This window comes from Vibrio sp. 1978 (genome assembly GCF_033344345.1).
Map to the genome: position 1 here is coordinate 115,343 of NZ_JAWPOP010000009.1, position 57,671 is coordinate 173,013.

Here is a 57,671-nt window from a genome sequence, read left to right on the forward strand (position 1 = left end):
CAAAAAAACTATACACCCTATGAGGGAGACGAGACTTTCTTAGCTGAAGTTAGCGAATCCACTTCAGCGTTATGGAACCAAGTGCTTGAAGGCATAAAACAAGAAAGCCGCACACACGCCCCTATTGATTTTGACACAGACTTGCCCTCAACAATCACTTCCCACGATGCAGGCTACATCAACAAAGATCTGGAAAAGATCGTTGGCTTACAAACTGATCAACCGCTAAAACGTGCAATCATCGCCAATGGCGGGATTCGCATGGTAAAAAACTCGTGCGAAGTTTATGGCCGCGAGCTAGATCCAACGGTTGAAAAAATCTTCACTGAATACCGTAAAACTCACAACAAAGCGTGTTTCGACCTTTACACCCAAGAAATTCTAGCCTGTCGTAAATCAGGCATCATCACGGGCCTTCCTGATGCCTATGGCCGTGGTCGTATCATTGGTGACTATCGTCGTCTCGCCCTATACGGTATCGACTTCTTAAAAGCAGACAAAAAAGAGCAATACAACTCAACACAAACGTTCTTAGAACAAGGCAACGATCTTGAGAAAACACTTCGTCTTCGCGAAGAAATAGCTGATCAAGTTCAAGCGCTTGAAGACATTCGTCAAATGGGTCTGAAATACGGCATTGATATGTCGCTACCTGCAAAAACTGCACAAGAAGCGATCCAATTTACCTACTTTGGCTACCTAGCGGCGGTTAAATCGCAAAACGGCGCAGCAATGTCACTGGGCCGTACTTCGACTTTCCTAGACGTCTATCTAGAACGCGATATAGCAAACGGTTTGATTGATGAATCACAAGCGCAAGAAATGATTGACCACTTCATCATGAAGCTACGCATGGTTCGCTTCCTACGCACACCAGAATACGATTCATTGTTCTCTGGCGACCCAATCTGGGCAACCGAAGCCATGGCTGGTATGGGCGTTGATGGCCGTACGCTAGTATCTAAAACGACATTCCGGTACTTACATACACTACATACTATGGGCCCTGCTCCTGAGCCAAACATGACGATTCTTTGGTCAGAGCAATTACCTGAAGCGTTCAAACAATATGCTGCAAAAGTGTCGATTGATACCTCTTCGGTTCAATACGAAAACGACGATCTAATGCGTCCTGATTTCGACAATGACGACTACGCGATTGCCTGTTGTGTGAGCCCGCAGGTTGTTGGTCAGCACATGCAATTCTTTGGTGCACGTGCCAACCTTGCAAAAGCACTGCTTTACACCATCAATGGTGGTATCGATGAAAAATCGAAAGCGCAAGTGGGTCCGGTAGTGGACAAAGTTCAAGATGAAATTCTCGACTTTGACGCTTTGATGCCTCGTTTCGACAATATGTTGGAGTGGCTAGCAACGCAATACGTCACAGCGTTGAACATCATCCATTACTCACATGACCGTTACAGCTACGAAGCATCACTGATGGCATTGATGGATCGCGACGTGCACCGCACCATGGCGTGTGGTATTGCAGGTCTGTCTGTTGTCGCTGACTCTTTGGCGGCAATTAAATACGCGACCGTGAAGCCTGTTCGTGATGAAGATGGCATCGCCGTTGATTTTGAAATCGAAGGTGATTATCCAAAATTTGGTAACAACGATGCCCGTGTTGATGACATCGCTTGTGATCTAGTTGAGCGCTTCATGAAGAAAATTCAGAAGATGCACACCTACCGCGAAGCAGTGCCAACTCAATCGATTTTAACAATCACATCTAACGTGGTTTACGGTAAAAAAACGGGTAATACACCTGATGGCCGTCGCGCAGGTATGCCTTTTGGACCGGGTGCAAACCCAATGCACGGTCGTGATGAAAAAGGGGCGGTTGCGTCTCTGGCATCGGTTTCTAAATTACCGTTTGCTTACGCTAAAGATGGTATTTCTTACACTTTCTCAATTGTGCCGAGCGCATTGGGTAAAGATGACTTGAGTCAGAAGAAGAACCTAGCTGCGCTAATGGATGGTTACTTCCATCACGAAGCAAGCAACGAGGGCATTGCGATTGAAGGTGGTCAACACCTTAACGTCAACGTTCTGGACCGAGAGATGTTATTGGATGCGGTTGAACATCCAGAGAAATACCCTCAGTTGACGATTCGAGTGTCTGGTTATGCGGTACGTTTTAACTCTCTAACGACAGAGCAACAGCAAGACGTCATCACTCGTACCTTCACAAGTAAGATATAAACACAGTCCATCAAGCACTCAGAAAGTTTAAATAATTAGCTTGTAAATATGCGTTGCCCGCCTCTCTTTTCTACCTGGGAGAGGCGGGCTTTTTTTAAAATCACACATTAGATGAAAATTAATAGGTAGTATCCTCTCGCTAACAATACATTCAGCAAACGATTCAATTTCTTATTGATTCATCAAAATACATCAATTAGACGACTATTTTTCCATCGTGTATGTAAAACCACATCGTTCACTGGTTGTTATTGGTGTCACAAAACACGATAATATCAAGATCGGATTTTAAGAACGTAATAACTATGACCGAATATGTTTTGTTGTTGGTCGGCACTGTGCTGGTGAACAACTTTGTACTGGTGAAGTTTTTGGGCCTATGTCCTTTCATGGGCGTGTCCAAAAAACTGGAAACAGCAATAGGTATGGGCTTAGCGACAACTTTTGTGCTAACGCTCGCGTCAGTGTGTGCGTATTTAGTGGAAAGCTACATCCTTCGTCCACTGGGTATTGAGTACCTTCGAACCATGAGTTTTATTTTGGTGATAGCCGTTGTGGTGCAGTTCACCGAAATGGTTGTGCACAAAACCAGCCCGACGCTTTATCGCTTGCTTGGCATTTTCTTACCGCTGATCACAACAAACTGCGCAGTATTGGGCGTGGCACTTCTTAACATTAATGAAAACCATAACTTTATTGAATCGATCATCTACGGCTTCGGCGCCGCTGTTGGTTTCTCATTGGTGTTGATACTTTTTGCATCCATGCGAGAGCGCATAGCCGCCGCCGACGTTCCTGTACCTTTTAAAGGTGCATCAATAGCAATGATTACAGCAGGTTTAATGTCACTCGCCTTTATGGGCTTTACAGGTTTGGTGAAGTAAGCGATGAGTACGATTTTAATTGCGATTATCGCGTTAGCGGTTCTGGCTGCGATTTTCGGCGCGATACTTGGTTTTGCTTCTATTCGCTTTAAAGTTGAAGCGGACCCTATTGTGGATCAAATCGACGCCATTTTACCGCAAACTCAATGCGGTCAATGTGGCTACCCTGGTTGCCGCCCTTATGCTGAAGCAATTGCAAATGGCGACCACATCAACAAATGTCCACCTGGTGGTCAGGCAACAATCGAAAAGCTCGCCGACTTAATGGGTGTTGAGCCAGAAGAATCTGCGCACGATCTCGACAGCAAAATTCCAACCGTTGCGTTTATTCATGAAGACATGTGTATTGGCTGCACTAAGTGTATTCAGGCGTGTCCGGTGGATGCAATTGTAGGCGGAACAAAGGCGGTCCATACCGTAATCAAAGACGAATGTACGGGCTGTGACTTGTGTGTTGCCCCATGTCCGACTGATTGTATTGAAATGATTCCTGTGGCAACGACCACAGAAAGCTGGAAGTGGCAACTTCACTCCATTCCGGTACTTAACATTACGGATGCTGCCGACAATGCAGCGAACGTGAAAGATTCAATTAAGTAAGGTTTCACATGTTGTCTTTGATTGAACAAATTCGTACAGGCGCGCTTTGGGATTTCCCAGGTGGTGTGCATCCGGCAGAAAATAAAAAGCAGTCCAACAAAACTGAACTCGCTCATGCGGCTATCCCGTCAGAAATTGTATTGCCGCTAAAACAGCACATTGGTAAAGCGGGTAACCTACTGGTTGCCGAAGGTGACTACGTATTAAAAGGTCAGCCATTAACGCAATCGGAGACCGGCTTTACGGTTCCAGTGCATGCTCCAACATCAGGTACGCTCACCGCGATTGAGCCACGAACTGTCGCGCACCCTTCTGGGTTAAGTGAGTTGTGCGCAGTCATCACGCCTGATGGGAAAGATGCATGGTGTGAAAGAAACCCCGTCGCAGATTACCAACAAGAAACCCCTGACGCACTGATTGATATTATTCGTCTCGCTGGTATTTCTGGTATGGGTGGCGCAGGTTTCCCTACTGCAAAAAAAATCCAATCAGGTTTTGCTCGTACCGAGATTCTTATCGTTAATGCAGCAGAGTGCGAGCCATACATCACGTCTGATGACAAGCTCATGCAAGAACATGCCGAAGAGCTTATTCAAGGTATCGAAATTGTCGAACATATCCTGACACCAAAGCTCACGATTATTGGCATTGAAGACAACAAACCAGAAGCAATCAAAGCGCTAGAAGCTGCGGCTATAAACAAAGATATCGTTATTCGCGTTATCCCAACTAAATACCCTTCTGGCGGTGAAAAACAGCTGATCAAAATTTTAACCAATAAAGAAGTGCCAAGTGGCGCGATTCCAGCCGATATTGGTATTTTGGTTCAGAATGTTGGTTCTCTTTACGCTATAAAACGCGCAGTCATCGACGGTGAGCCGATGATAAAACGCATCGTGACTCTCACTGGTAAAACCTTCAAACAACCACGCAACGTTTGGGCATTATTAGGGACACCAGTACAAGCACTGTTGGATGAGTTTGGCTATAAAGCAGATAAGAAGTTACAGCGTTTAATTATGGGTGGGCCAATGATGGGCTTTACCCTTCCTCACTCCCAAGTGCCGATTACCAAGACAGCAAACTGTATCCTTGCTCCGACTCGTCGTGAGATCTCTCCGCACCAGTATGAGATGGAATGTATTCGCTGTAGCCAATGTGCAGAAGCGTGCCCTGCTTCGCTGCTGCCTCAACAACTGCAATGGCATGCAAAAGCTGAAGAGTATGACAAACTCGAAGAATTAAACTTAAAGGATTGTATCGAGTGCGGCGCTTGTGCGTTTGTATGTCCAAGTGAAATTCCGCTCGTACAGTACTACCGCCAAGCGAAAGCAGAAATTAGAACTAGAACACAAGAAGCGGAAGCTGCAGAGCGAGCAAAACTGCGTTTTGAAGAGAAAAAAGCGCGTATGGAACGCGAAAAAGCAGAACGTGAAAATCGCTTCAAGAAAGCTGCCGATCAGCGCCGTAAAGAGATGAAGTCTTCTGGCGGCGATGATGCGATAGCAGCAGCAATCGCACGAGTGAAAGCTCAAAAGACAGAAACCACAGAAAAAACAGAGCCAGCAGTAAAACCAGCCGTAGCGGCAGCCATTGCCAAAGCGAAGGCGAAACAAGCGGCAGCAGCTAAAGCAGGCTCTAGTGAACCTGATAACTCAGAAATGGCAAAACTGCGCGAAGAGCGCAAACGTCTTGCTCGCGAACGGAAAGCGCAAAAAGAACAAGGCGAAACGCCAGACAATAACGCTGATGATAAAAAGTCGGCAGTTGCGGCCGCCATCGCCCGAGCTAAAGCGAAAAAAGCACAACAAGAAGATTCAACTGAATCTGTAGAATCGGAAACGTCTGCACAGCAAGACAGCGATCCGAAGAAAGCCGCGGTTGCTGCTGCCATTGCACGTGCCAAAGCACGTAAAGCGAAGCAAGCAGACTCAACTGAAGCGGAAGAAGCTGACGCACCTGCTGAGCAAACCGACGATCCGAAAAAAGCCGCAGTTGCCGCTGCAATTGCTCGAGCCAAAGCGCGCAAAGCTAAGCAAGCAGACTCAACCGAAGCGGAAGAAGCTGACGCACCTGCCGAGCAAACCGAAGATCCGAAAAAAGCCGCCGTGGCTGCTGCGATTGCACGTGCCAAAGCACGTAAAGCGAAGCAAGCAGACTCAACTGAAGCGGAAGAAGCTGAAGCACCTACTGAGCAAACCAACGATCCGAAAAAAGCCGCCGTGGCTGCTGCGATTGCACGTGCCAAAGGGCGAAAAGCGAAGCAAGCAGACTCAACTGAAGCGGAAGAAGCTGACGCACCTGCCGAGCAAACCGACGATCCGAAAAAAGCCGCAGTTGCCGCTGCCATTGCACGTGCCAAAGCGCGCAAAGCGAAGCAAGCAGACTCAGCTGAAGCGGAAGAAGCTGAAGCACCTGCCGAGCAAACCGAAGATCCGAAAAAAGCCGCCGTGGCTGCTGCCATCGCTCGAGCCAAAGCGCGCAAAGCGAAGCAAGAAACGCAAACAGAGCCTGTTGAAGAAGCAGCTTCCGAAGAACCAGAAGAGGATCCGAAGAAAGCCGCGGTTGCCGCAGCAATTGCGCGCGCGAAGGCACGCAAAGCGCAACAAGAAGCTAATAAAAATAATACTGAGGAGAACGAGTAGTGTCGTTTTTTATTGCCAGTTCACCGCATACCCACAGTCGTCGTAGTACGCCAGACTTAATGAAATGGGTGGCACTTTGCGCACTTCCAGGTTTAGTAGCTCAAACCTACTTCTTTGGCTGGGGTACGCTTATTCAACTAATTTTTGCCATTGCAGTCGCTGTATCCCTTGAAGCCTTAGTCATGATCTGTCGTAAACGCTCACCAATGAGAGCGCTACGTGATAACAGTGCAATAGTTACCGCTTGGTTGTTAGCCGTTGCTATACCACCATGGTCTCCGTGGTGGATTATGGTGATCGGACTTATTTTTGCGATAGTAATCGCTAAACACCTCTATGGTGGCCTTGGACAAAACTTATTCAACCCTGCAATGGTCGCTTATGTGGTCTTGTTGATCTCTTTCCCAGTACAAATGACGAGTTGGAGTGCACCGACATCACTCATACCTGATCATGTAAATTTTGCAGATACACTCTCTTTAATTTTTACGGGCTATGATTACGACGGCTTATCGCTTCAGCAAGTTCGAACAGGGGTTGACGGTGTGACAATGGCGACGCCACTTGATGCATTTAAGACCGGCATTCATACAGGTGCAACCCCAAGCGAAGTACTGTCGCAGCCAATATTCGATGGATTAGCTGGCATTGGTTGGCAATGGGTAAATCTTGCCTACTTACTTGGTGGTTTAGTGATGATCAAAAAACGTATCATCCAATGGTATATCCCCGTAGGCTTCCTAGCGAGCCTGACGCTATTTAGCCTCGTGTTCAGCTTGCTGACCCCAGGGGAAACTGCGTCGCCAATCTTCCACTTGTTATCAGGTGCAACCATGCTTGGCGCATTCTTTATTGCAACCGATCCCGTGTCGGCGTCTACCACCGTTAAAGGACGTTTGATCTTTGGCGCGCTTATTGGTGCTTTGGTCTTTATCATTCGCAGTTGGGGCGGCTTCCCTGATGGTGTTGCATTCGCAGTGTTACTTGCAAATATGTGTGTGCCACTGATCGATTACTACACCAAACCTAGAACTTACGGTCACTGAGGTAAACATGTTAACCGCTATTAGAAAAAATGGTCTGACACTTGCGATCTTTGCCTGTGCAACAACCGGATTAGTCGCCTTTACTCAGTACCTAACAAAAGACCAAATCAAGATACAAGAACAACAACAATTGCTTTCTGTTTTGAATCAAGTCATTCCAGAAAACATGCATGACAACGCACTCACGCAAGCCTGCACTATGGTCACGTCACCAGAACTGGGGACATTGCGTGCGATGCCAGCCTACCTCGCCACGAAGAATGGTGAACCGACAGCAATCGCAATAGAATCCATCGCGCCAGATGGCTACAATGGTGAGATAAAAGTTATTACTGGGATTGACAATCAGGGCAATATTTTGGGGACACGCGTCTTAAGCCATCAAGAAACCCCTGGCCTGGGCGACAAAATTGATCTTCGTGTCACCGACTGGATCCTGAGCTTTACGGGCAAACAAGTCACGGAAAGTAACTGGAACTCATGGAAAGTTCGTAAAGATGGTGGTGATTTCGATCAATTTACTGGTGCAACGATCACACCTAGAGCCGTCGTAAAAGTGGTGCGAAATACCGTTAACTACGTAAACCAATCTCGTGAAGACATTCTTAGCCAACCGTTAGGCTGTGAAGGAGAGCAGTAATGAGTGAAAATAAATTGCTGATGAAAAACGGTATGTGGAGCAATAACCCTGCTCTCGTACAGCTGCTGGGTCTGTGTCCACTACTAGCGGTTTCTTCCACAATAACCAATGCCTTAGGTCTTGGTATTGCAACCTTATTAGTGCTGGTCGGCTCCAACGTCACGGTTTCTCTTATTCGTAATTACGTACCAAAAGAGATCCGCATTCCTGTATTCGTGATGATTATTGCCTCACTTGTTACCTGCGTTCAGTTATTGATGAATGCCTATGCGTATGGTTTATACCTGTCTCTTGGTATCTTTATTCCTCTGATTGTAACGAACTGCATCATTATTGGTCGAGCTGAAGCATACGCTTCAAAAAATGATGTTGCGCCTGCAGCATTAGACGGTTTATGGATGGGTCTTGGTATGACAAGCGTTTTGGTCGTGCTAGGTGCCATGCGTGAGTTAATTGGTAATGGCACACTATTCGACGGGGCAGATCTGCTATTAGGAGACTGGGCATCCGCTCTCCGCATTCAAGTTTTCCAATTTGACAACAGCTTTCTGCTAGCGCTTCTTCCACCCGGTGCATTTATCGGCGTTGGTCTGTTGATAGCGCTTAAAAATGTCATCGATAATTCAGTCCAGGCACGTCAACCAAAAGAAGAAAAACCAACCATAGAACGTGCTCGCGTCACTAACGCATAACAAGATAAGGCTCTGTCATAGGAGCCTTTTTCATAAACCGCAGAGACGGTATTGGAAGTCAGCAATGAACAAAATAAAAAGAATCGAAATTCTTGAGCGATTACGAGAAAACAATCCGAATCCTCAAACTGAGCTTAACTGGAGCTCCCCTTTTGAGCTGCTAATCGCGGTATTATTATCAGCGCAAGCAACCGATGTAAGTGTCAATAAAGCCACCGACAAACTTTTCCCTGTCGCTAATACACCGCAAAGTATTCTCGGTTTGGGAGTTGATGGCTTAAAAGAATACATAAAGACCATCGGTTTGTTTAACTCAAAGGCAGAAAACACTATCAAGACTTGTAAGATCTTGTTGGAAAAACACAATGGTGAAGTTCCTGAAGATCGTGCAGCGTTAGAAGCGCTACCAGGCGTAGGTCGCAAGACCGCAAACGTCGTGCTCAACACCGCTTTTGGTTGGCCAACCATTGCCGTCGATACGCACATTTATCGCGTGTCGAATCGTACTAAGTTTGCAATGGGCAAAACGGTTGATGATGTCGAGCAAAAGCTATTAAAAGTTGTGCCAAAAGAGTTCAAACTCGATGTGCACCACTGGCTCATTCTTCATGGCCGCTACACGTGCTTGGCGAGAAAGCCTCGCTGCGGTAGCTGCATTATTGAAGATTTGTGCGAATATAAAGAGAAAGTATATCCAGATAGCTAACGCTATTTGAAAATCAAAGCTAGGAGCAAAAAATGTCAAATGGTCGAATTCTCCACACTATGCTTCGCGTAGGTGATCTAGACAAATCCATCAAGTTTTACACTGAAGTTATGGGCATGCAGTTGCTTCGTACGAACGAGAATAAAGAGTACGAATACACACTGGCGTTTCTTGGCTACGGTGACGAATCCCAAGGTGCTGTGATCGAGCTAACTTACAACTGGGGTAAAACTGAATATGACCTAGGTACTGCTTTTGGTCATATCGCCATTGGTGTTGATGATATCTACACAACTTGCGACGCTATCAAAGCGGCGGGCGGTAATGTGACGCGTGAACCAGGTCCAGTAAAAGGCGGAAGCACGCACATTGCATTCGTAAAAGACCCAGATGGTTATATGATTGAGCTTATCCAAAACAAGCAAGCTTCAGCAGGTCTTGAAGGCTAAGCGGCACTTCTAATAATCACTTGTACTGCAAGTTGAACATCGATTACAGGCAGGTCTGCGATCTGCCTGTTCTTTTATAAACAAAACACTTTACTTGATAATAATTATCGTTTAGATTTATTCGCAACTTCGATATGCGGGATTACGATAATGATCAGTGAATGGGAAAAACACACACTTCTAGCCGATACGGCACTTCAACTAGATGACCCTGTTCGCAGCATTCTTCATTACCAGCAAGCCCTAAGCCTGAGTGAAGATATTAGCGAATGTGTGGAAATTGAAGCAGACGAGCGATTATTAATTTCTGTGATTTCTTGTCATAACTTAGCTCAGTTCTGGCGTTGGGCCGGAGACACTGACTATGAACTCAAATACCTTCAGCTGGCTTCAGAGAAAGTCTTAACACTCATCCCACAATGCCCAAATAAAGAATGTGCAAGCTTTATCGACTCAATAGGATGTTGCACTAAAGCATTAATAGACTTCATGAAACGTCACCCTAATCCGGCTATTGCCAAACAGGTTGAAAAAATCGATACCGCAACAAATTGCGAAGTCATTGCCAAATTCCGCTTAAACTAACATTCAAATTATACAGCTGGAATCACCGAAAGGTACTTAGCAAAATCCCATTAAAATATTATTAACAACGTCAGTAAATTAAAAACGCCGAAGCTTTCAGCTTCGGCGTTTTTATATTCGTTACACTTGGGTTCGCCCGAGTGATATTACGACTCGGCGGTTTTTGTCTTTTCCTATTGGCGAGCCATTATCTGCAATAGGACGACGCTTGCCGTACCCTTGCACTTGAATTCGATCTTCCGGTAGCCCTAGAGACTGAAAATAATCACGAAGTGACTCTGCACGTCGCTCAGATAAACTTTGGCTCGCACTTTTGCCATCGGTTGAATCGGTGTACGTCGCCACCAGCACGAGATCGATATCTTGATTATGTCGGATATAATCTGCAATTTGTGATAAACGTTTTTTGGAAGCCTTGGTTAACTGATCACCTTGTCTTTCGTAGTGCAAAATCGTAAAGGCAATGTCTTCAAAACTGTATTTCAATAAATTGGAAATACAGTCGCTAAACGCGTCGTACTTATTTTGAAACAGCACGGATGACAATGCGACTTCAATTCTCTGATCTCGGCTCTGCCAATCTTGGTAGCTAAAAGTCGGATAACGGCCTTTTTCCAGCTCAGACAAAATGCCCCATGCTGTTTGCCCTCCGACATAACCATCAAACTGTTTAAAAAACTTTAGGTTTGTAATTCGATCGGCGTGTTCACCTGGTCGCCAAGGTGGCGGCATAGAAATGAGACTGACGTTACGTGTTTCTCCCATCGGGCGACGCATTTTTAACTCAAAGTCTAAATTGATTTTTTTATTCGCACGAGATGAAAATACCGCATCTCCAAAGCTTGGAATGGGGTGTACAAGCTGACATTCTAATGGTGTATTGACCACCATTTCCCATTGAGATTGCTGTGGAGTTGCAGCATAACGTTTGCCCATCAATGCGAAGCTGCTTGTGCTAAACAACGAAAATACAACACCACTGGTAATCAGCCATTTCTTCATCTAATACTGTCTCTTAAACGGCAGTCTGTTGCCGTCAATTTGCATCAATAAAACCACTTCAACCGGCATGCAAAAATCTCGCCAATATAGGGTTATCTGTCACACTGCCATTAATGTGAGCCACCGTGTTCCAATCACCTTAACCGCCACTTAGCGTTTTACTTCCTCATGTTTTATCGGTTTACATGATGCAAAGTATGGCGAATAAACGTCTACATAATATGCAATACAAACTTATTGATTGGATGCAAAATAGAATTCCGGTTTTCTCTTAAATTGCGGTTTTTCTCATCGGTATAATCTGCAATAATGCAGCCTTCGTCACACAAAAATAAGCCAACATGACACTAGAAAATGAAGCTCTAACCTTGAAAAAACGCTTTCGTGGTTATTTCCCTGTGGTAGTAGACGTTGAGACCGCTGGTTTCAATGCTCAAACTGATGCACTTTTAGAAATCTGTGCCGTTACGTTGAAAATGGACGAACATGGCGTGTTGCATCCGGCCTCCACCATTCATTTTCATGTGGAGCCATTTGAAGGCGCTAACTTAGAAAAAGAAGCGCTTGAATTCAATGGTATTCGTGACCCTTTCAGCCCTCTTCGTGGTGCTGTTTCTGAGCAAGAGGCGCTAAAGGAAATTTATAAGCTTATTCGCAAAGAACAAAAAGCCGCAGATTGCTCACGTGCAATTATGGTTGCTCATAACGCAGCATTCGACTTGGGTTTTGTAAATGCAGCAAATGAACGCTGTAAACTAAAAAGAGTCCCTTTTCATCCCTTTGCTACTTTTGATACGGCTACATTAAGTGGCCTTGCTTATGGCCAAACAGTTCTCGCTAAAGCATGCAAAACAGCCGGGATGGAATTTGATAACCGTGAAGCACACTCTGCGCTTTACGATACACAAAAAACAGCAGAATTATTCTGCGGTATTGTCAACAAATGGAAGGCCCTCGGCGGTTGGCCGCTTGTCGACGAAGAATAATAAGTAAACACAACATATTAGGAAAAGTATGAATCCTGTCGTTATATCAGTGTGCGTCATGCTCGTGTTAGCATTGATGCGCGTAAACGTGGTGGTTGCCCTCACGTTTAGTGCCATCGTAGGCGGCCTAGTCGCAGGCATGAGCCTTGGGGATACGGTTGCCGCATTTGAAAGTGGTCTAGGTGGCGGTGCAACTATCGCGCTAAGCTACGCCATGTTAGGTACTTTCGCTGTTGCCATCTCGAAATCAGGCATCACGGATCTACTGGCCAAAAGTGTTATCAAGCGCTTAAATGGTAAAGAAAACTCCGCTTCCACTACTGGCTTAAAGTACGCCGTGTTGGTGGCGTTAGTGCTTGTCACGATGTCATCTCAGAACGTAATTCCGGTCCATATCGCCTTTATTCCAATTTTGATTCCACCTCTTTTGGGCGTATTCGCGAAACTTAAGCTCGACCGACGTTTGGTCGCGTGTGTTCTTACCTTCGGTTTGATCACACCTTACATGATCTTACCTGTTGGTTTCGGCGGTATTTTCTTAAACAACATTCTATTAAAGAACCTACATGACAACGGTTTGGAAAACGTGGTTGCAAGCCAAGTCCCAACCGCCATGTTACTGCCAGGTGCAGGCATGCTGTTTGGTCTATTACTGGCTATCTTTGTTAGCTATCGTAAACCGCGTGTCTACAAAGAAACTGAGTTGACTGTCGTTGACGAAACCGATCATGTCATCAATAAAAAGCACATCTTAGTTGCGGCACTTGGTATTGTCGCTGCATTGGGTGTTCAGCTTTACACGGGTTCAATGATTATCGGTGCTCTAGCTGGCTTTATGGTGTTTACTTTCGGCGGCGTTATTGCATGGAAAGAGACGCACGACGTGTTCACTAAAGGTGTACACATGATGGCAATGATTGGCTTCATCATGATTGCAGCGGCAGGTTTTGCAGCAGTAATGAAGCAAACTGGCGGTGTTGAAACACTAGTACAATCGCTATCAACCAGCATCGGTGACAATAAGCCTTTAGCTGCACTACTGATGCTGATCGTTGGTCTGTTGGTAACAATGGGCATTGGTTCATCGTTCTCTACGATTCCAATCCTTGCAACTATCTATGTGCCTCTTGCGCTAGCATTCGGCTTCTCGCCGATGGCAACGATTGCACTGGTAGGTACTGCGGCTGCGTTAGGTGATGCAGGCTCTCCAGCTTCTGACTCTACATTAGGCCCTACATCTGGTCTAAATGCCGACGGTCAACATGAGCACATTTGGGAAACAGTCGTTCCAACCTTTATCCATTACAATATCCCTCTAATCATCTTTGGTTGGATTGCAGCAATGGTGCTTTAATACTATTGCTTGGATGGATATACATTTAGTTACGAAAAAGCCGCTCAATGAGCGGCTTTTTGTTATTCATAACTGTGGTTATTGCGCTGGTATATTGTCAATAATACGCTCACGAATCAGCTTCAAGGTTGGTTCTGTCGACAGGTAATCGATGGCAATCGGAAAATAAGCGTCGTTAATTTTAAGAACCAAGCTAGGGTAAGAGCTCACACCTAGGCTCTTTGCAAGGCTCAATTGATCTTCGAACACACCTTCTAAGAAAGAGCCATCCATGTCATTCTTGAATTGCTGAACATTCAAGCCAATTTCTCTCGCTAGTTGCAAGTGAGTGGCTTCTTCATGAGGAGGCATCGCACGTAAGTAATACGCATGCTGAATCGCTTCTAGCATCTGCTCATAAGAGTCTTGAAAGCCCGCTGCAATAACCGCACGACAAGATTGGTAAGTGCTTCTAACTGGCGTACAAAGCTTCCAGAAATCGTAGTTAAACTTAGTGCCTAACTGGCGCTCAATCTGCTTCCAAATACCTTCGAGTTTTTGTTGCATCTCGGGCGGCATCGGTAAATTAGTATCTGGCGCAAGACCACCAACCACATACTCAAACTGAATCACACCTGGCAGTTGCTGTTTTAGTTTATCCAGCGTTGGTTTGTAACCCCAACACCAACTGCACATTGGGTCATGCACGTAGTAAAGCTTTATGTTCATTCCACTAACCTAAAAAGAAAAAGGAGCCAGTACGGCTCCTTCGTATTCTATCGCTAAATGTGAGTATTTACGAATTACTCAGCTTGATCTTCAGCGCGCGCTGCTGCTTCTTTGATTAGAGGCTGCAGTTCACCTTTTTGGAACATTTCTAGAATAATGTCACAACCGCCGATAAGCTCACCTTCAACCCATAGTTGAGGGAAAGTTGGCCATTGCGCGTACTTTGGTAACTCAGCACGGATATCTGGGTTTTGCAGAATGTCTACGTAAGCGAACTTCTCACCACATGCCATTAGTGCCTGTGACGCTTGAGAAGAGAAACCACAGCTAGGTAGTTTCGGTGATCCTTTCATGTACAGCAGGATTGAGTTTTCAGAGATCTGCTGTTTGATTTTGTCGATAGTTTCCATCGCTTCCTCATTCATGGGTTTGAACTTTATTTATTTGCCACATTCTACTCAATAACGACAGAATAAAAACCATATAATTAATAAGGCTTAATTTTAGGTTGCTCATTGGCGAGCAATGCAGCACTTCACCACTGCTAACCTCTTAAAATATTTTCATATCGGGGTTTTAATAAAGTAAAAACTTGCTAAAATACTTAGCAAGTCAGCCTTAAAGGCGACATAGCTATAAAAAAACACTGGAAGCAATCGAAAGGTCATCCTTTCAAATCAATGGAGAATCGAGTAATGGCATTTGAACTACCAGCTCTTCCTTACGCGAAAGACGCACTAGAACCACACATCTCAGCAGAGACTCTAGACTACCACCACGGTAAGCACCACAACACTTACGTTGTTAAGCTTAACGGTCTTATCCCTGGTACTGAGTTCGAAGGCAAAACTCTAGAAGAGATCATCAAGACTTCTACTGGTGGCGTATTCAACAACGCAGCGCAAATCTGGAACCACACGTTCTACTGGCACTGTCTTGCTCCAAATGCGGGCGGCGAGCCAACTGGCGCAGTTGCAGACGCAATCAACGCAGCATTCGGTTCTTTTGAAGAATTCAAAGCGAAGTTTACTGATTCAGCAATCAACAACTTCGGTTCTTCATGGACTTGGCTTGTTAAGAAAGCTGATGGCTCTCTAGAGATCGTTAACACTTCTAACGCTGCTACTCCTCTAACAGAAGAAGGTACAACACCACTTCTAACTGTTGACCTATGGGAACACGCGTACTACATCGATTACCGTAACGTACGTCCTGATTACATGAACGGCTTCTGGGCTCTAGTAAACTGGGACTTCGTAGCTGAGAACCTAGCGAAGTAATATACTTCCCCCTAAGTTCAATTTAGTCTTATTCAAAAGCTCGCTATTTAGCGGGCTTTTTTGTTTCGCCTTCCCTAGCACCTTTAAATAATTCCCTCTTTTACTAAAGTTCTTCTTATCCACGCCGTTAAAAGAGCATCGAGCGAGGAACATCATGCAAATTCATACTTTAGACAAAGCTGCAATTATCAACGAACTTCAGTTCGGTAATGGTATTAACCATGCCGTACACGACGGTCGTCGTGCGGATTTCTCGCTGATTCTGTCTATGTTCTCTAATGATGTTCGCGATGTAGTCCCGGTTGAAGAGGTCCAGGAAGTCATCACCAGTGACAGTATTCTTCGCCAACAATTGGGTTTATCGCAACCTCAAGCTCTTCGTTCTGATAGCAGCAGCTATGAACTCGCAGCTGAACAAGCGAAACAGTTTCACGATGCAGGATTGCCTTCCGCAAAGCTGAGCCATTACCTAAAACCAGATGCGCTGACTTACCTGCCTGAAGACACATTCAACCTACCAGAGGAGGTTTATCACAACCTATCTGGTCATGAGCGACGCAGATTGGGCGAACGCAACAAACAACTGATCCCAGATGCTGGGCTATATAATCAGCTAGTGACGGCTCAACGTCAGCATCAAATTCAAGCTAAAGCATAGAGATCCGCTTTTTATCCAATAGCTTGCAATACCTACACGTCAGAAATGTGACATCTTACAAATTACCGCACAATAGTCCTCACTCGAAAGCGTTAGTTTGAAGCCTTTCACACTGAACCCAACGAATTTCAACCATGCTATTAGCACAAACCACTGGTGTATTGTTTTTCACATATGGATACAGTGAAGGTGCTATGGATATCAAAGAATCAATTATTCTCGTCACGTCTGCAGGTTCGGTTATAGGAAGAACCTGTGCAAATCACTTTGCTCACCTTGGAGCAACGTTGATTCTTTGTGACCAAAATTCTAGCGCTTTGAGAGCGAGCTATGAGCAAATCAGCGCTTTCACTGACAAAGTGTATGCGATGAATGTGTGTAGTGATAACACAACGTCCATTAACTTATTGTTTGACCAGATAGAATCACAGCTACGTGCGACACCAGATGTGATTGTTAATTGCTGGACCAGCTCTCCTATGCCTGGCTTAATGGCGCCAGAACCAATGAGTACTTACATTGATCACTTGTCGTCTGCGGCACGCTTCCTTTATACCTACGGCCAAGTAGGAGCAGAGCGCTTTCGAGCCAGAAACAAGAAAGGCGTCATTGTTAACGTCATTTCTCATGACAACCATGAAGACTTTACGGGAGTTGAAAGCATGGCGGCGTTGGTGTCAGGTTTTACTCACAGCTGGGCAAAAGAACTCACACCATTCAACATTCGAGTGGGCGGCGTTATTCCCTCGGTAAATCATACAAAAGAAGAGCTCAACGAGAGACACTGGGCTGAGATCCAAGACGAACTAGTCCGCAACACAGCATACATCGTCGCGAATGAATACTTCAGTGGCCGAGTAGTTGCGACCGAAGTGTAAGCATACACAGCAACTCTGTTTTCCCAAGCCAGATGTAACTCCTGCACCAAAATAAAAAAAGCCCCAGTCACTTGACTGGGGCTTTAACCTTTTCCCGATTAAGGTTCCGTGCTAGCGAAAACCTTGCTCACTCGATTTTTTAATTACGCGTCAGCTTTTTCTTTCTTTGCTTTAGGTGCTGCTTTTGCTGCTTCTTGGTCTGCTTTCTTCTTGATAACAGTTGTACCTTCGAAAGTTTCGCCTTCAACAAATGCTTTACCGTAGTAAGAAGCCATCAACACATCTTTAAGTTCGCTGATTAGAGGGTAACGTGGGTTCGCACCAGTACATTGGTCATCGAACGCTTCTACCGCTAGCTCATCCAGTTTCGCTACGAAATCTGATTCAGCAACACCTGCCGCTTGGATAGACATTGGGATGTCTAGGTTAACTTTTAGTTCATCCAACCATGCTAGTAGACGTTCAATCTTCTGAGCAGTACGGTCACCTTCTTGGCTTAGGCCTAGGTGGTCAGCAACTTCAGCGTAACGACGACGTGCTTGTGGACGGTCGTATTGAGAGAACGCAGTTTGTTTAGTTGGATTGTCGTTCGCGTTGTAACGTACCACGTTAGAGATAAGTAGTGCGTTAGCTAGGCCGTGTGGCAAGTGGAACTCAGCACCCAGTTTGTGAGCCATTGAGTGACAAACACCTAGGAATGCGTTCGCAAATGCAACACCAGCGATAGTAGCTGCGTTGTGTACTTTCTCACGAGCGATTGGGTCATTTGCACCGTTCGCATAGCTTGATGGTAGGTACTCTTTTAGCATCTTAAGTGCTTGAAGAGCTTGGCCATCTGAGTATTCGTTAGCAAGAACAGAAACGTAAGCTTCTAGAGCGTGAGTTACTGCATCGTAACCACCAAATGCTGTTAGAGACTTAGGCATGTTCATTACTAGGTTCGCATCAACGATTGCCATGTTTGGCGTGATTTCGTAGTCAGCTAGTGGGTATTTCGCACCAGTCTTGTCGTCAGTAACAACCGCGAATGGAGTAACTTCTGAACCAGTACCTGAAGTTGTAGTGATACATACAAGCTCAGCTTTTTTACCCATTTTAGGGAACTTGTAGATACGTTTACGGATGTCCATAAAGCGCATTGCTAGTTCTTCAAAGTGAGTTTCTGGGTGCTCGTACATTACCCACATGATTTTCGCTGCATCCATTGGTGAACCACCGCCTAGCGCTAGGATAACGTCAGGTTGGTAGCTAGCCATTTGAGCCGCACCTTTTTCTACTACAGACAGTGTTGGGTCAGCTTCAACATCGAAGAATGTTTGAACTTCCATGCCTTGAGCTTTTAGTAGGCTTACTACGTCATCTGCGTAACCGTTGTTGAATAGGAAACGGTCAGTTACTAGGAATGCACGTTTCTTACCTTCTAGATCGCCCAGTGCGATTGGAAGGCTACCACGACGGAAGTAGATTGACTTAGGTAGTTTATGCCACAACATGTTTTCAGCTCGCTTCGCTACAGTTTTCTTGTTGATTAGGTGTTTAGGACCTACGTTCTCAGAGATAGAGTTACCACCCCAAGAACCACAACCTAGCGTTAGAGATGGCGCAACGTTGAAGTTGTACAAGTCACCGATACCGCCGTGAGTAGTCGGGATGTTGATTAGGATACGAGCTGTCTTCATCTTGTCACCGAAGTAACGGATACGATCAGCGTTAGTATCTTGGTTAGTGTAAAGACCAGATGTGTGGCCGATACCACCAATCTCAACCATAGTTACCGCTTGAGCAACCGCGTCTTCGAAGTTGTCAGCACGGAATAGACCTAGAGTTGGAGATAGTTTCTCGTGAGCGAATGCGTCATCGTGAGATACTTTGCCCAGCCCTTCACCAACAAGAACTTTAGTGTCTGCTGGAACTTTAACGCCTGCCATTTCAGCGATTGCTGCTGCTGGCTGACCTACGATTTTCGCGTTTAGCGCGCCATCGATAAGAAGCACTTTACGAACTTTATCAGCTTCTGCTTTGCTTAGGACATAAGCTTTGTGAGAAGCAAAACGCTCTTTCACTTCGTCGTATACTTCATCAACTACGATTGCCGCCTGCTCAGAAGCACATACTACACCGTTGTCGAAAGTCTTGGACATAAGGATAGAAGCAACAGCACGTTTGATGTCTGCTGTTTCATCGATAACAACAGGAACGTTACCTGCACCTACACCGATTGCTGGCTTACCAGAAGAGTATGCTGCTTTAACCATGCCTGGACCACCAGTTGCAAGGATAAGCGCGATGTCATCGTGTTTCATTAGAGCGTTTGAAAGCTCAACAGAAGGCTGGTCGATCCAACCGATGATGTCTTTTGGTGCGCCTGCTGCTACTGCTGCATCTAGAACGAGTTTAGCTGCATCGTTAGTTGAGTTTTTCGCACGTGGATGTGGTGAGAAGATGATACCGTTACGAGTCTTCAAAGAGATTAGAGATTTGAAGATCGCTGTAGAAGTTGGGTTAGTCGTTGGTACGATACCGCAGATGATGCCTACAGGCTCAGCGATAGTCATAGTACCTAGGTTGTCATCTTCTTCTAAGATGCCACACGTTTGTTCGTCTTTGTATTTGTTGTAGATAAACTCAGAAGCGAAGTGGTTCTTGATTACTTTATCTTCAACAATACCCATACCAGATTCTTCTACCGCTTGTTGAGCTAGCGGGATACGGGCCTGGTTAGCTGCAAGCGATGCTGCACGAAAGATTTTATCTACTTGCTCTTGAGAGTAAGTAGCGAACTCTTCTTGCGCTTTCTTAACGCGAGCAACCATTGCATCTAGTTCAGCCATATTAGTTACAGGCATAGGGAATCTCCTAAAATTAACAAATATTAAAAACTTTTTACTAAGGCTATTACTTATCGTTTTTACTGTTTATCAGCCACTTAGAAAACAAACGTCTTAGTAAATTGCTTTCAGGACTGAGTATAATATTTCAGAGTGTGAAAAAAATTGACTTGGATCAGTTCTCACCACCTAAATACTACCAAAGTGGTGCCTCATCACACCAAAATGACATAAATCACTGATAAACAAATAAATTAACTTTCATTTTTTATTGAGTAAAAAAGAAGCAAATGGACAAATAAATAAAAGAAACTACAACAACCTGTAAAAAAGTTTCATTTTTGACCAACAAAATTACATGTAGGCCCAATTCTTTGTGCTACTGAGAGTATATCGAACCGAATACATCTCTCTACAAACCACCTTGGTTTTTATCAAAAATGTGCGAATGTTAACGTTTATGTAAAACAGTGCAATTTATCAGCAACTTTATACGTAACATTTCCTTTCCAGATTAGATACAGTTTATTAAAGAATTAGTTTTTCTCACTTAAATGGCAGGGAATGCGTTAGTTTTTTTCATTTCTTACAACCTAACTTTTGCCTTACATTACGCCCAAATTACCCCTTCTCCTTTTCACTAATGTGAACTTTGATGAGTAAGCAACATGCAAACTTTTGAACTTGCTATCTTCTTGCAGTTTTTTCTCGGTTTGGTCGCCGCAGTAAACCCTGTTGGTATCATGCCTGTGTTTGTGTCACTAACCGGGCATATGACACCCGACGAAAAGCGCAATACGGCAACAACAGCAAATGTGGCTGTTGCGATCATCCTGATCATTTCGCTTTTTGCTGGTCAGTTACTGTTAGACATGTTCAGTATTTCTCTGGATTCGTTTCGTGTCGCTGGCGGGTTGCTATTACTTAGCATCGCATTCTCGATGATGAGCGGTAAACTGGGGGAAGATAAGCAGAACAAACAAGAGAAAACGGAATACGTCAGTCGTGAACAGATTGGTGTGGTCCCTCTTGCAATGCCTTTAATGGCAGGTCCTGGTGCAATCAGTTCGACTATTGTTTATGGTGCACGCTACCCAAGCATGTTCGATACCGTGGGCATTAGTATTACGATTGGTTTGTTCTGCCTTTGTTCATGGCTATTATTCCGTTCTGCCCCATTGATCGTACGATTTTTAGGTCAAACTGGAATCAACGTCATTACTCGTATCATGGGTTTGATATTGGGCGCGCTTGGCATAGAGTTCATTGCGAATGGCTTACGCAACTTATTTCCAGGATTAGCCTGAGTTTCTATAAAATTGTATGATAGAGCGATTCAACAATGGATCGCTTTGTCATGACGACTGACTCTCTTAAACATACTCTATATGTCACCATTTTTGGTACTCATACCAAAGCTGGTAAAACGTTCGATATTGCTCTCATTATCGCGATCATAAGTTCGTTAATCGTACTGGTGTTAGATTCGATACCCTCCGTTCGGGCCGAGTGGGAAAAAGAGCTGAAGTTTATTGAATACACATTTACTGGCCTATTCACGATTGAATACCTTCTAAGGCTTTATTGCTCTCCCAAACCTGCCGCCTACGCAAAGAGTTTTTATGGTGTCGTCGATTTACTTGCGATTTTGCCCACTTATTTAGCACTCTTCTTCCCATCCGCTTCGTTTATGGGTGTGATCAGGGCGCTGCGAGTGATGCGAATATTCCGCATACTCAAGTTAGTCCGATACCTCCAAGAGTCCAATATCCTCTTACGTTCACTGCTTATGGCGCGCAGAAAGATTTTTATCTTCTTTAGTTCCGTCGCCATTATGGTAACGATTTTCGGCTCGTTGATTTTTATCATTGAAGGACCTGAAAACGGATTTACTAGCATTCCTAAAAGTATTTATTGGGCGATCGTGACCATCACAACGGTTGGGTATGGTGACTTGGTCCCCCAAACAGACCTAGGTAAAGGGCTTGCATCACTCACCATGTTACTGGGTTATTCCATTTTGGCGGTACCTACAGGTATTTTCACTGCCGAACTGCACCAAGAGATGCAATCGCACAAAGTATTGGTGAAATGCCCAAACTGCTCCCACGCAGGGCACGACTCTGACGCAATTTACTGTAAACATTGTGGTAGTGAACTGGCCGATCCAGACAAAAGAGTCGTTCGAACGGAAGACGACGCATGAAAAAAGAGCTCCCTAAGGAGCTCTTTTATTTTGTCATCAAATAAAGGATTGATGTGATTATGCTTTCTCAGACAGAATAATTCGCAGAGTACGACGCAACGGCTCCGCAGCACCCCAAAGCAGTTGGTCACCAACAGTGAAAGCATTTAGGAAATCATCACCCATTGCCATCTTACGTAGACGACCCACTGGTACAGACATTGTGCCCGTAACTTTTGCCGGTGTTAGCTCTTGAGCAGTGATGTCACGGTCGTTAGGAATCACTTTCACCCAATCGTTATGAGTGGCGATGATTTCTTCGATTTCGTCCATTGGTACATTTTGTTTAAGCTTGATAGTAAGTGCTTGAGAGTGACAACGCATCGCGCCAATACGCACACAAGTACCGTCAATTGGAACAGGTGAACTTTGAGAACCCAAAATTTTATTCGCCTCAGCGCCCGCTTTCCACTCTTCTTTACTCTGACCATTATCGCGCTTCACATCGATCCATGGGATCAACGAACCAGCTAGTGGCACACCGAACTTATCGGTAGGGAAAGAGCCGCTGCGCATTGTATCCGCGACTTTCTTATCGATATCTAGGATAGAGCTTGATGGGTTTGCAAGTTCAGAGCTAACAGAGTCATTGATAACGCCCATTTGCGAGATCAATTCACGCATATTTTGCGCACCAGCACCAGATGCGGCTTGGTAAGTCATTGCGCTTGTCCACTCAACAAGGCCTTTCTCAAATAGACCACCTAGCCCCATTAGCATTAAACTAACCGTACAGTTACCACCGACAAATGTGTTCGTGCCACCGTGGATGCCTTGTTGGATTTGCTTTAAGTTCACTGGATCAAGTGTGATGATCGAATCTTCAGCCATACGTAGCGTAGAGGCCGCGTCAATCCAGTAGCCTTTCCAACCAGCCTGACGAAGTGCAGGGAAAACTTTTTCTGTGTAGCTACCACCTTGACAGGTGATTACCGCATCAAGCTGTTTTAAGCTTTCAATATCATACGCGTCTTGCAGTAAGCCTGCGTCTTTTCCTAAGTTAGGAGCAGGAATACCAACTTGAGAAGTACTGTAGAATACTGGTTCGATTAGGTCGAAGTCTTTCTCTTCAACCATACGCTGCATAAGGACTGAACCAACCATACCGCGCCAACCAACTAAACCAACTCTCATCGTATTAACTCTCCATGTATTAAAAAACCTACCCCATAGTTAATTTTTCACAGCAAAATCTCAACCCCTATTTTGTAAATAAGCGCGTTTTTTAACCTTTTCCTCTGAAAAACCGGGTTACACGAGATTTTTTAGTGTTTGGTTTGCGGTTTTAACCATTTTTCAAGTAGGGAAAGCACTTTAGCCCCCTAATTGGTCTTACCACTCAATGAGAAAATAACACATGAAGCACAATAATTTCACATTACACAACATTTAAAACCAAAAAAGTTAAAACAAACTAACAGTTAATTTCACAAGCAAACGTTTTTACCGACGAACATCAAGATAAAACACCAAATGTTCGAAATATAATTTTTGTTAATGTATGTTATGCGCGATTACAACAAGGAGCGCCTTCCTCTATTGCTCCAAGATTGACAGAGGCACATATGAAGCAAGTTACACCACGCCTACCAAGCTTGATACAGGTATTTATCTCGCTCGGTTTATTTCTCCTGCTGGCATTTTCGTTCACAGCCAAGCTAGACCTACCGATTCAGCTAGCGCTATACATCGGTTGGTTCATTGTCATGATATTGGGCATAAAGCTTGGCCATCAGTATAAAGATCTGGAAAAAGCAGCACTAAATGGCATCTCCAATGGACTTGGAGCCGTTTTAATCCTTTTGGCCGTTGGCGCGCTTGTAGGTACTTGGATCTCTGGTGGTATTGTTCCAACCATTATTTACTACGGCCTTAAAGCAATCCACCCTTCCATCTTTTTGCTCGCGACCATGATCATCTGTTCATTGACTGCGCTAGCGACTGGCACGTCTTGGGGTGCGGCTGGCACGGCAGGTATTGCAATGATGGGTATCGGTCAAGGTCTTGGTGTTCCTGCACCAATCACTGCAGGTGCCGTACTTTCAGGCTGTTACTTTGGTGACAAAATGTCGCCTCTATCGGATTCAGTAATCCTTGCTTCATCTATGTCTAACGTTGAAGTGATGGAACATATTAAAGGCATGTTGCCGATAGCACTCATTAGCTACATTATTACAGGCATTATGTTTACTGCATTTGGCTTCCACTACGCAGGTCAAGTTGACATGAGCCAGGTAGACTCTGTCATTAAAGCGATGGAACAACAGTTCTACATCACCCCTTACTCATTTGTTCCTGTGATCATCGTATTGTCACTTCTAGCGATGCGTATGCCTTCATTCCCAGTGATCAGTTTTGGTTCTCTGCTAGGTATTATTTGGGCAGTGATGATCCAAGATGTCGATTTCCTAACCGCGTTCAACACGGCTTGGGCTCCGTTTGCAATCTCATCTGGCGTAGATTTCATTGACTCAATCCTTAACCGTGGCGGCATGTCTTCAATGCTTGGGTCGGTAGCGGTTATCGTATTTGGCCTTGGTTTTGGTGGTCTACTAGATAAAGTAGGCGTGCTAGAGACTATCGCGAAGCTGTTTGAAAAACGCGTTCAAAGTGCAGGTTCATTGGCAACAAGCACAATTGGTACGGCCTTTATGGGCAACGTATTTGGTTCAGCGATGTACGTTTCACTTATCCTGACCCCAAAAATCTGTGCGAAGAACTATGACCGTCTAGGCTACAAACGTAAGAATTTGTCTCGTAACGCAGAATTTGGCGGCACGCTAACCTCAGGTATGGTCCCTTGGAGTGACAACGGTATCTACATGGCCAGTATTTTGGGTGTTGCTACACTGTCTTATGCCCCGTTCATGTGGCTGAGTTTTGTATGTATCATCGTAACGATCTTCACTTCTTACATGGGTTGGTTTGTTGATAAGTGCGAACCAACAGCAGAAGCAGTTGAAGAAGCTGAAGGCGAATTAAAGCAGCAAACCGCTTAACTTCGCAGAGATAGGAAGAACCTCCCTTTCGAATTCAATACTAAAAAAGAGCGCTTTAAAGCGCTCTTTTTTTATTTCCAAAACAAATCGTTAGCTTTGTTTGACTAGCGTTTTCACGGCTGCACGCTTCCCAAACCAATAGCCCAAGCCAAGCGGTGCAAAGAATATAACGGCAATGAACAGAATAAAGTAGATGATGGTACTTTTGACAAGTTCAATCAGCTTAGTCATTGCGAGATTCACAACCTCTTGCGACACTCGATCCATATCTTGAGCAAACTTCTCGCGCTCATGGGTAATGATCTGTGCGATTTCTTGGCGCTCTCTGGCAACCATCAGCTCTATAGCTTGGCGTTCTTCACCCAACTGAGATAAACGCGCCTCCGTCCTTTGATCGATATCGTCAACCAAAGGTTGTAACTCCAGCGCCATTTGTTCTGCCAAATAACGCATGTACTCTGGGTTGTTATCGATAAAATCCCTCATCGAATCAGCGGTAACTTGCAAACTATTGAGCGCCGCATTGACTTTTTCGATACTGGCAGAGCTATTCAAGGCCAACAACTGCGCTTTCCACGTCATAATTTTTGGTGTCTGCTCTGATACCAGACTTAGACGATCAGAGACATCCCCAAGTGCTTCTGGCATCGTGCCTAGCGTTGTAACGGCTTCCTCTTCGCTAATTTGGTTTGCATCTAACCACCTACGGTAAGCCGGAGTCCTAATCATGCTTAAATCAGCGAATGGACGCTGCTTGGCGAACTCTGCAACAAACGTTTGTGTCTTGATGTATGCTTCTTTCTTCAATAAAGATTGAGCCAGTTTATCTACCTCTTTCGCTAAATAAACGGAAACTAACTTGGCCTCATCAGACGCAAAGAGCTCATTACCAGAAGCGGTAGTAAAGAACTGTTCCATTTGTAGCGTGAAAGTCCATGTATCAATCAGTGCAGCCATTGGGGACACTTGGTATGCAGAAGCTTGGATGCCTTCTTCAGCATTTATCTTCCAAAGTAAAATATAAGATTGATGAACTTTATCATGAGGCTCATATTGTTCGTGTAGTGCGTCTGCTGCTTGCTCAACCTGAGCAAAAAACTGCTGCGCATACTCACGAGTCAAAAGACGCATATTGAGCTCTTGTTTGGTAAGAGGGACGGTTTGACTCTCGATCTTGACTTCGAGCAGGGAACACCCTGAAAGCATCATAACCAGCCCTATCAACATCATTGAAGACATTCGGCGAACGGACATGAAAACACCTTTAACAAATTGTATAGAACAGGAATAAAGCGAACTAAGTCATATAGTTCGAGCCTTTATTACCTCAACTCTTATGACATTAAGTCAGAGCAATATCAATCTGTTAGCGCTTCTGTTATCTTTTCACTATTGAGAACATTATTAGCAAAAAGTATGGTTTGTTTTAGGACATCATCTAAACATGCCAACTTCTCTTCCGGCACTTTTTGCCCTTGTTTAATCAACAGTTCAATATCACCCGAAATACAGTGCAATGGCATTGCACCTAAACTCCCTGAGACCCCTTTAAGACTGTGTGCGGCTCTTTGCGCTTGCTCTTTATCCTCTTCTAACAGCTGATACATTTTAGTGCCATCGCCAGAGTGGTCCTGAATAAAGACCTCCAGTAACATCCGCACAGCGCCCTCGTCACCAGACAGAGAATCTAACATTTTATTGATATCTATGTACGGCTCACGTTCCACTACTTCCACTTGTGATGAATTCACCTCATTACAACTTTCTTCGTTCATTTGGACGTTTTGAAAATTTTCTGACTGAGCTGAGGGAACAGCGTTAGCTCCATTTTCATCATCGCCAACTTGCTCTGACTTTTTATCATCGGTTCTGGGTAGTGGTATCGGTTGAATCGTTTTTGGGGAGAAGGCTCCCCATGAAATGAGGAAAAGGAGCAAACCACTGATTACAGACAACCAAACAATAAAAGTCATTAGCTTCTGTTCCAACTGATCATTTATCGAAGTTAACTGGTTCGGGAAATCTGGATTAAGCAGGTGGTTGGATAAATAACTGCCCTGTGCCTGAGCAGATAGTGCGCTTGAGGTTTGAGCAAGCTGGCGCTGAAGAGCGCTTCGCTCTTCGGGAGAGAGCGTCTCTGATTCAATAAAAAGTCGGTCTAAGTCACGGTAAGTATCGCTATTCGTTGCAGAGTCACTAAAGACAGACTCAAAAACAAGCGCACCTAAGCGATAGTACATTGCCTGAATTTGCTCAGAGTTTTCTGTTCGAGCACGGCTGCTTCGTAACTGTTCTGCTAACGAAACCAATTCACTGTCACTTCTTACAAAAGCTCGAGCACTTTCTAAAAATCGGTCGGTCGTATAAAGTAATTGAGTGATGTCTGGTGTGATTTTCCCTTCAGAAAACTCACTTTCAAGCTGTAAGCGAACTGCATAAGCCAACTGAAGTTTCAGTGAAATTTGGTCGACGTGTTTAACACGGTAAGGCAGATCGAAGTTAAAAAAGTGCCTGACTTCTTCAACTTTACTTCCTAACTCATTTACAGTCGAAATCGTTTGAATCGTTTGTTTGGCTTGCAGCCAAATGCCAAGTGCTAAAACACACCACAAAACGAACCAGAACCAAACAAACCGCCGTATTCCTTCTTTTAGCTTCAGCAACACTTGCCCCTCGCATATCTCCATTAATTACAAGCATATACTATGGATGTTTCTTATTCACATAAAAAAAGAGAGCCGTTTGCTCTCTTTATTTAACGATATGATTTTAATTGCGACTTAACTGATCTTTTAGATTTGGAGGCGTCCCTTTAATCGTTAAGGTATCCGTCTCTGGATCATAAAAAATACGCTCGCCAAGTAAGAGACTATCGAAGCTAATATTCAAACCACCACCAGCTCCAACAAATTTAGTCAGTTTGCGAACCGTCGCACGATCACCTGGGAAAGACTCTTCAAGCTCGTACCCTTGCTCTTTGGTGAAATCCATAAAGCTCGTGCCATCTTGGCTTTGAGGAAGCTCTCCGGAAAGCTCTGAGATTTGAACCTCATCACCGGATTTAATTTGCTCATTGCAGTAGTCGTAAACTTGTTTCTTGTACTCGTTCACTTCTTGCTTTTCTAGCTTCGAGTCAGCACAAAAATCATCCACCGCCTGCATCAACACTAAGTTTTGTTGTTTAGTATCTAAGCCAATATCCGCTTGCAGAAAATCTAGGAAGAAGTCCGCCACTTTACGGCCAACGCGTCCTTTAATGTATTGCAGATAACGATTGGATTCCTTGTCGGTCTCGTAGCTCGACAGGTCGATGCGTGCGGCAATATCCATTTTGGTGATATCAAGGTAATCTGTCGCACTGATGTCCAAACCTTCGGTCACTTTTAAACTCTGATTCATTGGTAAGATACCGATGAACAAGTAGTCCGTTGCTAAACTCTGATACTCAGCGAAAACCAAGATACCTTCATCCGCAAATGGGTACTTAATCAACTCTTCTTTCAAGCGATTTGCACTAATTTGTGAGAAGTCGTAAAAATCTCGCTCTCCTTTGCGCATTTCTTGAAGCCAAAATTGAAATTCGCTGTCTGACTGGAAAGCGCCAAAACCTTTACCAGCTTTAGAATGGAATACTCGGTGAAGCTCAGCGACTAAGTTTTCTGTAGATGCATCGTTCTCTAATGATGCTGGACGAAAGTTTACAACCAGCTCGTCCTGATCGTTTTTGCACAGTTGATGCAGAATAACGTTTGAAAGATGAAGACTCATAGTGATTTTATCTTGCTACAAGGTTTTAGTTGATGGGCATTGTAGGTTATCATAAGCCGCTTTTACTATCATTATTAGAGTCTTTATGCCGATTACATCTAAATATACTGACGAGCAAGTAGAAAAAATTCTTGCTGAAGTAGCAACAGTTCTTGAAAAACATGCTGCTTCTCCTGAGTTGACGCTAATGATTGCCGGAAATATCGCAACCAATGTCTTAAATCAACGTGTTGCTGCTTCACAACGCAAAGCGATTGCTGAAAAATTTGCTCAGGCGCTAATGTCTTCTTTAGAAACACCAAAAACACACTAATCACGGACAATAGAACACATACATGGTAGACAGCGGAAACTCATACGGCGAACGTGTATCTCGACTAGTTGGTTGGGGTCACTGGTTTGCATTCTTCAATATCGTTGCATCGATCTTGATAGGCACACGCTACATTGTTCAGTCTCCTTGGCCCGAGACGTTACTTGGTCAGTTTTATCTGGCGGTTTCTTGGGTTGGTCACTTTGGCTTTCTAGTTTTCGCACTTTACTTGCTTGTTCTATTCCCGTTGACGTTTATCCTGCCATCGCGGAAATTGTTCCGTTTGGTGGCAGTGATTTTCGCAACCGTTGGGCAAACCATATTATTAATTGATACCCAAGCGTATCAGTCGATCAATTTGCACTTAACTCCCGTCGTCTGGGAGTTACTATTCAGCGAAGACAAAAGTGCACTCAGCACTGACCTACAACATTTATTTGTTGTGATGCCGCTGATCTTCCTTATTCAACTCGCACTATCCGAATGGGTATGGCGAAAACAGCGCAAACTATCTCATAAGCACGTAGGACGCCCTCTCGCGGCCGTCTTTTTCCTCAGCTTTATGACCAGCCATTTGGTTTACATTTGGGCAGATGCGTATTTTTACAACCCAATTACTAGCCAGCGTTCAAACTTCCCGTTGTCTTACCCGATGACAGCGAAGAGTTTTATGGAAAAACATGGTCTACTTGACCGTGAGGAATACCTAAAACGTTTAGCAGAAAACGAAGGCAACGTAGAGTTAGTCAACTACCCTCTTGAAAAGCTTGAGTTTAACCGCCGAGTTAATAAGCTCAATGTGTTGATGATCAGCATAAACAATTTACGAGCGGATGCGCTGAACCAAGAAGAGATGCCTAACCTCTATGAGTTTGCTGAAAACAATCAGAACTTCCGTAATCATTACAGCTCAAGTAATGATACATACGGGGCCTTTGGTTTGTTCTATGGCTTACCGACCAGTTATGCATCAAGCATCAAGGCGCAAGGTGCTTCCCCAGTATTGCTCGATGTACTGAAAGATCAGGGCTACAACTTTGGTTTATTCAGTGGCAGTGGGTTTGAAGATGATCTCTACTCAGAAATTATTTTCCGCGACTTGAACTTAGCGGAAGACCTAGATGGCACGCAAGCTCATACCGATAAACAATCTATCGCAAACTGGAATACATGGTTAGCAGAGAAAGCAAGTCAGCCATGGTTTAGTTACATCGAAGTCACCACCGTTGATAATTTTGAATCGATTCCTTCAAATAATGACGAAGAAATGCCCGCAAGTGAGCGATTCAAGAAAGCTTATGAATATGCAGTGAAGTCGGCGGATAGAACTATCGCCGGTATTATTGATGAACTAGAAACGACGGGACAACTGACAAACACCATCGTAATCATCACTTCTAATCACGGTAGTGAATTTAACGAAACCAATACGAACAGCTGGGGAGCAAACAGCAACTACAGCCGTTATCAATTACAAGTTCCGATGGTGATCCATTGGCCTGGAATGCTAGCTGGCGAATTTAATCACAGCACAAGTCACTTGGACCTCTCAGTTACACTGTTGCAAGATATGCTCGGCGTATCTTCCAACCCATATGATTACAGTAGTGGTCGCAACCTATTCGATGAAAGTCGTCGTCGCTGGATCTTGGCGGGCGATACTCGCGAGCTTGCCTTAATTACTAGCTCACAAACCACAGTGATCGATAAGTTTGGCAACTACAAGCTGTATGACAAAAACTACAAACGACTTCGAGATGATGCACCGAAGTTGCCAGTTTTGATGCAAGGTTTAACTGAGTTACAGCGTTTTTATTCTAAAAACGATTAATACCTAGCAATCCATATACTATTCAAACTCCCCTTTTTGGGGAGTTTTTGTTTATTTAAACAACACAAACCACAAATTTGCGCAGTAAACATCCAATCAGTTCAACTAGGGGTTTACAACATTTTCAAAGCCTTATATTATGCGCCTCAACAACGGAGAGATGGCTGAGTGGTTGAAAGCACCGGTCTTGAAAACCGGCATACGTTAATAGCGTATCTAGGGTTCAAATCCCTATCTCTCCGCCACTTTTAGAAAAAGCCCGCTAAGAAATTAGCGGGCTTTTTCGCATCTCCAGACTTAAAAAGATTTGTACAAATCACTTATCACTTCTTGAACGCAACTAAGCACTCCGCCACACTCAGAAAGAACCCACAAAAAATTAATGCCCTTTTCGTTCGTTCCAGTGTTGAATCAATTTGATATTTACGTCTAGTTGTATCTACTCATCAATAAAGACTTCTTTAGCGGCATTGATAAGCTGCAAATGAATTGGGACGAGGTCAGCATGATTCGTTCGATATCCACCTCCAACGACAGCTGCGACAGGGATACCTCGAGATTTCACTGTTTGCATTAAAAATCTATCACGTTCTAAAATCCCTTGCGTCGACACATCAAAATATCCAAGCTCATCGTCTTGATGTATATCGACACCAGCATCGTAGATAACCAAATCAGGGCGATGAAGATTAAGTGCCATATCGACCACTTCTTTAAACGCCATTAAAAAATCCTCATCACCTGTTCCTCGCACCAAAGGCACATCGAGGTCAGACTGAGGCTTCCTCGCTGGGAAGTTTTTATCACAGTGGAAAGAAAGCGTGATGATATCTGGCTCATCGTCACATAAAGTTGCTGTTCCATCCCCATGGTGAACATCACTATCAATGATCAATACTTTATCGACATGCTCGACTTCGAGCGCTTGCCTGGCCGCGATCACTAAGTCATTAAATAAACAAAAACCACTGCCAAACTCTTTGTGTGCGTGGTGATACCCACCACTCAAATGAATGGCCACACCGTACTCAAGTGCCTTTTTTGCGGTCAGAGCCGTGCCCGCTGCTGAAGTTAGCGTTCTGGTAATGAGAGACTCACTCCAAGGAAAACCTATTCGGCGCATCTTCGCAGCTGGCATGTTTCCACTAACAAGTAACTCGACGTATTCCTCGTCATGAACACGTTTTACTTCCCCAACAGTTAATGCTTCGGGCTGGAAAAACTGCGCGTGCTCTTTCCAGTTATCTTTCTCTATATGCACCAATACCGATTCATAGAGGTACTGGTATTTCATAATTGGGTAACGATGCCCCTCTGGCAACTCAAGTTGAGAATAAATCGGGTGGTAGATAAGTGGCAGCATGAGAAATTCTTAATAACAATGGTAACGAAATAGTATCAACTTCAAGGGTTGAATAAAATGCAATTTAATTGATAATGATTTTCAATATCAATTAAATTTAATATACATATGAATTCTACTTTCTTTGCTATTCTCGGCGCACTGTTTGGCTCTCTTTGTGCTCTGTCCCTATTTTCATCTCTCGTTGTTGGTGCGTGGTGGTTGGTTGATTTTATTGTGCTTAGCTAACACAATGACTTTCAACTGAAATCAAAAAAACATAGGTGTTTGTATGAGTCAAACCGTCTTTATTACCGGAGCAAATCGCGGCATTGGCCTTAGCTTAACTGAGCTGTACCTGAAGCAAGGCCACCAAGTACATGCTACTAGCCGTTCCTTAGAGAACAGTTCAGAACTACAAACTCTAGCCTCACAATTCAGCAATCTGGTTTTGCACGAACTGGATGTCACTCACTACGAACAAGTCGCTAAGCTTGCCGATAAACTCCCTGCCATCGACTTACTCATCAATAATGCAGGATATTACGGCCCCAAGGGATATGGCTTTGGAAACACTGACGTAGAAGCATGGCGTAAAGTCTTCGAAGTAAACACCATTGCTCCGTTAAAACTGGTTGAGTACTGTTACCCTCGCTTACAACAAGGCAAGATGAAAAAGATTGCTTGTATCTCATCAAAAGTCGGCAGTATGACCGAAAATACGTCCGGCGGCGGCTATGTTTATCGCTCATCGAAAGCGGCGCTTAACTCGGTTGTGAAAAGCTTGAGTAATGATTTAACACCTGAAGGATTTACCGTTTTAGCGCTTCACCCTGGTTGGGTAAAAACGGCGATGGGTGGGCCAAATGCATTGATAGATACGCAAACCTCCGCACAGAGCCTCGCGAACGTGATAGAACTGAGCACACCGCAGCTTTCAGGTCGATTTATTAACTACGATGGTACTGAGTTACCTTGGTAGCAGCATTAAGACACAACCATCACTAAACCAAATACCATCAAAGCCAGGCTTCATAATCGTGACTTGGTTGGCAAACATAATGTTCATCAGTGATCCACCAGCATAATTCGCGCAATCTAACTTGAATTTATCTACATCCAATCCAGACTTAGGAAAAAGTAGAACAAATAAGGAGAAAGCACGATGGCAGCAGATAGGGATTTGGTTAATTTTAGCGAAGAGCACGAACTAAATTACTGCTTGAGAAGTGCTGGTAAACGCCAAACTCAAGCGAATCGAGATACATTAGTTGACTTGGGCAACCAGGTGAAAGAGGTACTGGACAAACGCGTGTTAACTCAAGGTGAAGTAAGAGGTGCGATCCAAAACCACGGTGATCTGTTCGAGTAATCTATTTTCAAGCATGCGCGGAGTTTAATTACGCCGCGCTTGTCCTATGCCTGCTTACCTTTGGTTGCACGAGATTTAGTCGCGCCACCATTCTTTGAATAACTGCGCTTTTTACGTTTAAACGCAGGACGTTCCACCTTGGGTAGATGACGTAATGAATCAGGGATAGGGCCTGCTTTTACTTGTGCCATCAAGCTATCAATGCGTTGTTCCAGTGCTTGCATGAACGGCTGATATGCTTGATTTCTCTCTGCCATACCTTGTAACTGGTGCTCCCAATGAGCCGTCATATCAGGGTATGTTGAATCTTCTGGCAAGGCATGAATGAGACCTCTTCCCGCAGGAGAACTGAGAATTGACTTACCTTGACGCGTAAGCAGTTGGCGTTTGAACAGCGTGTCCAAAATACCAGCGCGAGTCGCTTCCGTGCCTAGCCCATCAGTGTCACGAAGGATTTTTTTCAGTTCTTTATCCGCAACGTAACGGGCGATCCCGGTCATCGCTTGCAACAACGATGCCTCGGTAAAATGCTTTGGTGGCTCGGTTTTTCGGTCTTTTATTTCCCCTTCACGACAAGTTAACACGGTGCCTTCGGGTAGCGGTGGCACGGCATCAATACCTTCATCTTCCTTGTCAGTTTTGCCCATTAGCGCTTTCCAACCCGGCGAAACTAACTGACGACCTTTCGCGACAAACGTACCACCAGCGATATCGAAAACCAATTTCGCTTCTGCGTAAACCGCCGCCGGATAGAACTGCATGAGGTACTGGCGCGCAATCAATTGATACACTTTCATCTCATTGCCGGAAAGCGCATTCACATTAGCTTGCTTCGGTGTAGGGATAATCGCATGGTGCGCATCCACTTTTTTATCGTTCCAGGCTTTGGACTTTAATGTTAAGTCTGCTCCCTGAACGGCAACTTGCAACTCTTTTGCGTTATTCGCAATAGCAGCTGTCACCGTCCCTGCTTGTGAGTAGTGTTCCATCGGTAAATAGCGACAATCTGAACGCGGGTAAGTGATCAGCTTGTGCTTTTCATACAATGCCTGACAAGTATCTAGTACTTGTTGCGCACTCATACCATAGCGCTTCGCGGCATCGATCTGTAAGGCAGATAACGAATAAGGTAATGGTGCTGATTGCTTGGTTTGCTTTTGTTCCGACTCCGTCACTTTTGCAGGTTGATTTGCGATGCGGTTTGCAACATTTTCCACCAACTTACGGTTTAACACTCGACCTTCTTCGTCCTGCCAAGGCTTGCATGCCTCACTTGGCTTCCAACGAGCACGAATATCAAAAGTACCATTGGCATCTTGATATGGGATCAGAGCATGTAGGGTAAAATAGTCCTTCGGGACAAAGTTTTCGATTTCTTCATCACGACGCACCACTAAGCCAAGAACTGGCGTTTGCACTCGCCCTACCGAGAGAACACCTTGATACCCTGCTTTTTGACCAAGCAAGGTATAAGCACGAGACATGTTCATACCATACAGCCAATCAGCCCGAGAGCGGGCCAATGCAGAAACTGAAAGTGGGATAAACTCGCGATTACTGCGCATAGAACTGAGTGCGCGTTTAACCGCAGGTAAGTTTAAGTCGGAAATCAGCAAACGCTGTGTAGATTCCTTCTTGGTTTTAGATAACTTGCAATAGTCCAGAACTTCATCAACTAACAGCTGACCCTCTCGATCTGGGTCTCCTGCATGAATGACTTCGTTAGCTTCTTTGAGCAATTTACGAATCACTGTTAATTGCTTACTTGCGCTTTTCCTCGGTCTGAGCTGCCATTGCTGCGGAACAATTGGTAAATCTGCCATATTCCACTTTTTATAACGCTCATCGTAAGCGTCAGGTTCGACTTGTTCGAGCAAATGGCCGATACACCAAGTAACGATATCCCCGTTCCCACAGCGGATGAATCCTTGATCTTTCTTTTGAGGGTTTGGCAGTGCAGCGGCAATCGCACGGCCTAAGCTTGGTTTTTCAGCAATAAACAGACGAGACATAACGTTTTGGAAATAAATATAATTAGGGCCACATTAACGAATGTAGCCCTAACAAATCAAGAAAAACTGTATAAATAAACAGTCAATTTACCTAGATGCTCAGTTATAGAAACTCAACAAACTGAGAAAGGTCACGCTCAGGAACTTTCATCGGTGTACAACCAGGCGTGCCTAAGTACAAGAAACCAACAATCTCATCGTCACCTTCTAAACCAAATGCTTGATGAACTTCTGGATGGAACATCCACTTACCTGAGCGCCAAAACCCTTGAAAGCCTTGCGCTACGGCTGCCATTTGCATCGCTTGTACAGCGCATCCCGCAGATAAGTGTTGCTCTAGTGCTGGTACTTTCTCATGTTCTGTTACTTTAGCAATCACCGTGATCACCATTGGTGCGCGAAATGGGGCATTCTTTACCTTTTCGACCACCGCTTCATCACTATTTTCAGCTTCTGCCGCTTTTACCAAGATATCTGACAGTTTTTTCAAACCATCGCCCTGTGCGATAACGAAACGCCAAGGGGTTAATCCCGCATGGTCAGGCGCACGAAGGCCGGCACGAATGATGTTCTCAAGTGCTTTACCTTCTGGTGCAGGCGCAGATAACTTCGCGATAGATCGGCGATTGAGCAAAAGATCGAGAGCGTCCATGAAAGAATCCTTATTGAATATCGTTGTTATTTTGTTTACGCCACTTTAGCACAATCTGCTCCTGCGAATAACAACCGGTTTTCTGTGGGCTTGATAACGTGCTTCACTTAACATCAAACTGGGTTTAATGTTAATTTATTCGCGAAATGAATAAGTTGAACATAGGCAGGTTGATGAACAAGGACAAACAAAACAGCATTTACGAAAAGATCGTTAATGACGAAGATGCCCGTGCCTGTAAGGCGATTCCTGAATCAGCTTGTCATCAAGTTCCCGGCAACTTTGTTAAAATCATTCTCGCTCAGTTTTTAACGAAGGTCGGCGATGCGTTAATCAACCCTAAAGTCACGTTGCCGTGGATACTACAAAGTCTCGGGGCTCCGGTTTACTTAATTGGTTGGCTAGTTCCTATTCGTGAGTCAGGATCCCTTATCCCACAACTTAGCATCGCGCACTACATCCGACGCATTCCAGTAAGAAAATGGGTCTGGGTAATTGGCAGCATCTTGCAGGCTCTTTCCATATTTGCAATCGGATTGGTCGCATTAACTCTAACAGGAGCAGCTGCGGGTTATGGTGTGATTGCATGTCTTGTGATCTTCAGCCTCTCACGCGGTTTAAATTCCGTCGCATCAAAAGATGTATTGGGCAAAACCATCCCTAAAAACCAACGAGGTCAAGTCAACGGCTGGTCTTCAAGCGCTGCTGGCCTGGTTACGCTGCTTTTCGCTAGCCTTCTGGCACTAGCCTGGTTATGGGACGTAGAGCCGACAGAGCGCTTTTACGGTCTGAGTTTAGGCTTAGCGGGCGTCATATGGCTCATCGCGGCATTCGTCTATGCGCGAATTAATGAGTATGCCGGTGAGGTAGACGGTGGTAGAAATGGCGTCCTCGAAGCATTTAAACAACTCGCGTTACTTAAGACAGACGTGACCTTTCGTCGATTCGTTATCACGCGGACACTATTTTTATGTTCTGCGCTGAGTGCACCGTACTACGTTGTGCTGGCACAGCAATCTCTGGGTGGACAGCTCTGGGTGCTAGCTCTCTTTATGTTTGCGAGTGGCTTGGCCTCCTTTGTGTCAGGTCCTTTCTGGGGAAGAATGTCCGATCGTTCTAGCCGCAGTGTGATGGTCATAGGCGCAATGATGAGCGCGCTACTTGGTGTTGTGTTATTTGTTTACGATACATGGGTCACCGCTAGCCAAAGCTTCCTATTCGTGATTCCTCTGCTTTACTTTTGTGTTTGTATTGCCCACGACGGAATACGAGTCGGACGAAAAACCTATTTAGTTGATATCGCAGAAGGTGACAAACGTACGAGCTATGTAGCCGTGAGTAACACAGTGGTTGGGATAATGCTGCTTCTAATGAGCTCTCTTGGTGTTATGTCGAACTTCTTGAGCCTTTCAGCTGTGGTGTTAGTGTTCTCTTTTATTACTTTTGCTGGCGTGGTAATGGCCAAACAACTGCCAGATATCAGTGACTAGTTCTATACAAAAAAGCTGCGCTCAAAGCGCAGCTTTTATGGTAAACACACATTAAAAGGCTAGAGTTTTACCGCCAATTTAACACCTTGACGAATCGCACGCACAGCATCAAGTTCACCCGCATGGTCAGCTCCGCCAATGATATGAATCTTCTCTCCAAGTTCAGACCATTTATCTTCAAACGGACGTACAGACTCTTGCCCAGCACAAATGATAACCTTGTCTGCATTAAGTACCTGCGCGCTTCCGTCTACATGAATGTGCAAACCTTGATCATCAATTTTATCGTAAGACACGCCGCCGACTAAATGTACGCCCCGTTTTTCAAGGGTACGTTTATGGATCCAACCTGTCGTTTTACCCGGACCTTTACCTACACGACCTTTACGACGCTGAAGTACCCAGACTTCTTTATCGCTGACCGCATCAGGGTAAGGGTATAAACCGCCCGGCTGAGACATCTCCTTGTCGATTCCCCATTCATGCAACCAGTCATCCAACGTTTGTCCAACTGGCTCTGTGAGCATGGTCGCGACATCTACGCCAATGCCACCAGCACCTACGATAGCCACTTTCTCACCGACTGGCGTTTTGTCTCGAATGAGAGTTTGATAGTCGACGACTTTCTCTGGGTTATCAATTCCATCAATATTGACTTTACGTGGCTCAACACCCGATGCCATCACTATCTCATCATATTCTGTGAGTAAGTCATAGTTCGCTTCCGTCGATAAGTGCAGATTCACGCCTGTTTCATCAATACGGTTAGCGAAATATCGTATCGTCTCTCGAAACTCTTCCTTACCAGGGATCTGCATCGCAAGACGGAACTGACCACCGATGCGGTCGTTCTTTTCGAACAAATCAACCTTATGGCCACGTTCAGCCAGTGTGGTCGCACAAGCCAAGCCCGCAGGGCCAGCACCAACAACTGCAATGTTTTTCTTCTTAAAGGCTGGTTCAACAACAATTTCGGTTTCATAGCACGCTAGAGGGTTCACTAAGCAACTGGCGCGCTTACCTTTAAACACGTTATCTAGACACGCCTGATTACAACCAATACACGTATTAATAAGCTGCGCTTTTTCCTGTTCGGCTTTAGCAACAAAGTAAGGATCGGCCAAGAATGGGCGCGCCATCGAAACCATGTCGGCATGACCTGAAGATAAAATGCGTTCTGCTTCATCTGGCGTATTTATACGGTTGCAAGTGATAATAGGAACCGAAACGTGAGGTTTAACTTTTTCCGTAACCCATGTAAACGCACCACGTGGTACTTGAGTCGCAATGGTCGGAATTCGAGCCTCATGCCAACCGATACCCGTATTAATAATCGTGACGCCAGCCTCTTCAAGTGCTTTCGCCAATTCGATAACGTCTTCAAAAGTGCTGCCCTGCTCGACAAGATCCAGCATAGAAAGACGGAAGATGATGATGAACTTGTCACCCACCGCCTTGCGTACCGCTTTAACAATTTCTAGCGGAAAACGCATACGTTTTTTATAGCTGCCACCCCATTCGTCGTAACGCATATTAGTACGTTTACATAAGAATTGGTTTATCAAGTAACCTTCCGAGCCCATTAACTCGACGCCATCATAACCAGCAAGCTGTGCTAACTCCGCACTATTAGCAAACGCGTCGATGGTTTTCTTTATCTGGCGGTCGCTCATTTCACTCGGAGCAAACTTTGCAATCGGCGCTTTAATGCCAGATGCACTTTGCGAGAATGGATGCATTGCATAACGCCCAGCATGGAGAATTTGCAACGCAATTTTACCACCGTGCTTGTGCACCGCTTCTGTCACAACTTTATGGGCTTTAGCATGTTTTGGCTTGCTGAATTCAGCACTCAACGGGTGTAAACGACCGCGTAAGTTAGGAGAAAAACCTCCGGTTACAATCAGTCCGACACCGCCTTTCGCGCGTTCTTCATAAAAAGCAGCGAGCTTCTGTAATCCTTCTTTGTGCTCTTCTAAGCCCGTGTGCATTGATCCCATCAGAACTCGGTTTCGTAATTGTGTGAAACCGAGGTCCAGTGGCTTTAATAGGTTTGGGTACATGGCAGACATCACTTAACATCCATTGTTATTATCATGGTCTGACCAGATTAAGCCTGCTCAACCAAAAAATCAAACAAGCGTTTACATTTTTGTAACACCGATCAATCTCGTGTGAAAATATGCCAATTGTTGAGTGGTCGTGATAAGCTAAAAAAATGTTATCTTTTGAGATCTTAGAGATAAGAACCCATACTTTGTTAGACTCGGCGTAACTATCTCGTTATGGAGACAAGATGAAAAAACTCTTCAAATTTATTGGTTTGATATTTAAAGGGATATGGAAAAGTATCACTTTCATCAGACTCGCACTGGCAAACCTAATTTTCTTGCTGATGATTGCCGTTTTCTACTTTGCCTTTACTTATACCGGAGACGGTCAACCTGTCGTCGAAAAAGAATCGGCATTGGTGATGAACCTTTCAGGCCCAATTGTCGAACAAAGACGTTATGTAAACCCAATGGACTCTTTTGCTGGTTCCCTTTTGGGTAATGAGTTACCGAAAGAAAACGTCCTTTTCGATATCGTTGATACCATTCGCTACGCGAAAGACGATCCTAAAGTGTCTGGATTAGTGCTAGCACTGCGAGACATGCCAGAAACAAATCTCACGAAACTACGTTACATCGCGAAAGCGTTGAACGAATTTAAAGCGTCAGGCAAACCCGTTTACGCCGTAGGTGATTTCTACAACCAAAGCCAATATTACTTGGCAAGTTACGCTGACAAAGTTTATCTGGCACCTGATGGTGGTGTATTGATTAAAGGTTACAGCGCTTACTCAATGTACTACAAAACGTTACTTGAAAAGCTTGACGTTTCTACTCATGTTTTTCGCGTAGGTACTTATAAATCCGCTATCGAACCTTTTATTCGTGATGACATGTCCGATGCGGCGAAAGAGTCAGCAACACGTTGGGTTACTCAATTGTGGAGTGCTTTTGTTGATGACGTAACAACAAACCGAAACATTGATGCGAAAGTGCTTAATCCAACCATGGATGAGCTGATTAACGAGATGAAGTCTGTAAATGGCGATATTGCTCAGCTCGCAGTCAAATTGGGGCTAGTGGATGAACTTGCTACACGCCAAGACATTCGCACTCTATTTGCAAAACAGTTTGGCAGTGACGGCAAAGACAGCTACAACGCGATTGGTTACTACGACTACCTTGCAACGATTCGTCCCGATTACACACTACCTCAGCACGACATCGCCGTTGTTCTAGCAAGTGGCGCGATTATGGACGGTCAACAACCTCGCGGAACTGTTGGTGGTGACACAGTCGCAAGCTTGCTGCGTCAAGCACGCAATGATGAAAAAGTGAAAGCGGTCGTATTACGAGTAGATAGTCCAGGAGGCAGTGCCTTTGCTTCTGAAGTGATTCGTAACGAAGTAGAAGCTCTGAAGCAAGCAGGTAAGCCGGTTGTTGTATCCATGTCGAGTTTGGCTGCTTCTGGTGGTTATTGGATTTCAATGAGCGCAGACAAAATCGTTGCTCAGCCAACAACCCTGACGGGCTCCATTGGTATATTTAGTGTCATCACCACGTTTGAAAAAGGCTTTAGCAAGTTAGGTATTAACACTGATGGCGTTGGCACATCGCCGTTCTCAGGTGACGGTATTACCACTGGCCTTTCTGAGGGCGCGTCTCAAGTGTTCCAATTAGGTATCGAACACGGTTACAAGCGCTTTATTTCTCTAGTTGGCGAGAATCGCGATATGTCTCTAGAGGAAGTTGACAAAGTTGCTCAAGGTCGAGTTTGGACTGGCCAAGATGCACTATCCTTTGGTCTTGTCGATCAAATGGGTGACTTTGATGATGCTGTAGAGCTAGCGGCGAAACTAGCGAACGTGACCGATTATGGCATTTACTGGGTAGAAGAGCCTCTTTCACCTACTGAACTATTTCTACAAGAGTTTATGAAACAGGTGAAAGTCTCTCTAGGTATTGATGCTACAAGCTTGCTACCAAAAAGTCTTCAACCCGTAGCTCAACAATTCGAACAAGACGCAAGCTTGCTCCAAAGCTTCAACGATCCTAAAGGTCAATACGCATTTTGTTTGAACTGCCAAGTGCAGTAGTTTTTCCATCAATATTACAAAGGGCACTTCTACTTGAAGTGCCCTTTTTATTAGGCTTTGCATCTCCTCAGATGACTTTCTGATGCTGTGCGTATAGCCTCGCATCTCAAGGTTATTTAGGTATATAATCCCCGCCTCTGTTCCCCTACACGAAAGAAAAAACGATGACTAGAAAACACATCTACATCGCTTACACCGGTGGTACCATCGGAATGCAAAAATCCGACCACGGCTATGTGCCTGTTGCTGGCTTTATGGAAAAGCAATTAGCAAGCATGCCCGAATTCCATCGTCCTGAAATGCCGGATTACACCATCCACGAATACGACCCTCTGATTGACTCATCAGATATGACACCTGCTGACTGGCAGCAGATTGCGAATGATATTCGTGACAACTATGACAAATACGATGGTTTCGTTATCCTACATGGTACTGACACCATGGCGTACACAGCGTCCGCATTGTCTTTCATGCTTGAAAACCTTGGTAAGCCAGTGATTGTAACGGGTTCACAAATCCCTCTCGCAGAGCTGCGTTCTGACGGCCAAGCAAACCTATTAAACGCGCTACATATTGCGGCAAACTACCCGATCAACGAAGTAACTTTGTTCTTCAATAATCAATTGATGCGTGGTAACCGCAGCACAAAATCTCATGCAGACGGTTTTAATGCCTTTACTTCACCAAACCTTCCTCCACTATTGGAAGCTGGGATCAATATTCAAGTTAGCAACAGCGTAACCGTTGGTGCACAACCAGAAGGTGAGTTTAAGGTTCACAACATCACGCCACAACCAATCGGTGTGATCACCATGTACCCTGGTATTTCACACGAAGTTATCCGCAACACGCTTCGTCAGCCCGTGAATGCGATGATTCTTCTGACTTTTGGTGTCGGTAATGCTCCTCAGAACCCTGAGCTGCTTGGTCACCTGAAAGAAGCCTCTGAGCGCGGCGTTATTGTCGTAAACCTAACTCAGTGTTTGGCAGGTAAAGTGAATATGGGCGGATATGCCACAGGTTGTGCGCTCGCAGACTCTGGTGTTATCAGTGGCTTTGACATGACGCCCGAAGCGGCGCTGGCAAAACTACACTACCTTCTAAGCCAAAACCTTTCTTACGAAGAAGTAAAAGAGAGAATGCAACAAGTACTGCGTGGTGAAATGAGCCTGTAAGTTCAAGCTTTCTACGATCTAAAAAGCCCAATACAGTTTGGGCTTTTTTCTTTCAAAATCAAAATAATAAAATTTTGAGAAATAAGGCGTAAGGATTAATCAATGTTCGGATTCACACGAACAATATCTCTCTCTTCTCCGCTGAATTGTTTTTTAAGCTCTTGTTTTGATTTAAAACTGATTTCACCACCGGCTGCAACCGTCATATGCTGCGCATCAGTATTATGTTTTGATTGATACAACATCACAGCTTGCATACACGAATCTCGCTGCTCTTTAGAAAGTGTTGTACCCTCAGGCCATCTTCCCGTTTCTACTGCATAGACTAAGCGATCATAAACTTCTGGAGTCATCGCTTGTAATAGTTGTTCTGCGTCCATAGTGTACCTTCTTATTACATTCTATTTACAGAACATAACGGGTTAAGAAACTGAGTCAAGAATACGAAAATGAATTGGTGTAACGGATCACAAGCAAAGCCATGAAAAGAACAAACTGGTTACTTCTCAGCCTCGCATGTTTTGCGCTATCGGGCTGTTTTGAAGGTAACGTGACAACCGAAGAGTTGTGCCAAAAAACACCAGAACTGCGTTGCGAGCAGCTCAATATGGATGACGGCCAATGTCGAATTCCAAGAACAAATTTGGTTTGGCATCGGTTTGAGCAATTGAAAAACCCATCGGAAGCAAACCAAATCATCGAATACGGTCTGGTCGCTGAATATAGGAAATGCTTAGAACTCGCCTCCCAGATCACCCCTATTGATCAAAGTGCTCTCAAAAGACAACGCTTTAATGCATTGGTACACAGTATTGATGAGCTAGAGCGCATTGTAAACGAGTTAAAAGGCTCAGAAGACCCGGCTACTTTGTATTTTTTATGGTCTCAAACGGGAGATACTCAAGCTCGGCGCGCATTTTTACAAATGGAAGGGTCTCCCCAATTAAATAATGCTGAGATGCAATATGCATTAGCCACTTTTTATACCAACCGAGATACCAAGAAAACCCTGGAGCTTCTTAATAACGCGTTGTCTTTATCTGATGAAGACAACATCAATCCGGTCATTCTCAAGTCAATGGCAAGTATTCATCAGGGGCTTGGAGACAAAGAGCAAGCGTATCTATGGGCAATGGTCGCGAAGAGATTCGACGTACCGCTTGCTGATGAAAAGCAGCTCCAACGTATGTTCAATTTCAGTCATCCAGAGCGATATAAGCAGTTGGATGAATTAGCCGAATCGGTGGCGAAAGCCATAGAGAAAGGTATCTATTCCCCAGCAATGATACCCACTGAGATATAAACGAAAAACTCCCGCAATGAGCGGGAGTTTTTCGTTTAAGTCGAGCGACACTCAGATCACCGTTGAGCATGAATCATCCTGAAAGGATAAAACAATCTCGAGCACAATTTTGTCGTTATTATTCTGATTTGTTGAAAATTAACGACACAGAATTAACACAAAAACGCTCTCCTGTGGTCTGTGGGCCATCTTCAAAAACGTGCCCTAGATGGCTATCACACGTTGCACAACGAATCTCTGTACGTACCATTCCGTGACTTAGATCTTCTAAATAGCGCACCGCTTGATCGTTGATAGGCGCATCAAAACTTGGCCATCCGCAGCCAGAGTCATACTTGTTATCAGAGACAAAGAGAGGGGCATTACAACAAGTACAAGCATAAACACCAGTTTCCTTATTATGCAGTAGCTTACCGCTGAAAGGAGGCTCTGTACCTTGCTCTCGGCAAACACGGAACTCTTCATCAGACAGTTGCTCACGCCACTGTTCATCTGACTTCGTCACTTTTTTCCCGCTTTGTTCCACGACTTTCGGCTCCTTATTTACTGTTCTTGGTATTGACTTTTTTAGCAAAAAACTTGCTTCTCTTAACAGTTGTAGCACATACTTTCTCACCAGGACACCATGCGTAATTAATTTGATAAGAGCACTTATCTCACCAGTTATATTACGCCAACTGGGCTACAGAAGAATCAGTCAAAAGTTTAAAAAACGTACATTTGCAAAGAATTGTTAAAAAAAGCGTCGCTTTTTTTTGACTTTAAACAAGTTAAGTCCGATTATCACTTGCAGATGTTTACTGGATTCTGTAATTTTACTACCAGTTATCTTTAATCAGAAATTAAGTTGTGGAGCAACTATAATGACTATCAAAGTAGGTATTAACGGTTTTGGCCGTATCGGTCGTTTCGTATTCCGTGCAGCGCAAGAGCGTGCTGACATCGAAGTTGTAGGTATCAACGACCTTATCGACGTAGATTACATGGCATACATGCTTAAGTATGACTCAACTCACGGCCGTTTCAACGGTACTGTTGAAGTTGAAGGCGGTAACCTAATCGTTAACGGTAAAACTGTACGTGTTACTGCAGAGCGCAACCCTGAAGACCTAAAATGGGACGAAATCGGTGTTGACGTTGTAGCTGAAGCAACTGGTCTTTTCCTAACTGACGAGACTGCACGTAAGCACATCACTGCTGGCGCGAAAAAAGTTGTACTAACTGGTCCTTCTAAAGACGCTACTCCAATGTTCGTTAACGGCGTAAACTTCGACACTTACGCTGGTCAAGACATCGTTTCTAACGCTTCTTGTACTACTAACTGTCTAGCGCCTATCGCTAAAGTTCTTAACGACAAGTTCGGTATCGAATCTGGTCTTATGACTACAGTTCACGCAACTACAGCAACTCAAAAAACTGTAGATGGTCCTTCTGCTAAAGACTGGCGCGGTGGTCGTGGTGCTTCTCAAAACATCATCCCATCTTCAACTGGTGCTGCTAAAGCTGTAGGCGTTGTACTTCCAGAAGTAAACGGCAAACTAACTGGTATGGCTTTCCGCGTACCAACTGCTAACGTTTCTGTAGTTGACCTAACTGTTAACCTAGTTAACGGTGCTTCTTACGAAGACATCTGTAAAGCGATGAAAGAAGCTTCTGAAGGCGAACTAAAAGGCGTTCTAGGCTACACTGAAGATGCAGTTGTATCTCAAGACTTCATCGGCGAAGTTTGCACTTCAGTATTCGATGCTAAAGCTGGTATCGCGCTAACTGACAAATTCGTTAAGGTTGTATCTTGGTACGACAACGAAATCGGTTACTCAAACAAAGTTCTAGACCTAATCGCTCACATCTCTAAGTAATTAGAAAGTTAGCAATTAGCGAATAACTTCGTTAAAGAAAAGGCGGCTCTAGAGTCGCCTTTTTTGTATCTGGAATTTGAGAGAATGCAGGCTCGATGTTGCATTTAATGTGCGAAGCGCGTCTAAAAGCTCTCCCCCAGCGATAGGAAACTACACATGGATTTAAAAACTCTCCCAGCCCTAACGGTGCTATCTGATAACGTCACTATCGTTGAAGTTGATCAGATAAAAATCGTCCGCGTGATTCATGACAAAGCAACGGCAGGCATCTCGCTACACGGTGGTCATGTCGTGTCGTTCACGCCTAAAGGTCAAGAAGATCTGATCTGGATGAGCGAAAAAGCTGTCTTCGATGGTAAAGCTGCTCTTCGCGGTGGCATTCCGGTTTGTTGGCCTTGGTTTGGGCGTATTGCTGCTCCAGCTCACGGCTTTGCCCGCACCGCAGAATGGGAGTTGGTTGAACATCGTGAGAACCATAACGGTGTGATTGTTGAACTTGCTCTGTTCCCGACAGAAGAAATCCACGATATTTGGCCCCATATGTTTGACGCTCGTTTGGTGATTGAAGTGGGCGATGAGCTAAAAGTGACGCTCAAAGTCATGAACATTGATGACGAGGCTTGGACCTTCTCTGGCGCATTACATACTTACCTAAACGTTGGAGACATTAAGCAAGCACAAACGACAGGCATGGGTGCCGAGTACATTGATAGCTTGAAAGCTGATGCGGTATGCCAAGGTGGTAATGTTCTACAACTAACTGACACCATTGATCGCGTTTACACGCAACCAGAAGCGAAAATTTTGGTAAAAGACCCGGTATTGGATCGTACGCTAAGCGTACACAACCAAGGCCACAACTCAGCAGTATTATGGAACCCTTGGGCAGAAGGTGCGCAAAGCATGGGTGACATGGCTGACGATGGTTATCAAACCATGTTGTGTGTGGAGTCTGCTGTTCATGCACCAAGTATTGAGCAAGGTCAAACGCTCCAACCAGGTGAGACACATGAACTTGTCACTGTCATTTCAGCGCAGTAAGAATCACCATATAAAGGCCGGGATACCCGGCTTTTTTTGTAATAAAAGCTCTGCTTAGATGGTCCTATCTTTACTAACTTATTGGTTACTGGTCACTTTTGACGGTTTCATTAATAAATATCAAAAAAATTGATCATATAAACCGATAGCATACCGATACAAAACTCATAAATAATAAAAATATCAGGAATTAGTCTATGTTAGAGAGATACCGAAATCAAAGTGTCGGATTCCAGTTGAAACTGGTGATCACTTTGTGTCTATTCATTGCTTTCAGCAGTATTGCAGCGCTTGTTTACCGCAACGCTTCCGATGTTCTATTGGAAAGCACACTGAAAGAACACCAATCTAAAGTAGAATCAATGGCAAAAACCATTGCTGGCCAATTCGATGCTTACCTGCACACCGCTAAAGTCCTCGAATCTACTTTTCGCAATGGCTACCTTGCCGGTGTCTATGTCGAAAATTACACGGTTGACTTCATGGGACATGAAGTACCAAACATCACTCAATACAGTGAAAGCTTAATTAATGACACCAAGTTGGTCGACAGTTTCACACGTGATACCGGCGCTATAGCAACGCTATTCGCACCATTGGGTGACGACTTTATTCGGGTGTCCACCTCCCTAAAAGATCCACAAGGTCAGCGAGCGGTCGGAACCACGCTAGGCATCAACCATCCTGGTTATCAGCAACTTAAAGCAGGACAACCGTATTACGCTCAAATTAAATTGTATGGCGAGCGCTACATTACCTACTATGCCCCAATCAAAGATGCGACAGGAAAGGTAGCAGGCCTATCGTTTATTGGCTTACCAGTAGACCAAGCGACACAAACCTTGTTCGATGCACTCGAAGAGATAAAATGGGGCGACACTGGTTACACCATTATCGTTGATAACGACGAAAACAATCTTGGTAAATACCTACTTCATCCAGCAAAAAGCGGCTCAGATTCGTCAATACTAGAAGTCGCCGACTACAATGGTCACAAGCCTTTTGGCCAGATTTTCGAACAATCTAGTGGATTAATTCGCTACCCTTTCGAGTACCAAGGTAACGTAGGCGAAAAGTATCTTGTCTACACAGAGGTTCCAGGTTGGAACTGGAAACTGCTAGGTGGTACGTTTATCAAAGAAGTAACAAAAGGTAGCGACACGCTTCTCACACTCATTGCCATCATTTCTTCGGTAGCGGCAATCATTACTTTTGTTGTACTGACACTTTTCTTGAATCGCAGCTTACAACCTCTCACGACTCTAAACTCATACATGACTCGCTTAGCGGGCGGCGAAGTCAGCTTGAACATTCCAGCGTCTCGTAAAGCATCAAAGAATGAAATTACGAACCTGAGCTCGGGTGTCGCCAGTATGGCAAGTCAGCTCAATGAACTCGTTGGTAAGATCCGTTCAACAAGCGACTTAGTGGAGAGCAACTCCACCAGCGTTGCCAACGATGCACATAGCAATTTGACCCAAGCCGACCGACAACAACAAGAAGTCGAGCAAGTTGTGACAGCGATTGAAGAAATGGCCTCTTCCGCTCAATCTGTCGCACAACAAGTCGAAAGCATTGCGGAAAACGTACGCTCAGCAAATACTGATAGTCAATCTGGTCTCGCGATTGTTGAAGGCGTATGTATCGACGTTGCTCAACTTAACGATCAATTGGATCAATCAGCAACGGCTATCGAGCAAGTAAATCGCGATAGCGAGAGTATTCAAACCGTCACTAAAATGATTGATGAAATTGCTGAGCAAACCAATTTACTTGCCTTGAATGCCGCCATTGAAGCAGCACGAGCAGGTGAGCAAGGCCGTGGCTTCGCAGTTGTAGCAGATGAAGTGCGCACACTTGCGCACCGAACCCAAAGCTCAGTTCAAGATGTCGTGGAAATTATCGAGAAACTAAAAGGGTCGACTCATAATGCAGTTAATATGATGACAGACAGCCAACGCAGTGCAAACCAGGTCTTGGACAAAGCACAAGACGCGGGCACAGCATTAGAAGCCATCGCAGTACAAGTGCAGTCGATAGCCTCTCAAGCCGACGCCATTGCAGCGACTTCAGAAGAACAAGCTCAAGTTTCACAAGAAATTGCAGCAAATGCCCATTCTATCAGTGAACTTAACCGAGAAAGCCGCAACACGAGCGCAAAAACCTCGCAAAGTGCCATTGAACTTCAACAACAAGCACGAAACTTGAAAGAGCAAGTCGACTTCTTCCACTAATACTTAATAAGAGCCGACCCAGTCGGCTCTTTTTGTTTCACTTGAGACCATGCTTTTTGATAGAATTTGCCGCCCTACTTTCTGTTCGAGATCGTCATGAACTATCAATGCCCTCTATGCCACCAAGCTCTAGCGTTAAATGAAAAAACGTTTAAGTGCGAAAACAATCATCAGTTTGACTTAGCAAAAGAAGGCTACGTTAACTTGATGCCAGCGCACCACAAACGTTCTAAAGATCCTGGTGACAACAAAGAGATGATGCAAGCTCGTCGTCGATTCCTTGAAGGAGATTACTACAACCCAATGCGCCAAGAAGTGGCGCAGCTGTGTGCAACATACACTGAGGGGAGCACCCATCAATTATTAGATATTGGTTGTGGTGAAGGTTACTACACAGATCAAGTACAAAAGACGATAGAAACACAAGCGAACCATGCCACAATTTATGGCTTAGACATTTCCAAAGTTGCCATTCGTTACGCGGCGAAGCGTTACACGCACTGCAACTTTAGTGTGGCTTCTAGTCACCGACTTCCCTTCGCAAATAAATCCTTAGATGCCATTTTGCGCATTTATGCCCCGTGTAAAGCTGAGGAGCTGCAGCGCGTTGTAAAAAACGACGGCGTTGTTGTCACGGTTACTCCTGCTAGCCGCCACTTATACCAACTGCGTGAGCGCATTTATCAAGAAGTTCGTCTTCACAATGAAGAACCAGAACATATTGAAGGGTTTGAATTAGAGCACCAGCAGCATCTTAACTATGTTATGGACTTGAAAAACGGAGCCGCAATCGATTTATTGCAAATGACGCCATTCGCATGGAAAGCAACCGATGCTCTTCGTGAAGAGTTGAAATCCGCTACACTTTTCCAATGTGAGGCTGATTTTATGTTGCGTGTATATCGCAAAAAAACACTCAATTAATAAGTCAAAAAAAACAACAAACGCAAATAGTTATCATTTATATTGATTCATTGCTCAGCCTCCATTAATATCATCCGGACATTTTTGGAGGCTTTTCAATGCGCTTTTCTACTTTGAGCTTGCTCTTTGCAGGCTTACTTACTGGTTGCTCTTCATATACGCACACCAACTCTCACGCAACCTCAGCGGAAGTCACTAGTTTTTACGACTATCAACTATACACCCCTTCTGGCGAGCACATCGCTCTAAGCAAACTGCCAATTGAGCTGCAACAAGCAGATGTCATTCTTATTGGTGAATGGCACACACACGCCGGCGTTCATCGCTTTCAAACCGATATGCTCAAACAACTTACGTCCTACGACCGCTCACTCGCGTTATCTATGGAACAATTTACCCGCGACAAACAACCTGTTGTTGACGCTTACCTACGTGGGGAGATCGGCGAACAGTACTTAATGAAACAAGCCAACGCTTGGCCCAATTATGAAAGCGACTATCGCCCTCTCGTGGAGTTTGCTAAGCAGAAAAATCTCCCGGTCATTGCAGCAAATGCACCAAAGAGCATTGTCCGATGCATTGGTCGACAAGGGTTAGATTACATTAACAAGCTCGATGATGATCAGCGGATGTTCATTGCACAAGCCATCAACACTGGTAGTAGTCCGTACAAAGAAAAGTTCATGGCATCCATGCATCACGGTAAGCCAGAGCAGACGGAAAAACAGTTTGCAGCTCAAGTTACCTGGGATGAAACTATGGCGGAATCTATCGTTAGCTACCTAGACGACAACCCAGGCGCTCAGGTTGTCCATGTTGCAGGCAAGTTTCACACCGAGCAAGGGTTGGGTACGGCAGCATCAATCTTAAGCCGCAGCCCGAGCTTAAAAGTGGTTGTAATTAGCCCAACAGATAACGTGCTTTCTGATAATACAGACTATCAGTTAGAGGTTCTCGCACCACCAGTACGGTATGTACAAGATGCTCACCGCATGGCGGCATATCAACATCTAACTAAACGCAATAACGATCTTCAATGTAAGTAGCTGGTCTTCAATTTAAGTTACTACCTTGCCGTTGCGTTGCATCATCACACCGCTCCGAGTTCATCGAGTGACAAGGGTCTGCTTCCTGCTGGTCTATTTTTTGCTAATGATCACCAATAGAAACTAGAAGCGGCAAAAGCAGACCTGTTTTTATCCAAATAGCTTCAGAAATAAACTTTGCCGCCGATAAAAATATAACTGCTTTTTACCCGCACTCAGTGACCGAGTGTCGATGTTCCAAGGAGTATTCGATGAATCCAGTAGGAAGCACTTCTGTTAATAGCTATGCCAAACAATCTGTCGCCTCTAAACAAGCAAGTATTGCACAAGAAGAAACTAGTGCTTCACCGCTGAAAGTCGAACACAATAAGGTGACGCTTTCGACCGAAGGCAAAGCGCTACTTGCCGCTCTGCAACAAATCGAGCACGACAGCAAGAAAATAGAAGCAGAAGATAAATCTGTTGGTGAAAAGGTCGAATCTTTCACGCATGGTGCGCTTGGCATGGATCACCCCGATAAAATCGAGAAAGAAGAGGATGGCTCATATTCTGCGGGTCAATACCTTTCTGCGGCACTTACCGTTGGTGGCATCATACTGGCATTAGTCTGATAACCAGTCTGATAATCATCACGACAACAAATCCTATTTGAACCAAACACTTACTGCAGCCCATAATTTAATAAGCCAAAGAACGATATGATGCAAACGTAAGTGAATTCGACCGCTCTTGTGGCCCGATAATACATGCTCGTTTATTGCTCCCTAAACTAGGTTTCTTGTGAAAGCACTGAATGGATAACTTTAGTCCATGCTTTCAACTCCTAAGCGTAATCCAAGCCCACGTTTGTGGGCTTTCTTCTTTCCAAACTAACGAACGTTAGAGAGCGACTCATTTTTTCTGCAAAACCAAACAAAAACGACAATTTGGTTAAACTTTTATTACCGACACAAAACCTTCATAAATCATTGCTTTAATGCCTGCGCTTTCAATAAACAAGGAAAATATAATGAAGCGCTTAGTATCTCCAATCGTTACGGCAGTGGCTGCATCTACCCTCTCTTTCAACGCACTCTCAGCTGAAATCAAAAACGTCATTTTGATGATCGGCGACGGCATGGGTCCTCAACAAGTTGGTTTACTCGAGACCTACGCAAAACACGCACCTAACTCGGTTTACAAAGGCGAAAGCACAGCGTTATACAAACTCGCTCAAGAAGGTGTGATTGGATCATCACTGACCAATCCAGAAGACGCAATTGTCGTCGACTCTGCGTGCTCAGCTACGATGCTAGCGACAGGAATCCCTACCGCTTCTGAAGTCATTGGCATTGATAGCCAAGGCAACCATGTCGAAACTATTTTGGAAAAAGCCAAAAGTAAAGGTAAAGCAACAGGGCTCGTCTCTGATACGCGTATGACCCACGCAACGCCAGCAGCATTTGCCGCTCATCAACCACATCGCTCCCTAGAAAACAGTATTGCGGCGGATATGCTCGAAACAGGCGTAGACGTGATGATGTCTGGGGGACTTCGTCATTGGATTCCAAAGTCGACAAACGACAAGGGAGAGACATACGAGCAACTTGAAAAGCTCACTGAAGGTAATGTCTACCTAAAGTCGAAACGTAAAGATGAGCGCAACTTGCTTACTGAGGCGCAAGACCAAGGTTACAACCTGGCTTTCAGCCGCGATATGCTCACACAAGCTAAAGGTGACAAATTACTTGGACTTTTTGCTTACTCGGGCATGAACGATGGTATTGCCTACAGTCAAAGCAAAAACGATCCAAAACGCACGCAGCCATCGCTGAAAGAAATGACCACCAAAGCAATCGACATTCTTTCAAAAGACAAAGACGGTTTTTTCTTGATGGTTGAAGGCGGCCAAATTGACTGGGCTGGCCACAGTAACGATGCAGGTACGATGCTGCATGAAATGCTTAAATTCGATGAAGCGGTAAACTCAGTTTATGAGTGGGCAAAAGGCCGTGATGACACCCTGATCATTGTTACTGCTGACCACGAAACCGGCTCTTTTGGCTTTAGCTACTCATCAGCAAACTTGCCTAAACCACAAAAACGCGACGGCGAAGCATTCAAAAATCAGGATTACGCGCCAAACTTCAACTTTGGTCAGTTCGAGATCCTCGATGGTTTATACAACCAAAAGAAAAGTTACTACGGCATGATCAGTGAATTCCAAGCGCTTGATAAGAAAGAGCAAACTCCAGAGAAGTTTGCGGAAGTCGTGAACGCAAATAGCGATTTTTCGATTACGCCTGAGCAAGCAGAACGCGTATTAGCAAGTAAACCAAATCCATACCGACTCGCTGGACACAAATACTTAAGCGAAGAGAACGTACCGACAATCAATGACTTTGATGCTTTCTTTCCTTACAACGACCGTGGCAACTTGCTAGCGCGTGAGCATGCAACAAAGCAAAACACAGTATGGGGGACGGGTACTCATACGCATACTCCTGTCAACGTATTTGCTTGGGGACCTGCAGAAACTATCCTTCCAGTATCAAAAATCATGCACCACTCGCAACTAGGCGAGTACTTGAAGCAACAAATTAAATAATCAACTTGCACTTACTTCACAACTCGTGATGTTTCAACGCTCTCGCAAGGGAGCGTTTTTTTATGCATGAAAACAGTTGACGTTTTAAATCGTACACCACAATAATTATGGGTCTTTAATTATATGAATAAAGAAAATGTGCGAAATCTTTGCTAAGCAACCCCAAGACAACTATCAGTTCATCACCCGCTCTATCCGTATTGATGGTCACGCGACCAGTGTAAAACTTGAAGCGAGCTTTTGGACAATTCTTGAGGAAATCGCTAGTGCTCAAAACATGACGGTTCCTAAATTCATAAGCACTGTTTATCAAGAGGCACTCGAATACAATGGTGAAGTGAACAACTTTGCCTCCTTACTTCGATGCGCTTGCCTCACTTACGCCCGCCAACCTCAAGAGACCACTCGTCAAGCACTTGCGCAACTTAACAGTTAATAGCAACCAACCGAGCAATAACCATCCTAGGCTATGCATCCGTATTATAAACCCTTGAGCATCTTCTAATTTGTCGTACTAGAGTACTACCCAGACTCCTTTTGAAATCGCTAACCTGTGCGGACTATCAAGGAGTACCTATGACAAAAATGATTCACACCATGATCCGAGTAAGTGATCTGGACCGCTCTCTACAATTTTACTGTGACGTACTTGAACTAGAAGTCGCTGATCAATACATCTTTGATGGCTTTTCTCTAACCTATCTAGCCAACCAAGAAACTGGCTTTGAATTGGAACTGACGCACAATCACGACCAAAGTGAGCCCTACACTCACGGCTCAGGTTACGGCCACCTTGCCGTCAGCGTGGAGGACATTGAACAAGCCCACAAACGCATTAAATCTCTCGGCATTGAAACTGGTGACATCAAAGCCTTTGACCATCAACAAAAGCATTTAGCAACGTTCTTTTTTGTAACCGACCCTGATGGTTACAAAATTGAGTTCCTGCAACGCCAAGGGCGTTACCTATAACAAAAAGAGTAAACATTATGATTCACTTGACGGCTACCTTTCATGCACAACCGGGAAAAGAACAAGAGTTGAAAGAGGTACTTACCCGAGCGCTTGAACCTACTCGCAATGAAGAAGGTTGCGTTCGTTATCAATTGTTCCAAGATAAAGACAATACATGCCACTTCGTTTTTCAGGAGCAATTTAAAAACCAACAAGCGTTTGAGCTTCATGGTAAAACAGAACACTTTGCTCTTTTGATTAGCCAGATCGACAACTTGTTAGAATGCGAGCCGAAACTGGTGTTCTTTAACGAACTGTAACAATAACGCTAACCGAAGATCAAAAAAGGCACTCTACCTAGAGTGCCTTTCACTTGTTGGGACCTGTGATTAAGCGTCTTGCTTCTCCACCATATGCAAATGCACATCTTGTTGTGGGAAAGGAATCGAAATACCTTCTCGGTCGAAGCGTAGTTTCACCTCTTTCGTCACATCCCAGTATACATCCCAGTAATCATCCGTTTTTACCCAAGGACGCACAATAAAATCTACAGAAGACGTATTTAATGTATGAACTTTGATCATTGGCTCTGGAGTGCGAAGTACCGAAGGGTGAGAGGTAATGATATCAGACAATACTGACTCCGCTTTTAAGAGGTCATCCGCATAGCCAATGCCAAACACCATATCCACGCGGCGAATGCGTTCATGCGTGACGTTCTTAATAACATCTCCCCAGATTTTGCTGTTAGGCACAATAATAATTTGGTTATCAAACGTACGGATTGTGGTGTTCACCAAACTCATATGGCTTACCTTGCCATCCACACCGCCAGCATACACAAAATCACCAACATCAAATGGGCGATAAATAAGCAGCATCATACCCGCCGCGAAGTTGGATAACGTGTCTTGCAACGCGAAACCAATAATCACACCAGCAATACCGAAACCGGTTAGGATTGGCGCTAGGTTCAAACCAAGCTGAGATAAGCCCACCATGATACCGATCACCCACACGAATTTGCCGGACATCGAGATAAAGAAGTCCTGCATCAAGTGGGAAAGTTTTAAGTTTTTCGATGCAACTGCTTTACGGACGACTTTGCGAGTTAACTTAGCCAGTCCGCGAGCGATCAATAAAATCAGCGCAAAAACAAACAACTGGAAGATATGCTGCGGTGCATTCTCGGCAAACCAATCCAGTGCCGAGTTGGACCAGTGACTCAGTATTGACCACACAACTTTGGTATTCAGTAAATCATGGGTGATATTACCCGTCACTTCAAAAATTTGGCGTTTGTATTCAGACGTTTCTAAACCGACTTTATCACCAATTGAAATCAGGTTGCGTAAGCTTTCTGTCGCAATATTTAGCCTTTGTTTAGTAATGAGCTGACTAAGTTGCAACGACGCTTTTTCCGACTCTGGGCTAGACGAAAGTTGGGAGCCAATGATCTCACTTTGCTGACTCAAGTACTCAATTGAAGCAGACAGTAAGCGCATACGTTTATCAATTTTATCTTTTAGTTCCGCTTCTGCGCGCTCGTTTTGGGCCCCTAGCTCCTTCAACCAAGCGAGATTTTGCCAGCTCGAATCGAAGCTAACATCAAGATAACGCTGTAGCTCTCGATAATCGTTAACAAGAGCAAGCTTCTCTTCATCCTTAGCCTTATTTAAATCCTCGACGACTTTCTTTATTTTTTCCGATAGATAGTTCGTCGCGTCCTCAGAGTATTGTTCTTGTTTTTTAACTAGCAAGATCAGCTTGTCGCGAGAGATAGTTTCACGTTCAATCGCTGACGCTAACTGGCTTCTTAATTCTTCATTCTTTTGGAATAGTTGCAGTTGAAGGGCATCACGCTCGTCGCCACTCGCTTGCGAGAGGCTTTGGGATAAATCCACAATCTCTCGGTTCAAGTTGTCAATCGAGATTTCGGCAGCAGAAGGCTCTTGGATATCGTCAGTAGCAGTCGCATAAACAGCCATTGGGGAGAGCATAATGACGGCAAGTGCGAATAATGTCACCCAAGATGTCAGGCGCAGTTTCTGGGGGAAATGAAACGTCATGTTTACCTCATAGGGAACAATCCTGATCAAAACAATCAGGAATAGAAGTGTAAAGCGTTGAAATCATACTCCTAAGTTTACAACACTAAATAATAAACTGAGCAGCATTTCGTTAGCGAGACGTCAAAGTTGGGAGCCCCAATAGCAAACAAGCCT

General features: G+C 44.5%; 51 protein-coding genes and 1 tRNA gene (1 of these 52 cut by a window edge). 37 read left to right on the forward strand and 15 right to left on the reverse strand.

Going from position 1 to position 57,671, the window contains the following annotated elements:
• The 10 genes from pflB to R8N49_RS11300 form a co-directional block, all read left to right on the forward strand.
• Positions 1-2,208: the 3' portion of a formate C-acetyltransferase gene (gene pflB / locus R8N49_RS11255; RefSeq protein WP_053349610.1), read on the forward strand. 90 nt of this gene lie to the left of the window's left edge; only the last 2,208 of its 2,298 coding nucleotides appear in the window; its start codon lies off the left edge, out of view; its stop codon occupies positions 2,206-2,208.
• Positions 2,209-2,513: 305 nt separating this feature from the next.
• Positions 2,514-3,092 (forward strand): electron transport complex subunit RsxA, encoded by a 579-nt coding sequence (gene rsxA, locus R8N49_RS11260; protein WP_005380762.1) that lies wholly within the window; start codon positions 2,514-2,516, stop codon positions 3,090-3,092.
• A gap of 3 nt (positions 3,093-3,095) precedes the next feature.
• Positions 3,096-3,692 carry an electron transport complex subunit RsxB gene (gene rsxB / locus R8N49_RS11265; protein ID WP_005380760.1) on the forward strand — a complete coding sequence of 199 codons (597 nt, stop codon included), beginning with the start codon at positions 3,096-3,098 and terminating at the stop codon, positions 3,690-3,692.
• Positions 3,693-3,700: 8 nt separating this feature from the next.
• The gene (gene rsxC / locus R8N49_RS11270) at positions 3,701-6,337 is read left to right on the forward strand and encodes an electron transport complex subunit RsxC (protein WP_318189982.1); all 2,637 of its coding nucleotides are present in this window, start codon (positions 3,701-3,703) and stop codon (positions 6,335-6,337) included.
• A complete protein-coding gene (gene rsxD, locus R8N49_RS11275) occupies positions 6,337-7,383 on the forward strand; it encodes an electron transport complex subunit RsxD (protein WP_258489221.1) in 1,047 nt (348 codons plus the stop codon). The genes rsxC and rsxD overlap by 1 nt, the downstream gene beginning before the upstream one ends.
• 7 nt (positions 7,384-7,390) lie before the next feature.
• Positions 7,391-8,023, forward strand: a complete 633-nt coding sequence (gene rsxG, locus R8N49_RS11280) for an electron transport complex subunit RsxG (RefSeq protein WP_006743364.1) — start codon at positions 7,391-7,393, stop codon at positions 8,021-8,023.
• Complete coding sequence (locus tag R8N49_RS11285; protein ID WP_005396543.1) at positions 8,023-8,715, forward strand: electron transport complex subunit E; 693 nt, start codon at positions 8,023-8,025, stop codon at positions 8,713-8,715. Before rsxG ends, R8N49_RS11285 begins: the two co-directional genes overlap by 1 nt.
• 64 nt (positions 8,716-8,779) lie before the next feature.
• Entirely contained in the window at positions 8,780-9,421 is a 642-nt protein-coding gene (nth, locus tag R8N49_RS11290; protein WP_104979562.1) for an endonuclease III, read from the forward strand.
• 32 nt (positions 9,422-9,453) lie between these two features.
• The gene (gloA, locus tag R8N49_RS11295) at positions 9,454-9,870 is read left to right on the forward strand and encodes a lactoylglutathione lyase (protein WP_005380739.1); all 417 of its coding nucleotides are present in this window, start codon (positions 9,454-9,456) and stop codon (positions 9,868-9,870) included.
• A gap of 150 nt (positions 9,871-10,020) precedes the next feature.
• Positions 10,021-10,455 (forward strand): DUF2753 domain-containing protein, encoded by a 435-nt coding sequence (locus R8N49_RS11300; RefSeq protein WP_005384886.1) that lies wholly within the window; start codon positions 10,021-10,023, stop codon positions 10,453-10,455.
• Positions 10,456-10,575: 120 nt separating this feature from the next.
• Here R8N49_RS11300 and motY read toward each other — a convergent pair whose 3' ends face one another.
• Positions 10,576-11,457 (reverse strand): flagellar protein MotY, encoded by an 882-nt coding sequence (gene motY / locus R8N49_RS11305; protein WP_258489227.1) that lies wholly within the window; start codon positions 11,455-11,457, stop codon positions 10,576-10,578.
• A 341-nt stretch (positions 11,458-11,798) separates the two neighbouring features.
• Here motY and rnt point away from each other — a divergent pair, with 341 nt between their 5' ends.
• Together rnt and R8N49_RS11315 are read left to right on the forward strand one after the other, a co-directional pair.
• Entirely contained in the window at positions 11,799-12,443 is a 645-nt protein-coding gene (gene rnt, locus R8N49_RS11310) for a ribonuclease T (protein WP_005384888.1), read from the forward strand.
• A 28-nt stretch (positions 12,444-12,471) separates the two neighbouring features.
• Positions 12,472-13,797: a Na+/H+ antiporter family protein gene (locus tag R8N49_RS11315; RefSeq protein ID WP_017821192.1), complete on the forward strand. Its 1,326-nt coding sequence runs from the start codon at positions 12,472-12,474 to the stop codon at positions 13,795-13,797.
• A gap of 78 nt (positions 13,798-13,875) precedes the next feature.
• Here R8N49_RS11315 and R8N49_RS11320 read toward each other — a convergent pair whose 3' ends face one another.
• Positions 13,876-14,505: a DsbA family protein gene (locus tag R8N49_RS11320; protein ID WP_138939555.1), complete on the reverse strand. Its 630-nt coding sequence runs from the start codon at positions 14,503-14,505 to the stop codon at positions 13,876-13,878.
• A 74-nt stretch (positions 14,506-14,579) separates the two neighbouring features.
• Positions 14,580-14,915, reverse strand: a complete 336-nt coding sequence (locus R8N49_RS11325; RefSeq protein ID WP_017635833.1) for a Grx4 family monothiol glutaredoxin — start codon at positions 14,913-14,915, stop codon at positions 14,580-14,582.
• 285 nt (positions 14,916-15,200) lie between these two features.
• On the opposite strand from R8N49_RS11325, the gene sodB reads away from it, so the two are divergent.
• The 3 genes from sodB (at position 15,201) to R8N49_RS11340 (ending at position 17,321) form a co-directional block, all read left to right on the forward strand.
• The gene (gene sodB / locus R8N49_RS11330) at positions 15,201-15,785 is read left to right on the forward strand and encodes a superoxide dismutase [Fe] (protein WP_005396533.1); all 585 of its coding nucleotides are present in this window, start codon (positions 15,201-15,203) and stop codon (positions 15,783-15,785) included.
• A gap of 154 nt (positions 15,786-15,939) precedes the next feature.
• On the forward strand, positions 15,940-16,443 hold the full coding sequence (locus R8N49_RS11335) for a VC2046/SO_2500 family protein (RefSeq protein WP_005380733.1): 504 nt from the start codon (positions 15,940-15,942) through the stop codon (positions 16,441-16,443).
• A 134-nt stretch (positions 16,444-16,577) separates the two neighbouring features.
• Positions 16,578-17,321 (forward strand): SDR family oxidoreductase, encoded by a 744-nt coding sequence (locus tag R8N49_RS11340; RefSeq protein WP_005380732.1) that lies wholly within the window; start codon positions 16,578-16,580, stop codon positions 17,319-17,321.
• A 143-nt stretch (positions 17,322-17,464) separates the two neighbouring features.
• Here the strand turns inward: R8N49_RS11340 and adhE are convergent, their stop codons facing one another.
• Positions 17,465-20,167 carry a bifunctional acetaldehyde-CoA/alcohol dehydrogenase gene (gene adhE, locus R8N49_RS11345; protein WP_005380731.1) on the reverse strand — a complete coding sequence of 901 codons (2,703 nt, stop codon included), beginning with the start codon at positions 20,165-20,167 and terminating at the stop codon, positions 17,465-17,467.
• 650 nt (positions 20,168-20,817) lie between these two features.
• Here adhE and R8N49_RS11350 point away from each other — a divergent pair.
• Together R8N49_RS11350 and R8N49_RS11355 are read left to right on the forward strand one after the other, a co-directional pair.
• Positions 20,818-21,456: a YchE family NAAT transporter gene (locus R8N49_RS11350; RefSeq protein WP_005380729.1), complete on the forward strand. Its 639-nt coding sequence runs from the start codon at positions 20,818-20,820 to the stop codon at positions 21,454-21,456.
• Positions 21,457-21,491: 35 nt separating this feature from the next.
• Positions 21,492-22,355, forward strand: a complete 864-nt coding sequence (locus tag R8N49_RS11355; protein ID WP_005380728.1) for an ion transporter — start codon at positions 21,492-21,494, stop codon at positions 22,353-22,355.
• A 57-nt stretch (positions 22,356-22,412) separates the two neighbouring features.
• Here the strand turns inward: R8N49_RS11355 and asd are convergent, their stop codons facing one another.
• Positions 22,413-23,528 (reverse strand): aspartate-semialdehyde dehydrogenase, encoded by a 1,116-nt coding sequence (gene asd, locus R8N49_RS11360; RefSeq protein ID WP_005380727.1) that lies wholly within the window; start codon positions 23,526-23,528, stop codon positions 22,413-22,415.
• Positions 23,529-23,959: 431 nt separating this feature from the next.
• Between asd and nhaC the strand changes: the two genes are divergently transcribed.
• On the forward strand, positions 23,960-25,393 hold the full coding sequence (gene nhaC, locus R8N49_RS11365) for a Na+/H+ antiporter NhaC (protein ID WP_005380726.1): 1,434 nt from the start codon (positions 23,960-23,962) through the stop codon (positions 25,391-25,393).
• A gap of 90 nt (positions 25,394-25,483) precedes the next feature.
• Here nhaC and R8N49_RS11370 read toward each other — a convergent pair whose 3' ends face one another.
• The 3 genes from R8N49_RS11370 to yejK all read right to left on the reverse strand — a co-directional run bounded on the left by R8N49_RS11370 (position 25,484) and on the right by yejK (position 29,161).
• Complete coding sequence (locus tag R8N49_RS11370; protein WP_258489229.1) at positions 25,484-26,647, reverse strand: chemotaxis protein; 1,164 nt, start codon at positions 26,645-26,647, stop codon at positions 25,484-25,486.
• 104 nt (positions 26,648-26,751) lie between these two features.
• A complete protein-coding gene (locus tag R8N49_RS11375; protein ID WP_080996147.1) occupies positions 26,752-28,080 on the reverse strand; it encodes an Hpt domain-containing protein in 1,329 nt (442 codons plus the stop codon).
• A gap of 82 nt (positions 28,081-28,162) precedes the next feature.
• Positions 28,163-29,161 (reverse strand): nucleoid-associated protein YejK, encoded by a 999-nt coding sequence (gene yejK, locus R8N49_RS11380; protein WP_005380723.1) that lies wholly within the window; start codon positions 29,159-29,161, stop codon positions 28,163-28,165.
• A gap of 85 nt (positions 29,162-29,246) precedes the next feature.
• Between yejK and R8N49_RS11385 the strand changes: the two genes are divergently transcribed.
• From R8N49_RS11385 to R8N49_RS11395, 3 genes are all read left to right on the forward strand, one after another.
• The gene (locus R8N49_RS11385; RefSeq protein WP_005380722.1) at positions 29,247-29,474 is read left to right on the forward strand and encodes a YejL family protein; all 228 of its coding nucleotides are present in this window, start codon (positions 29,247-29,249) and stop codon (positions 29,472-29,474) included.
• Positions 29,475-29,496: 22 nt separating this feature from the next.
• Complete coding sequence (locus R8N49_RS11390) at positions 29,497-31,305, forward strand: DUF3413 domain-containing protein (RefSeq protein WP_318189983.1); 1,809 nt, start codon at positions 29,497-29,499, stop codon at positions 31,303-31,305.
• Positions 31,306-31,459: 154 nt separating this feature from the next.
• A tRNA-Ser gene (locus tag R8N49_RS11395) sits at positions 31,460-31,550 on the forward strand.
• 194 nt (positions 31,551-31,744) lie between these two features.
• On the opposite strand, the gene R8N49_RS11400 is transcribed toward R8N49_RS11395, so the two are convergent.
• Complete coding sequence (locus tag R8N49_RS11400; protein WP_238970013.1) at positions 31,745-32,668, reverse strand: histone deacetylase; 924 nt, start codon at positions 32,666-32,668, stop codon at positions 31,745-31,747.
• 271 nt (positions 32,669-32,939) lie between these two features.
• On the opposite strand from R8N49_RS11400, the gene R8N49_RS11405 reads away from it, so the two are divergent.
• Positions 32,940-33,629, forward strand: coding sequence for an SDR family oxidoreductase (locus R8N49_RS11405; RefSeq protein ID WP_258489230.1), 690 nt, complete (start codon positions 32,940-32,942; stop codon positions 33,627-33,629).
• A 183-nt stretch (positions 33,630-33,812) separates the two neighbouring features.
• Positions 33,813-34,019 (forward strand): hypothetical protein, encoded by a 207-nt coding sequence (locus tag R8N49_RS11410; protein ID WP_005380717.1) that lies wholly within the window; start codon positions 33,813-33,815, stop codon positions 34,017-34,019.
• 44 nt (positions 34,020-34,063) lie between these two features.
• On the opposite strand, the gene R8N49_RS11415 is transcribed toward R8N49_RS11410, so the two are convergent.
• Positions 34,064-36,031: a DNA topoisomerase III gene (locus R8N49_RS11415; protein ID WP_149192546.1), complete on the reverse strand. Its 1,968-nt coding sequence runs from the start codon at positions 36,029-36,031 to the stop codon at positions 34,064-34,066.
• Between the two features lie 103 nt (positions 36,032-36,134).
• Positions 36,135-36,683, reverse strand: coding sequence for an NAD(P)H nitroreductase (locus R8N49_RS11420; RefSeq protein ID WP_005380711.1), 549 nt, complete (start codon positions 36,681-36,683; stop codon positions 36,135-36,137).
• 173 nt (positions 36,684-36,856) lie between these two features.
• On the opposite strand from R8N49_RS11420, the gene R8N49_RS11425 reads away from it, so the two are divergent.
• Positions 36,857-38,173 carry an MFS transporter gene (locus R8N49_RS11425; RefSeq protein ID WP_186584763.1) on the forward strand — a complete coding sequence of 439 codons (1,317 nt, stop codon included), beginning with the start codon at positions 36,857-36,859 and terminating at the stop codon, positions 38,171-38,173.
• A 59-nt stretch (positions 38,174-38,232) separates the two neighbouring features.
• Here the strand turns inward: R8N49_RS11425 and R8N49_RS11430 are convergent, their stop codons facing one another.
• Positions 38,233-40,245 (reverse strand): NADPH-dependent 2,4-dienoyl-CoA reductase, encoded by a 2,013-nt coding sequence (locus R8N49_RS11430; protein WP_005380708.1) that lies wholly within the window; start codon positions 40,243-40,245, stop codon positions 38,233-38,235.
• A 224-nt stretch (positions 40,246-40,469) separates the two neighbouring features.
• Between R8N49_RS11430 and sppA the strand changes: the two genes are divergently transcribed.
• Both sppA and ansA read left to right on the forward strand, forming a co-directional pair.
• Entirely contained in the window at positions 40,470-42,320 is a 1,851-nt protein-coding gene (gene sppA, locus R8N49_RS11435; RefSeq protein ID WP_005380705.1) for a signal peptide peptidase SppA, read from the forward strand.
• A 164-nt stretch (positions 42,321-42,484) separates the two neighbouring features.
• Positions 42,485-43,498, forward strand: a complete 1,014-nt coding sequence (gene ansA, locus R8N49_RS11440) for an asparaginase (RefSeq protein WP_017635822.1) — start codon at positions 42,485-42,487, stop codon at positions 43,496-43,498.
• Between the two features lie 95 nt (positions 43,499-43,593).
• Here ansA and R8N49_RS11445 read toward each other — a convergent pair whose 3' ends face one another.
• Positions 43,594-43,878 carry a YeaC family protein gene (locus tag R8N49_RS11445; protein ID WP_186584761.1) on the reverse strand — a complete coding sequence of 95 codons (285 nt, stop codon included), beginning with the start codon at positions 43,876-43,878 and terminating at the stop codon, positions 43,594-43,596.
• A gap of 101 nt (positions 43,879-43,979) precedes the next feature.
• Here R8N49_RS11445 and R8N49_RS11450 point away from each other — a divergent pair, with 101 nt between their 5' ends.
• Positions 43,980-44,801 (forward strand): DUF2989 domain-containing protein, encoded by an 822-nt coding sequence (locus tag R8N49_RS11450; RefSeq protein WP_065274728.1) that lies wholly within the window; start codon positions 43,980-43,982, stop codon positions 44,799-44,801.
• Between the two features lie 118 nt (positions 44,802-44,919).
• Here R8N49_RS11450 and msrB read toward each other — a convergent pair whose 3' ends face one another.
• Positions 44,920-45,327 (reverse strand): peptide-methionine (R)-S-oxide reductase MsrB, encoded by a 408-nt coding sequence (gene msrB / locus R8N49_RS11455; RefSeq protein WP_005380698.1) that lies wholly within the window; start codon positions 45,325-45,327, stop codon positions 44,920-44,922.
• A gap of 337 nt (positions 45,328-45,664) precedes the next feature.
• Here msrB and gap point away from each other — a divergent pair, with 337 nt between their 5' ends.
• The 10 genes from gap (at position 45,665) to R8N49_RS11505 (ending at position 55,766) form a co-directional block, all read left to right on the forward strand.
• Positions 45,665-46,660 (forward strand): type I glyceraldehyde-3-phosphate dehydrogenase, encoded by a 996-nt coding sequence (gap, locus tag R8N49_RS11460; RefSeq protein WP_047104409.1) that lies wholly within the window; start codon positions 45,665-45,667, stop codon positions 46,658-46,660.
• Positions 46,661-46,816: 156 nt separating this feature from the next.
• Entirely contained in the window at positions 46,817-47,701 is an 885-nt protein-coding gene (locus tag R8N49_RS11465; protein WP_017820788.1) for a D-hexose-6-phosphate mutarotase, read from the forward strand.
• Between the two features lie 197 nt (positions 47,702-47,898).
• Positions 47,899-49,935: a methyl-accepting chemotaxis protein gene (locus R8N49_RS11470; RefSeq protein ID WP_025767192.1), complete on the forward strand. Its 2,037-nt coding sequence runs from the start codon at positions 47,899-47,901 to the stop codon at positions 49,933-49,935.
• Between the two features lie 96 nt (positions 49,936-50,031).
• Positions 50,032-50,859, forward strand: coding sequence for a 23S rRNA (guanine(745)-N(1))-methyltransferase (gene rlmA, locus R8N49_RS11475; protein WP_186584759.1), 828 nt, complete (start codon positions 50,032-50,034; stop codon positions 50,857-50,859).
• Between the two features lie 98 nt (positions 50,860-50,957).
• Positions 50,958-51,905, forward strand: a complete 948-nt coding sequence (locus R8N49_RS11480; protein ID WP_186584757.1) for a ChaN family lipoprotein — start codon at positions 50,958-50,960, stop codon at positions 51,903-51,905.
• Positions 51,906-52,156: 251 nt separating this feature from the next.
• Complete coding sequence (locus tag R8N49_RS11485) at positions 52,157-52,516, forward strand: hypothetical protein (protein ID WP_005380688.1); 360 nt, start codon at positions 52,157-52,159, stop codon at positions 52,514-52,516.
• A 398-nt stretch (positions 52,517-52,914) separates the two neighbouring features.
• Positions 52,915-54,492 (forward strand): alkaline phosphatase, encoded by a 1,578-nt coding sequence (locus R8N49_RS11490; RefSeq protein ID WP_025767190.1) that lies wholly within the window; start codon positions 52,915-52,917, stop codon positions 54,490-54,492.
• 136 nt (positions 54,493-54,628) lie between these two features.
• Complete coding sequence (locus R8N49_RS11495; protein ID WP_005384938.1) at positions 54,629-54,928, forward strand: ribbon-helix-helix domain-containing protein; 300 nt, start codon at positions 54,629-54,631, stop codon at positions 54,926-54,928.
• A 140-nt stretch (positions 54,929-55,068) separates the two neighbouring features.
• Positions 55,069-55,464 carry a VOC family protein gene (locus R8N49_RS11500; RefSeq protein WP_005380685.1) on the forward strand — a complete coding sequence of 132 codons (396 nt, stop codon included), beginning with the start codon at positions 55,069-55,071 and terminating at the stop codon, positions 55,462-55,464.
• A gap of 17 nt (positions 55,465-55,481) precedes the next feature.
• Positions 55,482-55,766, forward strand: coding sequence for a putative quinol monooxygenase (locus tag R8N49_RS11505; protein ID WP_005384942.1), 285 nt, complete (start codon positions 55,482-55,484; stop codon positions 55,764-55,766).
• A gap of 69 nt (positions 55,767-55,835) precedes the next feature.
• Here R8N49_RS11505 and R8N49_RS11510 read toward each other — a convergent pair whose 3' ends face one another.
• Positions 55,836-57,515 (reverse strand): mechanosensitive ion channel family protein, encoded by a 1,680-nt coding sequence (locus tag R8N49_RS11510; protein ID WP_054575344.1) that lies wholly within the window; start codon positions 57,513-57,515, stop codon positions 55,836-55,838.
• Positions 57,516-57,671: the final 156 nt, after the last annotated feature.

Coding starts and splice junctions, on each gene's coding strand:
- rsxA (WP_005380762.1), top strand. CDS start 2,514: ATGACCGAATATGTTTTGTTGTTGGTCGGCACTGTGCTGGTGAACAAC.
- rsxB (WP_005380760.1), top strand. CDS start 3,096: ATGAGTACGATTTTAATTGCGATTATCGCGTTAGCGGTTCTGGCTGCG.
- rsxC (WP_318189982.1), top strand. CDS start 3,701: ATGTTGTCTTTGATTGAACAAATTCGTACAGGCGCGCTTTGGGATTTC.
- rsxG (WP_006743364.1), top strand. CDS start 7,391: ATGTTAACCGCTATTAGAAAAAATGGTCTGACACTTGCGATCTTTGCC.
- R8N49_RS11285 (WP_005396543.1), top strand. CDS start 8,023: ATGAGTGAAAATAAATTGCTGATGAAAAACGGTATGTGGAGCAATAAC.
- nth (WP_104979562.1), top strand. CDS start 8,780: ATGAACAAAATAAAAAGAATCGAAATTCTTGAGCGATTACGAGAAAAC.
- gloA (WP_005380739.1), top strand. CDS start 9,454: ATGTCAAATGGTCGAATTCTCCACACTATGCTTCGCGTAGGTGATCTA.
- R8N49_RS11300 (WP_005384886.1), top strand. CDS start 10,021: ATGATCAGTGAATGGGAAAAACACACACTTCTAGCCGATACGGCACTT.
- motY (WP_258489227.1), bottom strand. CDS start 11,457: ATGAAGAAATGGCTGATTACCAGTGGTGTTGTATTTTCGTTGTTTAGC.
- rnt (WP_005384888.1), top strand. CDS start 11,799: ATGACACTAGAAAATGAAGCTCTAACCTTGAAAAAACGCTTTCGTGGT.
- R8N49_RS11315 (WP_017821192.1), top strand. CDS start 12,472: ATGAATCCTGTCGTTATATCAGTGTGCGTCATGCTCGTGTTAGCATTG.
- R8N49_RS11320 (WP_138939555.1), bottom strand. CDS start 14,505: ATGAACATAAAGCTTTACTACGTGCATGACCCAATGTGCAGTTGGTGT.
- R8N49_RS11325 (WP_017635833.1), bottom strand. CDS start 14,915: ATGGAAACTATCGACAAAATCAAACAGCAGATCTCTGAAAACTCAATC.
- sodB (WP_005396533.1), top strand. CDS start 15,201: ATGGCATTTGAACTACCAGCTCTTCCTTACGCGAAAGACGCACTAGAA.
- R8N49_RS11335 (WP_005380733.1), top strand. CDS start 15,940: ATGCAAATTCATACTTTAGACAAAGCTGCAATTATCAACGAACTTCAG.
- R8N49_RS11340 (WP_005380732.1), top strand. CDS start 16,578: ATGCTATTAGCACAAACCACTGGTGTATTGTTTTTCACATATGGATAC.
- adhE (WP_005380731.1), bottom strand. CDS start 20,167: ATGCCTGTAACTAATATGGCTGAACTAGATGCAATGGTTGCTCGCGTT.
- R8N49_RS11350 (WP_005380729.1), top strand. CDS start 20,818: ATGCAAACTTTTGAACTTGCTATCTTCTTGCAGTTTTTTCTCGGTTTG.
- R8N49_RS11355 (WP_005380728.1), top strand. CDS start 21,492: ATGGATCGCTTTGTCATGACGACTGACTCTCTTAAACATACTCTATAT.
- asd (WP_005380727.1), bottom strand. CDS start 23,528: ATGAGAGTTGGTTTAGTTGGTTGGCGCGGTATGGTTGGTTCAGTCCTT.
- nhaC (WP_005380726.1), top strand. CDS start 23,960: ATGAAGCAAGTTACACCACGCCTACCAAGCTTGATACAGGTATTTATC.
- R8N49_RS11370 (WP_258489229.1), bottom strand. CDS start 26,647: ATGTCCGTTCGCCGAATGTCTTCAATGATGTTGATAGGGCTGGTTATG.
- R8N49_RS11375 (WP_080996147.1), bottom strand. CDS start 28,080: ATGGAGATATGCGAGGGGCAAGTGTTGCTGAAGCTAAAAGAAGGAATA.
- yejK (WP_005380723.1), bottom strand. CDS start 29,161: ATGAGTCTTCATCTTTCAAACGTTATTCTGCATCAACTGTGCAAAAAC.
- R8N49_RS11385 (WP_005380722.1), top strand. CDS start 29,247: ATGCCGATTACATCTAAATATACTGACGAGCAAGTAGAAAAAATTCTT.
- R8N49_RS11390 (WP_318189983.1), top strand. CDS start 29,497: ATGGTAGACAGCGGAAACTCATACGGCGAACGTGTATCTCGACTAGTT.
- R8N49_RS11400 (WP_238970013.1), bottom strand. CDS start 32,668: ATGCTGCCACTTATCTACCACCCGATTTATTCTCAACTTGAGTTGCCA.
- R8N49_RS11405 (WP_258489230.1), top strand. CDS start 32,940: ATGAGTCAAACCGTCTTTATTACCGGAGCAAATCGCGGCATTGGCCTT.
- R8N49_RS11410 (WP_005380717.1), top strand. CDS start 33,813: ATGGCAGCAGATAGGGATTTGGTTAATTTTAGCGAAGAGCACGAACTA.
- R8N49_RS11415 (WP_149192546.1), bottom strand. CDS start 36,031: ATGTCTCGTCTGTTTATTGCTGAAAAACCAAGCTTAGGCCGTGCGATT.
- R8N49_RS11420 (WP_005380711.1), bottom strand. CDS start 36,683: ATGGACGCTCTCGATCTTTTGCTCAATCGCCGATCTATCGCGAAGTTA.
- R8N49_RS11425 (WP_186584763.1), top strand. CDS start 36,857: ATGAACAAGGACAAACAAAACAGCATTTACGAAAAGATCGTTAATGAC.
- R8N49_RS11430 (WP_005380708.1), bottom strand. CDS start 40,245: ATGTCTGCCATGTACCCAAACCTATTAAAGCCACTGGACCTCGGTTTC.
- sppA (WP_005380705.1), top strand. CDS start 40,470: ATGAAAAAACTCTTCAAATTTATTGGTTTGATATTTAAAGGGATATGG.
- ansA (WP_017635822.1), top strand. CDS start 42,485: ATGACTAGAAAACACATCTACATCGCTTACACCGGTGGTACCATCGGA.
- R8N49_RS11445 (WP_186584761.1), bottom strand. CDS start 43,878: ATGGACGCAGAACAACTATTACAAGCGATGACTCCAGAAGTTTATGAT.
- R8N49_RS11450 (WP_065274728.1), top strand. CDS start 43,980: ATGAAAAGAACAAACTGGTTACTTCTCAGCCTCGCATGTTTTGCGCTA.
- gap (WP_047104409.1), top strand. CDS start 45,665: ATGACTATCAAAGTAGGTATTAACGGTTTTGGCCGTATCGGTCGTTTC.
- R8N49_RS11465 (WP_017820788.1), top strand. CDS start 46,817: ATGGATTTAAAAACTCTCCCAGCCCTAACGGTGCTATCTGATAACGTC.
- R8N49_RS11470 (WP_025767192.1), top strand. CDS start 47,899: ATGTTAGAGAGATACCGAAATCAAAGTGTCGGATTCCAGTTGAAACTG.
- rlmA (WP_186584759.1), top strand. CDS start 50,032: ATGAACTATCAATGCCCTCTATGCCACCAAGCTCTAGCGTTAAATGAA.
- R8N49_RS11480 (WP_186584757.1), top strand. CDS start 50,958: ATGCGCTTTTCTACTTTGAGCTTGCTCTTTGCAGGCTTACTTACTGGT.
- R8N49_RS11485 (WP_005380688.1), top strand. CDS start 52,157: ATGAATCCAGTAGGAAGCACTTCTGTTAATAGCTATGCCAAACAATCT.
- R8N49_RS11490 (WP_025767190.1), top strand. CDS start 52,915: ATGAAGCGCTTAGTATCTCCAATCGTTACGGCAGTGGCTGCATCTACC.
- R8N49_RS11495 (WP_005384938.1), top strand. CDS start 54,629: ATGTGCGAAATCTTTGCTAAGCAACCCCAAGACAACTATCAGTTCATC.
- R8N49_RS11500 (WP_005380685.1), top strand. CDS start 55,069: ATGACAAAAATGATTCACACCATGATCCGAGTAAGTGATCTGGACCGC.
- R8N49_RS11505 (WP_005384942.1), top strand. CDS start 55,482: ATGATTCACTTGACGGCTACCTTTCATGCACAACCGGGAAAAGAACAA.
- R8N49_RS11510 (WP_054575344.1), bottom strand. CDS start 57,515: ATGACGTTTCATTTCCCCCAGAAACTGCGCCTGACATCTTGGGTGACA.